General features: G+C 59.8%; 50 protein-coding genes and 9 pseudogenes (2 of these 59 cut by a window edge). 38 read left to right on the plus strand and 21 right to left on the minus strand.

From position 1 onward, the window contains the following. Positions 1-1,002, plus strand: the 3' portion of a protein-coding gene (locus ABFK29_RS22790) for an S-(hydroxymethyl)glutathione dehydrogenase/class III alcohol dehydrogenase (protein ID WP_005859744.1). 162 nt of this gene lie to the left of the window's left edge; 1,002 of the gene's 1,164 nt are visible here — the last part of the coding sequence; the start codon falls outside the window, past its left edge; the stop codon is at positions 1,000-1,002. A gap of 51 nt (positions 1,003-1,053) precedes the next feature. Here the strand turns inward: ABFK29_RS22790 and ABFK29_RS22795 are convergent, their stop codons facing one another. Further along, entirely contained in the window at positions 1,054-1,320 is a 267-nt protein-coding gene (locus ABFK29_RS22795) for a helix-turn-helix domain-containing protein (RefSeq protein WP_050772426.1), read from the minus strand. Positions 1,321-1,387: 67 nt separating this feature from the next. Between ABFK29_RS22795 and ABFK29_RS22800 the strand changes: the two are divergent. Beyond that, positions 1,388-1,932 (plus strand): annotated as a pseudogene (locus tag ABFK29_RS22800) (transposase); the annotation flags it as partial. Positions 1,933-2,222: 290 nt separating this feature from the next. Here the strand turns inward: ABFK29_RS22800 and ABFK29_RS22805 are convergent. Continuing rightward, positions 2,223-2,561: pseudogene (locus ABFK29_RS22805) on the minus strand (Fic/DOC family N-terminal domain-containing protein); the annotation flags it as partial. Positions 2,562-3,382: 821 nt separating this feature from the next. Between ABFK29_RS22805 and ABFK29_RS22810 the strand changes: the two are divergent. Together ABFK29_RS22810 and ABFK29_RS22815 are read left to right on the plus strand one after the other, a co-directional pair. Next, a complete protein-coding gene (locus tag ABFK29_RS22810; RefSeq protein ID WP_005859736.1) occupies positions 3,383-3,787 on the plus strand; it encodes a single-stranded DNA-binding protein in 405 nt (134 codons plus the stop codon). Between the two features lie 466 nt (positions 3,788-4,253). Continuing rightward, positions 4,254-4,610, plus strand: coding sequence for an ATP-binding protein (locus tag ABFK29_RS22815; protein WP_005859735.1), 357 nt, complete (start codon positions 4,254-4,256; stop codon positions 4,608-4,610). Here the strand turns inward: ABFK29_RS22815 and ABFK29_RS22820 are convergent. Beyond that, positions 4,552-4,764, minus strand: a complete 213-nt coding sequence (locus ABFK29_RS22820; RefSeq protein ID WP_005859733.1) for an SDR family NAD(P)-dependent oxidoreductase — start codon at positions 4,762-4,764, stop codon at positions 4,552-4,554. The genes ABFK29_RS22815 and ABFK29_RS22820 overlap by 59 nt on opposite strands. Positions 4,765-4,875: 111 nt before the next feature. Next, complete coding sequence (locus ABFK29_RS22825) at positions 4,876-5,754, minus strand: LysR family transcriptional regulator (protein ID WP_005859731.1); 879 nt, start codon at positions 5,752-5,754, stop codon at positions 4,876-4,878. Positions 5,755-5,848: 94 nt separating this feature from the next. Here ABFK29_RS22825 and ABFK29_RS22830 point away from each other — a divergent pair, with 94 nt between their 5' ends. The 14 genes from ABFK29_RS22830 to ABFK29_RS25200 all read left to right on the plus strand — a co-directional run bounded on the left by ABFK29_RS22830 (position 5,849) and on the right by ABFK29_RS25200 (position 16,225). Next, positions 5,849-6,811, plus strand: coding sequence for a TAXI family TRAP transporter solute-binding subunit (locus ABFK29_RS22830; RefSeq protein ID WP_005859729.1), 963 nt, complete (start codon positions 5,849-5,851; stop codon positions 6,809-6,811). A gap of 190 nt (positions 6,812-7,001) precedes the next feature. Further along, positions 7,002-8,942, plus strand: a complete 1,941-nt coding sequence (locus tag ABFK29_RS22835) for a TRAP transporter permease (protein ID WP_005859726.1) — start codon at positions 7,002-7,004, stop codon at positions 8,940-8,942. Then, positions 8,939-9,793 (plus strand): alpha/beta hydrolase, encoded by an 855-nt coding sequence (locus ABFK29_RS22840; RefSeq protein WP_005859724.1) that lies wholly within the window; start codon positions 8,939-8,941, stop codon positions 9,791-9,793. The genes ABFK29_RS22835 and ABFK29_RS22840 overlap by 4 nt, the downstream gene beginning before the upstream one ends. A gap of 357 nt (positions 9,794-10,150) precedes the next feature. Then, positions 10,151-11,350, plus strand: a complete 1,200-nt coding sequence (locus tag ABFK29_RS22845) for a hypothetical protein (RefSeq protein ID WP_040604639.1) — start codon at positions 10,151-10,153, stop codon at positions 11,348-11,350. 125 nt (positions 11,351-11,475) lie between these two features. Then, positions 11,476-11,916: a JAB domain-containing protein gene (locus ABFK29_RS22850; RefSeq protein WP_005859720.1), complete on the plus strand. Its 441-nt coding sequence runs from the start codon at positions 11,476-11,478 to the stop codon at positions 11,914-11,916. 109 nt (positions 11,917-12,025) lie between these two features. Then, positions 12,026-12,544: a hypothetical protein gene (locus tag ABFK29_RS22855; protein WP_005859719.1), complete on the plus strand. Its 519-nt coding sequence runs from the start codon at positions 12,026-12,028 to the stop codon at positions 12,542-12,544. A 91-nt stretch (positions 12,545-12,635) separates the two neighbouring features. Continuing rightward, positions 12,636-13,127: a DUF6878 family protein gene (locus ABFK29_RS22860; RefSeq protein WP_005859717.1), complete on the plus strand. Its 492-nt coding sequence runs from the start codon at positions 12,636-12,638 to the stop codon at positions 13,125-13,127. A 10-nt stretch (positions 13,128-13,137) separates the two neighbouring features. Next, on the plus strand, positions 13,138-13,515 hold the full coding sequence (locus ABFK29_RS22865; RefSeq protein WP_005859716.1) for a DUF6915 family protein: 378 nt from the start codon (positions 13,138-13,140) through the stop codon (positions 13,513-13,515). A 1-nt stretch (position 13,516) separates the two neighbouring features. Next, on the plus strand, positions 13,517-13,714 hold the full coding sequence (locus tag ABFK29_RS22870) for a hypothetical protein (protein WP_005859714.1): 198 nt from the start codon (positions 13,517-13,519) through the stop codon (positions 13,712-13,714). Positions 13,715-13,789: 75 nt separating this feature from the next. Then, complete coding sequence (locus tag ABFK29_RS22875; protein ID WP_005859712.1) at positions 13,790-14,209, plus strand: hypothetical protein; 420 nt, start codon at positions 13,790-13,792, stop codon at positions 14,207-14,209. Next, a complete protein-coding gene (locus ABFK29_RS22880; RefSeq protein ID WP_005859710.1) occupies positions 14,202-14,846 on the plus strand; it encodes a hypothetical protein in 645 nt (214 codons plus the stop codon). Before ABFK29_RS22875 ends, ABFK29_RS22880 begins: the two co-directional genes overlap by 8 nt. A gap of 65 nt (positions 14,847-14,911) precedes the next feature. Further along, a complete protein-coding gene (locus tag ABFK29_RS22885) occupies positions 14,912-15,313 on the plus strand; it encodes an MbcA/ParS/Xre antitoxin family protein (RefSeq protein ID WP_005859708.1) in 402 nt (133 codons plus the stop codon). Beyond that, positions 15,310-16,011 carry an RES family NAD+ phosphorylase gene (locus ABFK29_RS22890; protein ID WP_005859706.1) on the plus strand — a complete coding sequence of 234 codons (702 nt, stop codon included), beginning with the start codon at positions 15,310-15,312 and terminating at the stop codon, positions 16,009-16,011. The genes ABFK29_RS22885 and ABFK29_RS22890 overlap by 4 nt, the downstream gene beginning before the upstream one ends. A gap of 37 nt (positions 16,012-16,048) precedes the next feature. Then, positions 16,049-16,225 carry a DUF1778 domain-containing protein gene (locus ABFK29_RS25200; protein WP_157136504.1) on the plus strand — a complete coding sequence of 59 codons (177 nt, stop codon included), beginning with the start codon at positions 16,049-16,051 and terminating at the stop codon, positions 16,223-16,225. Positions 16,226-16,231: 6 nt separating this feature from the next. Here the strand turns inward: ABFK29_RS25200 and ABFK29_RS22895 are convergent, their stop codons facing one another. After that, positions 16,232-16,525, minus strand: a complete 294-nt coding sequence (locus ABFK29_RS22895; protein WP_005859704.1) for a hypothetical protein — start codon at positions 16,523-16,525, stop codon at positions 16,232-16,234. Between the two features lie 176 nt (positions 16,526-16,701). Here ABFK29_RS22895 and ABFK29_RS22900 point away from each other — a divergent pair. Together ABFK29_RS22900 and ABFK29_RS22905 are read left to right on the plus strand one after the other, a co-directional pair. Beyond that, positions 16,702-19,197: pseudogene (locus tag ABFK29_RS22900) on the plus strand (strawberry notch-like NTP hydrolase domain-containing protein); the annotation flags it as partial. Continuing rightward, positions 19,190-19,744: pseudogene (locus ABFK29_RS22905) on the plus strand (biotin/lipoyl-containing protein); the annotation flags it as partial. The pseudogenes ABFK29_RS22900 and ABFK29_RS22905, both read left to right, overlap by 8 nt. Before the next feature lie 62 nt (positions 19,745-19,806). Here the strand turns inward: ABFK29_RS22905 and ABFK29_RS22910 are convergent. The 4 genes and pseudogenes from ABFK29_RS22910 to ABFK29_RS22925 all read right to left on the minus strand — a co-directional run bounded on the left by ABFK29_RS22910 (position 19,807) and on the right by ABFK29_RS22925 (position 22,820). Beyond that, positions 19,807-20,927, minus strand: a pseudogene (locus ABFK29_RS22910) (Fic family protein). Positions 20,928-21,047: 120 nt separating this feature from the next. Continuing rightward, on the minus strand, positions 21,048-21,287 hold the full coding sequence (locus ABFK29_RS22915; RefSeq protein ID WP_005859693.1) for a hypothetical protein: 240 nt from the start codon (positions 21,285-21,287) through the stop codon (positions 21,048-21,050). Between the two features lie 161 nt (positions 21,288-21,448). Then, a complete protein-coding gene (locus ABFK29_RS22920; RefSeq protein ID WP_005859691.1) occupies positions 21,449-22,090 on the minus strand; it encodes a hypothetical protein in 642 nt (213 codons plus the stop codon). A gap of 10 nt (positions 22,091-22,100) precedes the next feature. Further along, positions 22,101-22,820 carry a division plane positioning ATPase MipZ gene (locus ABFK29_RS22925; protein WP_005859689.1) on the minus strand — a complete coding sequence of 240 codons (720 nt, stop codon included), beginning with the start codon at positions 22,818-22,820 and terminating at the stop codon, positions 22,101-22,103. Between the two features lie 552 nt (positions 22,821-23,372). On the opposite strand from ABFK29_RS22925, the gene ABFK29_RS22930 reads away from it, so the two are divergent. Beyond that, on the plus strand, positions 23,373-26,294 hold the full coding sequence (locus ABFK29_RS22930) for a relaxase/mobilization nuclease domain-containing protein (RefSeq protein ID WP_005859687.1): 2,922 nt from the start codon (positions 23,373-23,375) through the stop codon (positions 26,292-26,294). After that, a complete protein-coding gene (locus tag ABFK29_RS22935) occupies positions 26,287-28,242 on the plus strand; it encodes a type IV secretory system conjugative DNA transfer family protein (RefSeq protein WP_005859685.1) in 1,956 nt (651 codons plus the stop codon). Before ABFK29_RS22930 ends, ABFK29_RS22935 begins: the two co-directional genes overlap by 8 nt. Before the next feature lie 178 nt (positions 28,243-28,420). Here the strand turns inward: ABFK29_RS22935 and ABFK29_RS22940 are convergent, their stop codons facing one another. Continuing rightward, on the minus strand, positions 28,421-28,717 hold the full coding sequence (locus ABFK29_RS22940) for an AzlD domain-containing protein (RefSeq protein ID WP_005859683.1): 297 nt from the start codon (positions 28,715-28,717) through the stop codon (positions 28,421-28,423). A gap of 294 nt (positions 28,718-29,011) precedes the next feature. On the opposite strand from ABFK29_RS22940, the pseudogene ABFK29_RS22945 reads away from it, so the two are divergent. Continuing rightward, a pseudogene (locus ABFK29_RS22945) lies at positions 29,012-29,152 on the plus strand (transposase); the annotation flags it as partial. Between the two features lie 127 nt (positions 29,153-29,279). Here ABFK29_RS22945 and ABFK29_RS22950 read toward each other — a convergent pair. Beyond that, a complete protein-coding gene (locus ABFK29_RS22950) occupies positions 29,280-29,426 on the minus strand; it encodes a hypothetical protein (RefSeq protein WP_005859677.1) in 147 nt (48 codons plus the stop codon). Positions 29,427-29,597: 171 nt separating this feature from the next. Here ABFK29_RS22950 and ABFK29_RS22955 point away from each other — a divergent pair, with 171 nt between their 5' ends. From ABFK29_RS22955 to ABFK29_RS23015, 13 genes are all read left to right on the plus strand, one after another. After that, the gene (locus tag ABFK29_RS22955; protein WP_083803454.1) at positions 29,598-30,815 is read left to right on the plus strand and encodes an SUMF1/EgtB/PvdO family nonheme iron enzyme; all 1,218 of its coding nucleotides are present in this window, start codon (positions 29,598-29,600) and stop codon (positions 30,813-30,815) included. After that, on the plus strand, positions 30,812-34,018 hold the full coding sequence (locus ABFK29_RS22960) for a hypothetical protein (RefSeq protein WP_005859672.1): 3,207 nt from the start codon (positions 30,812-30,814) through the stop codon (positions 34,016-34,018). The genes ABFK29_RS22955 and ABFK29_RS22960 overlap by 4 nt, the downstream gene beginning before the upstream one ends. Position 34,019: 1 nt before the next feature. Next, positions 34,020-36,641, plus strand: a complete 2,622-nt coding sequence (locus ABFK29_RS22965) for a hypothetical protein (RefSeq protein ID WP_040604636.1) — start codon at positions 34,020-34,022, stop codon at positions 36,639-36,641. Then, positions 36,638-37,522, plus strand: a complete 885-nt coding sequence (locus ABFK29_RS22970; protein WP_005859668.1) for an ATP-binding cassette domain-containing protein — start codon at positions 36,638-36,640, stop codon at positions 37,520-37,522. The genes ABFK29_RS22965 and ABFK29_RS22970 overlap by 4 nt, the downstream gene beginning before the upstream one ends. Continuing rightward, the gene (locus ABFK29_RS22975; RefSeq protein ID WP_040604635.1) at positions 37,515-39,515 is read left to right on the plus strand and encodes a hypothetical protein; all 2,001 of its coding nucleotides are present in this window, start codon (positions 37,515-37,517) and stop codon (positions 39,513-39,515) included. The genes ABFK29_RS22970 and ABFK29_RS22975 overlap by 8 nt, the downstream gene beginning before the upstream one ends. A gap of 79 nt (positions 39,516-39,594) precedes the next feature. Further along, entirely contained in the window at positions 39,595-40,374 is a 780-nt protein-coding gene (locus ABFK29_RS22980) for a hypothetical protein (RefSeq protein WP_040604634.1), read from the plus strand. 51 nt (positions 40,375-40,425) lie between these two features. Next, positions 40,426-41,088, plus strand: a complete 663-nt coding sequence (locus tag ABFK29_RS22985) for a hypothetical protein (RefSeq protein WP_040604633.1) — start codon at positions 40,426-40,428, stop codon at positions 41,086-41,088. A 51-nt stretch (positions 41,089-41,139) separates the two neighbouring features. Continuing rightward, a complete protein-coding gene (locus ABFK29_RS22990; protein WP_005859661.1) occupies positions 41,140-41,769 on the plus strand; it encodes a hypothetical protein in 630 nt (209 codons plus the stop codon). A gap of 55 nt (positions 41,770-41,824) precedes the next feature. Then, positions 41,825-42,127 (plus strand): hypothetical protein, encoded by a 303-nt coding sequence (locus ABFK29_RS22995; protein WP_157136502.1) that lies wholly within the window; start codon positions 41,825-41,827, stop codon positions 42,125-42,127. Further along, entirely contained in the window at positions 42,114-42,968 is an 855-nt protein-coding gene (locus ABFK29_RS23000) for a MotA/TolQ/ExbB proton channel family protein (RefSeq protein ID WP_083803452.1), read from the plus strand. Before ABFK29_RS22995 ends, ABFK29_RS23000 begins: the two co-directional genes overlap by 14 nt. A 40-nt stretch (positions 42,969-43,008) precedes the next feature. Next, positions 43,009-43,419, plus strand: a complete 411-nt coding sequence (locus ABFK29_RS23005) for a hypothetical protein (RefSeq protein WP_157136501.1) — start codon at positions 43,009-43,011, stop codon at positions 43,417-43,419. Between the two features lies 1 nt (position 43,420). Next, positions 43,421-44,092: a hypothetical protein gene (locus tag ABFK29_RS23010; RefSeq protein ID WP_005859653.1), complete on the plus strand. Its 672-nt coding sequence runs from the start codon at positions 43,421-43,423 to the stop codon at positions 44,090-44,092. Continuing rightward, the gene (locus ABFK29_RS23015; protein ID WP_157136500.1) at positions 44,089-45,240 is read left to right on the plus strand and encodes a hypothetical protein; all 1,152 of its coding nucleotides are present in this window, start codon (positions 44,089-44,091) and stop codon (positions 45,238-45,240) included. The genes ABFK29_RS23010 and ABFK29_RS23015 overlap by 4 nt, the downstream gene beginning before the upstream one ends. Before the next feature lie 618 nt (positions 45,241-45,858). Here ABFK29_RS23015 and ABFK29_RS23020 read toward each other — a convergent pair. Next, positions 45,859-46,308, minus strand: a complete 450-nt coding sequence (locus ABFK29_RS23020) for a hypothetical protein (protein WP_157136499.1) — start codon at positions 46,306-46,308, stop codon at positions 45,859-45,861. 222 nt (positions 46,309-46,530) lie between these two features. Then, positions 46,531-47,633: pseudogene (locus ABFK29_RS23025) on the minus strand (IS3 family transposase). Positions 47,634-47,730: 97 nt separating this feature from the next. Here ABFK29_RS23025 and ABFK29_RS23030 point away from each other — a divergent pair. Then, positions 47,731-48,799: pseudogene (locus tag ABFK29_RS23030) on the plus strand (IS3 family transposase); the annotation flags it as partial. Beyond that, on the plus strand, positions 48,800-49,174 hold the full coding sequence (locus ABFK29_RS23035; protein WP_269725298.1) for a transposase: 375 nt from the start codon (positions 48,800-48,802) through the stop codon (positions 49,172-49,174). 78 nt (positions 49,175-49,252) lie between these two features. Here ABFK29_RS23035 and ABFK29_RS23040 read toward each other — a convergent pair whose 3' ends face one another. The 8 genes and pseudogenes from ABFK29_RS23040 to ABFK29_RS23075 all read right to left on the minus strand — a co-directional run. Further along, positions 49,253-50,377 (minus strand): hypothetical protein, encoded by a 1,125-nt coding sequence (locus ABFK29_RS23040; protein WP_157136498.1) that lies wholly within the window; start codon positions 50,375-50,377, stop codon positions 49,253-49,255. Then, the gene (locus tag ABFK29_RS23045) at positions 50,353-50,967 is read right to left on the minus strand and encodes a hypothetical protein (protein ID WP_005859641.1); all 615 of its coding nucleotides are present in this window, start codon (positions 50,965-50,967) and stop codon (positions 50,353-50,355) included. Before ABFK29_RS23045 ends, ABFK29_RS23040 begins: the two co-directional genes overlap by 25 nt. Next, positions 50,954-51,490: a hypothetical protein gene (locus ABFK29_RS23050; RefSeq protein WP_157136497.1), complete on the minus strand. Its 537-nt coding sequence runs from the start codon at positions 51,488-51,490 to the stop codon at positions 50,954-50,956. Before ABFK29_RS23050 ends, ABFK29_RS23045 begins: the two co-directional genes overlap by 14 nt. 114 nt (positions 51,491-51,604) lie before the next feature. Continuing rightward, positions 51,605-52,434 (minus strand): annotated as a pseudogene (locus ABFK29_RS23055) (IS5 family transposase). Between the two features lie 186 nt (positions 52,435-52,620). Continuing rightward, positions 52,621-53,646 (minus strand): type IV secretion system protein, encoded by a 1,026-nt coding sequence (locus ABFK29_RS23060; RefSeq protein ID WP_040604628.1) that lies wholly within the window; start codon positions 53,644-53,646, stop codon positions 52,621-52,623. 433 nt (positions 53,647-54,079) lie between these two features. Next, positions 54,080-55,075, minus strand: a complete 996-nt coding sequence (locus ABFK29_RS23065; RefSeq protein WP_005859633.1) for an ATPase, T2SS/T4P/T4SS family — start codon at positions 55,073-55,075, stop codon at positions 54,080-54,082. Position 55,076: 1 nt separating this feature from the next. Next, the gene (locus ABFK29_RS23070; protein ID WP_005859631.1) at positions 55,077-56,402 is read right to left on the minus strand and encodes a TrbI/VirB10 family protein; all 1,326 of its coding nucleotides are present in this window, start codon (positions 56,400-56,402) and stop codon (positions 55,077-55,079) included. Then, a protein-coding gene (locus tag ABFK29_RS23075) for a TrbG/VirB9 family P-type conjugative transfer protein (RefSeq protein ID WP_005859629.1) crosses the window boundary here: on the minus strand, positions 56,399-56,615 show its 3' portion. 485 nt of this gene lie beyond the right edge of the window; the window shows 217 of its 702 coding nt (coding positions 486-702); the start codon falls outside the window, past its right edge; the stop codon is at positions 56,399-56,401. Before ABFK29_RS23075 ends, ABFK29_RS23070 begins: the two co-directional genes overlap by 4 nt.

The raw sequence follows: 56,615 nt of genomic DNA on the forward strand, positions 1-56,615 counted from the left end.
CTGTTTCCGGCTGTGCTCGGCCACGAGGCTGTCGGGATCGTCGAAGAGTTAGGTCGCGGCGTGACCTCGCTCAAGCCCGGCGATCACGTGATCCCGCTTTACACCCCCGAAGACCCGAACTGCCCCTACATCAAGTCCGGCAAGACCAACCTGTGCCAGACCATCCGCAAGACCCAAGGTCAGGGCCTCATGCCCGACGGCACCTCGCGGTTCAGCTACAAGGGAAAGATGATCCATCACTATATGGGCACCTCGACCTTCAGCGAGTACACTGTTCTGCCCGAGATTGCCGTGGCGAAGATCTCCAAGGAGGCACCGCTGGCCAAGGCATCGGTCATGGGCTGCGCCGTGCCGACAGGCATCGGCGCCGTGCGCAATACCGCCAAGGTGGAACCGGGCGCGACGGTCGCGGTCTTCGGCCTCGGCGCGGTGGGCATGGCGGTGATCCAGGGGGCAAAGATGCAAGGCGCGTCGCGCATCATCGGCATCGACACGAACCCCAACAAATTCGCGCTGGCGCGGTCGCTCGGGGCACATGACTGCATCGACCCCAAGGATTTCACCCAACCCATTCAGGATGTTATAGTCGAGATGACGGACGGTGGCGTCGATTATTCCTTTGAGTGCATCGGCAACGTCAACGTCATGCGTTCGGCGCTGGAATGCTGCCACAAGGGGTGGGGCGAATGCACCGTGATCGGCGTGGCCGGCGCGGGCGAAGAGATCGCCACGCGGCCGTTCCAGTTGGTTACAGGCCGTGTCTGGCGCGGGTCGGCCTTTGGCGGCGTGTTGGGGCGCAGCCAGCTGCCCGGCATGGTGGATGAATGGCTCCGGGGGAACTTCGACGTCGATCCCTACATCACCCACAACATGACGCATGAGCAGATCAACACGGCGTTCGATCTTCTCCATGCGGGCAAGTCGATCCGCTCGGTCATCCATTTCCAGCCGTCCGAGACGATGCTGGTCAATGACTTGCCCGGGGTGATCGTACCTGCCTAAGTTGCCACCCCGACCAACAGGCCCGTCATTCTCGGAGGGCGGGCCATTTTGTCAGCAGCAGCTACAGGATTTGCCGTGGGTAAAGTCGAAATCTGAGTCGGTCAGCGGCGCGTCACCTGAAAAGGCCCCCGGCTCTACGCGAAGGGCATCGGACAGCTGCGTCAACATCTTTGCGCTCGGCGCGTCCTTCATCGGCAAGGCCCCTTCAAGGCGCGCGATCTGTCGTTCCGAGAGGCCGGAGAGCTTCGCCAGCTTCGGACGCCCCAAGCCGCGCAGCTTGCGGAGTTCGATCAATCGGTCGGGAGAAATCGCGGTCATTGGAGTAGTCCCCTGAAGGTGGTCCACCAACTGGGATAGATTCATCCCGCTAATTGGAGGATCAGCGATGGCTGGAAAACGAGATAAGCCCGAGGAGACTATATCGAAGCTTCGGCAAGTTGAAGTTCTGCAAGGACAAGGCGCAACGATTTCCGAGGCGGCGCGTCAAATCGGTGTGACACAGCAGACGTTTTACCGCTGGCGGAAGCTCTATGGCGGGATGCAGCGGTCTCAGCTTGCGCGCCTGAAAGAGCTGGAGAAGGAGAACCAGCGGCTGCGGCGGGCGGTGTCTGATTTGACGCTGGACAAATTGATCCTGACCGAGGCGGCAAAGGGAAACTTCATTCGTCCATTGGCCTCGGACCAATGGCGGACAACCGCCTCATCCTTCGCGTCGCCGGAAATGCATCGACCATGTGCGACGAGAACTTGGCGTATCGGAGCGCCGGGCCTGCCGCACGTTCGGGCAGCATCGGTCCACGCAGCGCAAGGTATCCCGCGCCGGAGGACGAGGAGCGCCTGACCGACAATATCATCGAGCTGGCCGATCAATACGGGCGCAATGGCTACCGCATGGTCACCGGCCTGCTGAACAACGCTGGCTGGCAGGTGATACCGCTGCCTGGCAGGCGATTTGCGCTGCAAATCTGCCGAGAGGGCAATGGACGAGCTCTTGAATGGTGAAATCCTCTACAGCTTGCGCGAAGCCCATCTCCTGATCGAGCTATAGCGCATACACTACAACACTCCCTCTCGGGACATCACTGCGTGATGCCCTGCCGGGCAGTGGTCAGGCCGCACAGCGCATTAGGCTATCGCCCACCCGCGCCAGAAAGCGTCATCCCAACGGACCAGAGGCCCACGATGCACCAACAATCAAACCCGACCACCCGATGGGGGCAGACCAGCCCTCCGGTCTCCCCCAGCCGAGAGTAGCCAAGCCGCAAAGCGTCGCGATAGAGAGCAACCTCCTTGGCGGCGGGGGACTGCGGATCTTCAGGAAACAAATCGGCCTAGAACAACTCGTCCTGCGTTGTGGCAATGTTTTCGATCTCTGATGACGCCTTGGCTTCTTGCAGAGCCAACGTGTCGATCAGAATGCCCTGGTTCGGGATTGTCTTGGCTTGGCCCTTGAGGTCGGAAAGGGCACGGCTGGCGCGCGTCAAAGCCTTCAGCACTGGGATCGTTTCAATCTCCGTCGCAGGAGGGAGGTCCGGAATGGCGTATGTTGGCTTTAACATGTTCCCGGCCTAATGTTAGCAAAGTGCGTTTTGTTTGACGTGAGCGTGGCGTCATGTCGAAAAGAGCCACGTCTTTAACATGATGTGCCTTCAGTTCCGTTGAGAACGGCGCTGAGAAATTCGGACACGGTAGCGAAAAACCACGTGATTGGGTCAGCCGTCCGGGAAAATGCTCGTGGTTTGGGTCAAGTCACTGTCGCAGACACATGCTCTTGGTGTTGGACATTTTGGCTGCGTAATCGCCTGAGGTAACGCGGCCTCCGGGTCCGCGGGGCGCGCATGCAGCGGTTGTTCCCAAGTCGGCGGCGATCGCGTGTGGTAGGGCAGGTCCTGACATTGAACTTCAGCTTGTTGATATGCGTACCATTTTCACCCTATGGTTGAGTTCTGGCGAATGCGCCTTGTGTCCAACCAACCCGGCATCCGCTGTCCGTCTCGGAAACCGTACCCACCGTCCAATAGGCAGAGGCGCAAGGTGACGCGAGAAATCTGAGGGCATGGTTTTCGCCGCCACGGAGTTGGGTAGGGGGTCAACCTGTCCCGACTGGCAAGGGGACATGGGCTGGCATGGGCTCCCCGTATCTCTCTGTCTCCTGGGCCATACCTTCGACTGAAAATCCCCTAATCCCGTTCGGTCTCCTGCGCGCAACCCCGCGTCAGTCCGGGCCGTGTTGGCCGCCTGTGGCGTCCTGCCCGCTCCACCCCGGACCTCTGGGGGTGTCCGGTGTCCATGCTGTCCACCGTGCACGCGTCACCCGACGGGCTTTTTCCGGGTCTTGTCGAAGGGACGGTCCCGAAGGCAGGACACACAGGAGCTTATCATGCAGAACATGGTTATCCTCGCCGGCAACATCGGTCAGACCCCCGAAATCCGCACCACCCAGAGCGGTACCAAGATCACCAACTTTAGCCTCGCCACCTCGCGCCCCCGCCTCTCGGAAGGCCGTGTGATGCGCGACGAGAACGGCTACCGGGTCATGGACACCGAATGGCACCGCATCACCTGCTTCAACGGACTCGGCAAGACGGTCGCGGAGCATTGCGAAATGGGCATGAAGGTCCTCGTCCATGGCCGCATCCACTACACCAAGTGGATCGGTAGCATGGGGAACGACCGCTACGGCTGCGAGATTATCGCCGAGAAGGTCGACTTCCTGAGCCGCCCGAAGTCGGCCGAGAACGAAAACCCCGAGCTGGTCGACCGCGACGACGAGATCCCGTTCTGAGAACGGGGTCTACCCTCGGGCCCGGCGGGGAAACCCGCCGGGTTCGGGCGATCTCGGCCCAGAGCCGACATTCGTGGGACCGACCCTTCCCGAGCGCAGGTTTCCAAGAGCTGCCGTAGATGATCTGAGCAGCATCTCAGCCGTCAGGTGTTTGTGCTGAGAGCTCCTTCGCGGCATGGGCGGGCGGGCGCCCGCGTCAGGCATCCAAGCCACTGATTGGCCGTTGCTTGTCTAACGCGTATTTGAACAGTGGCCTGTCCGCCGTATCCTCGCAACCGGCACGCGCCTAAGCTTCGACAATGTCCTGCGCCATCTCGCCAATTCCATCGAGGTGCGCTGCGAAACGCCGCTGCTATAGGGTCTGGCCCGAGAATAGTCAGGGCGACCCCGGACTGATCTTCGCCGACAGCGCCGTCGCGCCGGACGGCGCGGTGGACGCCCTGAGCGTGTCTTCCTGGATTCCGTCATGACCAAGCTGGCGCTGTCCTGCATCCTCGGAAATGCCCTTCCGCACGGCAGCGATATGGTGGAGGTGTGTTCGCTTGCTGGGCCGGATGGGCTTTCTTTCGAGCTCAGGGACAACGGCGATGCCTTGGAAGAGTGTCAGCTCGGTGTTCTGATGAGCCCGTTCCAGACGGGCTTGGACGTGAATACGCGTAAGACAGGGAGTGTCGGCCTCGGCCTGCCACTTACCAAGTGTCTCGTCGAGATGCAGAGCGGCGAGCTGGAGATCGACCGTCGAGACGGGTGGACCGTGGTTACGGTCAAGCTGCCGAAGTGGCGGACAGAGATTGCCGCGGTTGAACCGGAGAGAGATTCATAGAGGAATAGGCGGTGCCGGGCGCCTGGCCCGGCAGCACTACGTGGCTCTGTATCCCGAACGCGGCGAGCTCCAACGCCATCACCTCAGTGAGCGCGTTCACCGCTGCCTTGCTGGCGGTGTAGACCGACAGCAGGTCGAAGGTCTTCAGCGTCACGCTTGAGGTCCCGTTGATGATAGCCCCCAGCCAGGCGCGCGCAGAACTGCGGCAGCACGACCTGGATCATCGTGATGGTGCCTCCGCTCAGCCCCCGATTTTCGCAAGTAGTCACGCGACCTCAATGAACTCCAGGAAAAGCCTGGCGGCAGGGCTGACTGGGCGGTCACCGCGCCTCAGGATCGAGATGGGCCGTTCGACAACCGGCAGGAGGGGCCTCAGGGTGATCCGCTCGTCCCTGGCGAAAGGTCTGCATGCCAGTTCCGAGAGCACGCTGACGCCTAGACCGTTCCGGACGAGCCCGATGGTTGTCGGCACGAAGGAGCATTCGATGGCGCTTCCCGCCCCCTCGACGCCCAGGTGCCGCCGGACGCTGGCGCGCGTGTTGGACCCTGCCGCGCCTTCCACCAGTGTTTCAGCCGCAAAATCGGACCAGCTTACCGTCTCCTGCGCGCAGAGCCGGTGTCCGGCAGGCAGCACGGCGATGAAGCTGTCGGTGCGGACCACATCGGCAGAGAGGTCGCGCTCCTCTTCTCCGGCGACACCGAAGCCAAGGTCGACCTCGCCCGAGCGGATCGCCCGAGAGACCTCGGCGTTGAGCGCGTCCCGGACGGCGACGCGGATGCCGGGATAGGCACTGACGAAGCGGCGCAGCGCCGGGGCCACGATCTCGGTCACGGCCGAGGGCAGAGAGGCAATGGAGAGCTGGCCGATCCGCCCTGCGGCAAGGTCCCGCAGCCGGTCCGTGGCCCGGTCGACATCGGAGAGGATGCGCCGCGCTTCTGGGATCAGCGTCTCGCCTGCCGCGGTCGGACGCGCGCGCCGCGCTGTCCGATCGAAAAGCGGCAGGCCCACGATCTCTTCTGCCTGGCGGAGCGAGGCGCTGAGTGCAGGCTGGCTGACGCCCAGGTCCTGAGATGCCGCAGTGATGGACCCTGCGTCTGCGATGGCGAGGATAACGCGGAGGTGACGGGTGGAGAGTGACTGCATCCCAGAATCTCATGTTATGGCGAAATAAAAACAAACAATTTTTCTTATCGAACGAAAAGAGGGAAAAGGTCGGGGTGTCCAAGGGAGGAGACCCATGAAACCATTTACCCGCCTCGTCGCGGCGCTTCTTTGCGCCGCCAGCTCCATCGCGGCGCCCGTTGCCGCAGAAACCCAGCTCAACATGGGTGGCTCGACGACGACTTCGACCTTCTATCCGTACTACAGTTCCCTGGCGAACGGCATATCGGCCGCCAATTCGGAGCTGAACGTCACTGTGGTCAGCCCGGGCGGCTTCGCCGCAAACTCCGTCCTGATGCAGGAAGGGGACATCGACTTCGGAGGCATCTCGCCCGACCTCATCGCCGATGCGGAAGCCGAGGGCTATGACGGCTTCCGTGTGCTCTGGTGGACGCTTCCGGCGATCCAAAACATGATGGCGACCGACGCCAGCGGGATCACCGACCTAGCCGGCTTCGAGGGCCGCTGCTTCCATCCAGGAATGAACGGGTCGTCGCAGCAGAAGAACATGCTGCGCGTGCTGCAGGCGCTCGATATCAAGCCGGACCTTTACATGTCCGACAGCACCGACGCGATCAGCGCATTGAAAAACGGCCGCTGTGACGGACAGATGCGCGCGACCCAAGCGCCGCGCCTGGACAGCGCATCGGCCGAGTTGAACCTGACGACCCCAGTCCACCCCATCGGCTATACCGACGAGCAGATCGAGAAGATCCGCGCCGCGATGCCCTGGATGGGGTTTTACGACATGCCCGCTGGCGTGACCGAAGGCTCCGAACCCTACACCGTGCACGCGGTCTGGATTGGCTTCACCGCCACCGAAAGGATGGAGGAGGACATGGCCTACCAGCTCGTGAAGGGTATGCTCGATTCGACTGACACCCAGGCTGCTGCGCTCCCGGCAATCGAAGGCGTGGACATCGCCCAGCAGACGCTCGATGTCTCGGAATATCCACTGCATGCCGGAGCCGTCCGAGCCTATCGCGAGGCCGGCTACGAGGTGCCGGCCCGGCTTCTTCCGCCCGAACTTCAAGACTGACCTGGTCTGCCCGGTCCGACCTGGTGAACGTCCCGGAGCCGATCCGGGGCCACCACCGGCGGACCGGGTCAATTTCCCGGTGCGACCGGCCTGAGCGGCCGGTCCCCGGACGGAAGGAGAAGCCGCCGTGCGACGGCCCTTCCCTGCCGCAGAGCCACCGATCACACAAGCGGGGTGCAGGAGGATTTCCATGCAGACGAGCGAAAAGACATCGGGCCCGGACACTCCGTCCGATCCGATCGCGTATGAGGGCTGGCGCCGCGCCGTCGTCCTCTCTCTCTCCGCCGGACTCATCGGCCTGACGGCTTGGGGCGCGGCATTCGGGCAATTGCCCAATGTGCAACATCGCGCCATCGTGCTGGCCTTGGTGGCGGGCCTGGCGGTCATGATCGCGCCGGCCGGACGGTCCGGGCGGCTGGCCGGTCTACCGGGTCGCGTTCTCGACATCGCAATGCTGGGCACGATCCTCGTCGCGGCAGGCTGGGTATATGCCAACTACTGGGACGTGATGATGAACCCCGTCGCGCGCCGCCCCGAGGCGGTGGTGCTCGGCCTCGCGCTTGTCGCCGCGATCCTTGAGCTCTCGCGCCGCACGATCGGATGGACTTTTGCCATCCTGGTCGGGATCTTTGGCGCCTATGCACTCTGGGGAGACCTCCTGCCCGGCCGGATCGGTCACGGCGGCGTCAGCCTCCGGATGCTGACCTCGATGCTGTACCTGTCTACCGATGGGATCTGGGGACAGGTCTTCGACATCTTTTGCAGCTTCCTGATCCTTTTCATCCTGTTCTCGGCCCTGATGATGGCGACCGGCGCAGGCGAGACCATGATGGACATTGCCAAGCTGGTCGGCGGGCGCCTGCGCGGCGGACCGGCCAAGATCTCGGTGATCTCTTCGGCCATGGTCGGATCGATGACCGGCTCTTCCGTGACCAACGTCGCGATGACCGGCAACTTCACCATCCCGATGATGAAGCGCATGGGCTACCGCCCCGAGGTCGCCGGCGGCATCGAAGCCACCGCCTCGTCCGGCGGGCAGATCACGCCGCCGCTGATGGGCGCGGGCCTCTTCCTCATGGCGGAGTTCCTGAACCTGCCCGTCGGTCACATGATGACGCTCGCGCTGGTGCCCGCCCTGCTGTTCTACGCCGGCGTCCTTGCCTCAGTGCATTTCGAGAGCGTTCGCTCGGGGATCGGCCAGTTGCCGGAGGAAGATATGCCGGACGCCGCACGGCTGAAGCGTCCGGCCGTCTGGCTGCCGCTCGCCGCCCCCTTCTGCGTTCTGCTCTTCATGCTGTTGTCGGGCTTCGCGGTCGGCCTGTCGATCCTGTCGGCCTGCCTGACGCTCGCCGCCCTGCACCTCCTGATCGGCGAGTCACAGGGCACAGGTTTGCTCGGACGGGCCAGGAACCTCAGCGCAGCGCTGCTCGAAGCCGCGGAACCGCTGGTAACGCTGGGCGCGCTCTGCGCGGCCGCCGGGGTGCTGATCGGGGTCATCGGTTTTGTCGGCATCGGCGTGAAGTTCGGCGATGCCGTCCTGTCGCTGTCCTCGGACAACCTGTTCCTCGCACTGGTGCTGGCAGGCTGCGTCGTCATGGTGATCGGCATGGGGATGCCCACAACCGCAGCCTACGTGCTGGCCGTGTCCACCATCCTGACCGCTTTCGATGCACTCGGCATCGCTCCGCTTCAGGCGCACATGTTCGTCTTCTACTTCGCAACGCTCTCGGCGATCACCCCCCCGGTCTGCGCGGCGGTCTTCGTCGCGGCGGGCCTTGCCAAGGCCTCGTGGTGGGCGACCGCGGTTCAAACGGTGCGCTTCGCGATCATCAAGTACCTGCTGCCCTTCCTCTTCGTGTTCCGTCCCGAGACGCTCCTGGAGGGCGCCCCGGTCGAGATCGCGCTGGCACTGGCGGCCTGCCTGATCGGCACGATCGCCCTGTCGGCGGCCTTCGCGGGATGGTTCGCCGGACCGCTGGGACGCGCGCTTCAGGGCGTGACGCTGGTGGCCGGGCTGATGCTGCTCTGGCCATCCCTTGCGCTGAACATCGTCGGCGCGTTGATTGTGAGCGCGGTCGCGCTCCGCTCCCGGCTGGCGCGTCCCAAGGTGGCAGCGGGAGAGCGCCCGTGACGGATGTCCCGAAGACCATGCGGCCCGACGTCGATCTGTCCACCTTCTGCACGGCCCGTATGCTGCCCTCGGGAGGACGGCTGTGGGTCGCGGCCCCTTCCGGCCCACAGGTCGGAGCGCCGGTGCTGCTGGTCCATGGCGCCTATCACGGCGCATGGTGCTACGCCCTCTGGATGCGGCGCCTCCTGGCGCGCGGCCGCGCAGTCGCGGCCGTCGACTGGCCCGGACACGGCGGCCTGCCGCAGCCAGCGGGCTTCGCCGCCCTCGGGGTCGCGGACTTTGCCCGGACGGTGGAAGAGGCGCTGGACCAGATGCTGACGCCGCCTGTGGCGGTCGGCCACTCGCTGGGCGCGCTGGTGCTGGCGCTCGCGGCCGAGGGGCGGAAGCTGCCCGCGGTCGTGCTTCTCGCCCCGTCGCCGCCGGGCAACATGCTCGGGGTAACAGCCGTTCCGCTCCTTCCCGACGGGCAGCCTTTTGGCCCCCCCGGTGCGGACCGGTTCCGCGACGTCTACATGGGCGGAGCGCCCGACGCCGGAGACTGGCTGCCCCGACTTGGCCCCGAAAGCCCGGCAGCGCTGAACGACCGTTACGGCCTGAAGATCAACGTGACAGGGGGGGCCGACCGGGGGCTTGTGGTCGAGGCGGGGCGGGAAGACCCGCTGCGCCATCCTGAGGGACAGGACGCCGCCGTCGCTGCCTTCTTCGGCTACGACTACCGGTATCTGCCGGAGGCTCCCCATTGCATGATGATGCACGATCCGGGCGACGCAGCTTTCGCCTGCCTGTCGGATTGGCTGGACAGCCTGGACGAAACTGAGACCCCGCACTGCGGGGTGCTCGCCGAGCGGTGAGACTACCCGGGCGGCACCACTTGCATCACCTATTCGAACATCGCCCGGGGCCGCGCCTGAGCCCCCCGATAAGCAGCCTTGTACCAATTCCACCAGGTGCGCAGCATTCAAATGCTGATACGAGTACCTATTTGTGACTCCGGGCAGCCTTTCTTCTTTCACAGAGCTCAGGAGACGACCAAGCAGGTCAAGTAAAAGAAGGTCGGCTCTGCTTGTTCTACTACATGGGCCGCGCCTATTCCGCGAACTACCGCTTTCCGCCGTGACCACCTTCTAGAGTGAGAGGAGTGCCGGTTTCTCGGTGACGGGTTGAGTGCTGGGAGAGTGGCTTCCGGCGCCCGTCGCGGGAGATAGCCGATGGGCGTTGTGGAAGTTTTGGATCCGGGCGCACCGGCTCGGGCGGGTGGCTGGAAAGTGGACGCGAGCCGGGGTGAGCGAAACGGACGGGTGTCGTCCGAGTGGTTCAACCGGCCCGATGACGAGCGGTATCTGTCGCTCGAGGATCTCTGGGCCAATGTGAAGGGCCGCTCCGAGCGCAGCCGCAGCCGCGTAGTGCAGACGGCGGACATCCGCGTCGAGGCAGCGCGCGACAACCCCGGGCGGTTGCACCTGATGCTGCCGAAAGCGCAGGAGCCTTTGGCACCCACGCACTGGGCTTTCGGCCAGCTTGCCAGCATCGTCGGCGCACCGGCCTCCTACCTGCGGCAGTTGCCCGCGCCGCTGGCGGGCATCAACCTGCAATACGGCCTGACCAACCACCGTGCCGAGCAGGTCAAGACCTTCGAGACCGAAGATGGCCGCACCGAGCTGCGGGCCGTGACCGGCCCCGACTATGGCCGCATCCACGATTTCGAGCTGGTCGAGGCAGTGCAGCGGATCGCGGGCAATGGCACGGGCGACACTCGCTGGAAGGTGCCGGGCGTACTCGACTGGTCGACCGGGGTCTACAACCCCGATGTCGAGATCAACCGCGACACGACCACGCTCTATGCCTCGGACCGTGACGTCTTCCTGTTCCTGGTCGATGATCACAACCCGATCGAGGCAGGACGTCTGCCCGACGGCTCCCCCGATCTCTACTTCCGGGGCTTCTATTGTTGGAACTCCGAGGTGGGGGCCAAGACCCTCGGCATGGCGAGCTTCTACCTGCGGGCCGTGTGCCAGAACCGCAACCTCTGGGGCGTCGAGGATTTCCAGGAGATCAAGATCCGCCACTCGAAATACGCGGCCTCCCGCTTTGCCCATGAGGCGGCCCCGGCGCTGACGCGGTTTGCCAATTCCTCGCCGCAAGGTTTCGTGAACGGCATCAAGGCGGCGCGGCATCAGATCGTGGCGTGCAGCGACGAAGACCGCGCTGATTTCCTGCGCAAGCGCGGTTTCTCGAAGGCCGAATCCGGCAAGATCATCGAGAAGGTGCTGATGGAGGAAGGCCGCCCGCCCGAGAGCATCTTCGACTTCGTACAAGGCATCACTCGGCTTGCGCGCGACAAAACCCAGCAGGATGCCCGCCTCGACATGGAAGGGCGCGCCAAGAAGCTCCTCGACCGGGTCGGCTGACGCCGGACCCGACATCGCGACCGCCCTCGCGCGCGGCGGTCGCGCTTTCCCCCTCCAAATGCATGCCACTGGCCCCGCCCCGAGAGGGCAGGGGGCTTTGGCCTGTGCAGTTCAGCGAGACACCCATGACCCCGCAGGAAGAAACCATCGTCCTCGAGGCCCGCGACATCCTCGGTCGCTACCTCAGCCAGAACCCGGTCATCGGCAGCTGGCAGGCGCTGATGGACTATTGCGCGCTGACCGTCCGCGGCCCGATCGAGCGGTTACACGTCTTCTACCTCGACCGCAAGAACCGCATCATCTCCGATGAGCTTCTCTCGATCGGCACGGTCGACCATGTCCCGGTCTATCCGCGCGAGGTGATCAAGCGGGCGCTGATGCTGAACGCCTGCGCCCTAGTACTGATCCACAACCACCCGTCCGGCGATCCGACGCCGTCCGATGCCGATATCAGCATGATCAAGGAGATCCAGAAAGGGTGCAGGTATCTCGGGCTGACGCTGCACGACCACATCATCGTCGGCGCCGGGACGGAGCTGAGCCTGCGGGCGCTCGGCAAGCTCTGACGCTGCGGGCAAGTTCATCACCGTCACCCCTTCGAGGAAGAGGGCGGCGGTTTGGTCTTTGACGGATGAGGCGGGAAGAGAGGCTTCCCGCGCCGTCGGAGATCTTCCCATGTTCGACCTGTCCCTTCCTGTTCAACCGACCACCAATCCACTGGGCTTCGCGCCGCCCTTTCCCTCGGGGGACATCGACTCGAGTCACACTTTCGCGCTGGCCCATTCGCGCCGCGCGCCGGCCGACCTGCTGTCGGGCCGGGCCGCTCCGCTCGTTATCGCCCGTTTCGCGATGCTGGCCGATGCCATGCAGGGCGCAATCGACCATGCCGAGGGGATCGCCTCGGATGCTCCGCCCCAGCTTCTGGCAATCCTCGACCGCGACGAGCGGCTTGTTCTGGCCGGGGCCGCCAGCGACCACGCCGTCGCCTGGTGCCACCCGGTGACGAGCGCGGCCGAGGCACGTGGCGTGGTGACGGAGGCGAGCCAGCTGCGCGCGCAGGCGGTTCGTGCCGCCGATTGGTGCGAGACCGATCTGGCTCAACGGCTGCGCCACCGCGCCGATCTTCTGGATGCGCGGCTCGTCGATCCGCTCTGGCGAGCCGTTGCCGCCCGGGCGCTGCAGGTCGCGGCGTGAGGCCAGAGAGGCAGAGGAGGGCAGGGGGGAATTGGAGCTTGTCCGGGGGAGAGAGATCGCCCGGTCCGGCTTCGATCCCTTTTCCCATCCGATGACCCTGACTGAACCCACCCTCGCGCCGCCGTTGGCACCCTCGACCGTCGACATGGGCCAGATCTTCGCGGCGCATGCCGCGCGCGCGGCCCGGATTGACGCGCTGCGCCCGGGCAACAAGGACCGCCTCTTCGATGGCCTCACGGTGGCCGGCATCACCCATATCACCGTGACCTTCGACGGGGCCGGCGACAGCGGCCAGATCGAAAGCATCGGCGCATGGTCCGGCGAGACCGCGGTCGATGTCCCGGCGGCCGAAATCGAATACGCCGCGCTCACCTGGGACAACCCCGAAGTCGAGATGCGTCAGCTCTCGCTGGAAGATGTCGTCGAGCAGCTGGCCTACGACTTCCTCTCCGACACCCATGGTGGCTGGGAAAACAACGATGGGGCCTGGGGCGAGTTCTGCTTCGACGCCGCGGCCCGCTGCATCCACCTTGAGTTCAACGAGCGCTTCACCTCGTCCGAACTCTACACCCACGATTTCTGAGGGGGCGGCGATGGCACATCCCTATCACCACGCTCTCTCCTCGGTGAAGAAATGGGGCGGCACGGTCGATGACTTCATCGCCGTGCATGACTGGTTCGACCAGAGCAAGGAGATCACGGCCGACTTCCGGCACCGGGCGCTCCGTCATCATGCCGAGGGGATCTTCATGGCCGAGACCATCTTCGGGCCGACCCGCACGCTCTCGACCGGGCGCATCATCCCGACCCGCTGGGTTGGCGAACAGCATGTGAAGGAAGACCTCGGCTTCATCCCGAGCTTCGCCGATTGGGTGAAGGCCATCCGGCCAGAGCCGTGGATGGGCCGGACCGCGCGGATCGAGGCTCTGGTCGATCTGCATCTCGCCTCGCCTGTGGTCGAGGTCAGATGAGATGACCGATCCAGCCTATCAGCGCCTTGGCCTGTCGGCGACCGCTTCGCCCTACGCCGTCCTGCGGGCGGCGGTCCGGGCGCTTCACGCCGACACACGCGCCGTGCGCAGCTTCCGTATGGCGCGCAAGCGCTTCTACCGGCAAATGGTCTGCGCGCATGCCGCACGACAGGCGGCAGATGACAAGCCAACCGGCTGATCGATCCCGGCCGACCCTTCATCCCAATCCAGTACCCGGCCTTCCGGCCGGGTCTTCCCCATTCAGGAGGTCCCTATGGCGGATTACTTCACCCATTTCTCTTGCCTGCTCGACGTCGGCACTCCCGAAAAGGCGGCCCGAGCACTCGCGCTGTTTCACGATCTGCGCGCTGCGGATCAGGACGCCGACGACCCAGATGTCGCTGGCTTCGATCTCGTGCACCAGGATGCCCCCGAGGGCAGCAGCTTCTGGATCCATGATGACGAACACGGCGATGTCGAAGCCGTCATCCGCTTCGTCTTACGCCTCGCCGAATACCTCGACCTGACCGGCCTTTGGGGGTTCCAGTATGCTCTGACCTGCTCCCGACCCCGCCTCGACGCCTTCGGCGGCGGCGCGCATGTCATCGACCTCGGCGCCCGCAAGTCCATCGGCTGGACAAGCACGCAAGAATGGCTGGTCGCCGTGTTGAACGGGGAAGACGCACATGCCTGAGGTCATCTGCACCACCGTCTACCAGTTCCCCGAACTCTCGGATGCCGCCAAGGAAAAGGCGCGCAGCTGGTATCGCGAGCTGGGCCCCCACGACGATTGGTGGGACGCGGTCTACGAGGATTTCGAGCGAGTCTGCGAGATTCTCGGCATCCGTCTGAAGACCAAACCCGTCCGCCTGATGGGCGGCGGGACGCTAGCCAAGCCCTGCATCTGGTTCTCCGGCTTCTGGAGCCAGGGCGACGGCGCCTGCTTCGAAGGTTACTGGTCACACGCCAAGGGCGCGACCGCGAGCATCCGGGACTACGCGCCCACGGACGCGACGTTGCACGGCATCGCCGACCGTCTGCAGGCGATCCAACGGCGGAACTTCTACCAGCTTGCCGCCGAGGTCAGCCACCGGGGGCGCTACTACCACGAATACACCATGTCGGCGGACGTTACGCGCGACAGCCCGATCTGGCAGCCGGCCACCGAGGATGCTGAAGTATTCGTGACCGAGGCGCTGCGCGATCTGGCACGCTGGCTCTACCGCCAGCTTGAGGCCGAATACGACCACCTCACCTCGGACGAGGCCATCGAGGAGGGGATCATCGTCAACGAGTATACGTTCACCGAAGGAGGGCGCCGGGTCGGGTAACGGGGATCACCGCGCATGGTTCATCTGATCTTTACATAAAGTCCATATGGCCTATATTGAGGCCAATGGAGGACGCCATGTACGTTGCAGAGAAAATTCGGGAACCCGCACAGATCAACGCCGTCGCGTTGAAAGCTTATGCACGCGTGGTCGATGCCTGGGGGCTCAGTCTCAAGGAAGCGGCTGGCCTTGCCGATATGTCGGAGAGCACATGGAAGCGCGCCAAGAAGCCGGATTTCGCGGGAGAGCTCACCAAGGACCAACTGCTGCGGCTCAGTGCGGTGATCGGCATCTTCAAGTCGCTCGAACTCTACTTCTCGGAGCCTGTGGCAAGAAGCTGGTTCACCCGACCGAACACCGGTCCGCTGTTTGGGGGAGGCCGACCAGTCGACACCGCCATCGACGGGGGCTTGCCGCAGATCCTCGCGGTTCGGACCTATCTTGATGCATTGCGCGGTGGGGCATGAAGCAGACCGAGATTTCTGATCGTGGTCTCGTTCGTCTCCTGCCCGCCACTTACCACAAGCCGCCATCCCTGCGCGGTCTCGTCGATACCGAAGGCGAGATGGAGATTCTGGCAGAAATCGAGGGCCTGACCAGCGGCCGTCTTCTGGCGGAACGTGGCCGCAACCCGCATCTGGACCCGCGCGAGCTGGCCTGGCAGCGGCGCAGCCGTGATCTGCGTCTCTACGGCGACAGTCACGTCAACGCCGCCTTCACCTACACCCGGGCTGGCGGAAACCGGTTCAACACCGAGGAGCGCGGTGCCTGGTACTGTGCGTGGGATGTGATGGTTTCCGTCAGCGAAGTGGCGTGGCACCGCACGCGCGAACTTGGCTTCACGGGCAGCTATCATGACAGCGCCCGCTATGTGGAAATGCTGGCGGACTTCATCGGCGTCTTCGACGACATGACCGACGAGCCGGGTCATCCCGCGCTGCATCCGGATCCGGCTGTCGGATATCCCGAGGGCCAAAGCCTTGCCCAGCATCTGCGCCGGGCTGGATCGCGGGGCCTTATCTACCCCTCAGTTCGGGCTCCCGCGCCGGGCGGGAATTGCCTCGTCTGCTTCGAGCCCCACGCCATCCAGAACGTCCGGCCGGGCGCTTCTTGGGATCTTGTGTGGGATGGGACACCGCACTACTCGATTGCGGCCGTCGGCTGACGAATTTCAGCGCATGCGCCCTTGGAGGTCAGAAGAAATGAAAGCAGCAAACAGTAATAGCCCCGACGTCACGAACTTGAAGCCAAGCGACCATCAGGCGTTCTTCGAGGTTTTGGATTCTCCGCCCTCACCGACGGAAGCGCTGCGGGCGGCATTTCGTAGGCGGAAGGAAGCTTTGGTGGATGCGTGCGCCGACTCGCCATCCACCAACTGACAACCATCACTTATTCCCGTCGATCCACTTCGACATGAGCCCCTTGTCGCGGAAGCATTCGTCCGGAACGGCGCGCCGTTTGATCCGGGCGAGCTTCTCTGCGAAAGCGACCTGCTTGGAGGTCGGTCGGTTGTCTGACGGCACGGGCGCGCGCTTGGCTTGGGCGTCGATCCAGGCGCTCAGCGCGCGTCGATCTTGCTGAGTTTCCCAAGGCAGGAGTGTTCCATTGCGCTGTGCGAGGGACCGCGCATAGGCGAGCTGCTTGGCCGTGGCAGGCAGGGTAAAGGTGGTGCTTTCCATCGAAGAACTCCCTTTCTGGCTCATCTCCTAAAATAGAACATAACGGGAACAACATCAAGCTGTGTGCCGCATTGCCTTGGTGAGAGAGGCAGAGGGTGGATGGGAAAGATCAGGTCCGAGGCTGCCCGAGAGAAGGTGTCAGGACCTGATCCTGTCCTTCATTCCGGAGTTTCCCGATGACCCATCTTGCCCCTGTTGCGCAGGCGTCCTTGCCCGCGCCCATTGTCCCGTTGGCCGCAAATCCCGCTCCTGCGATCGTTGCTGTTGCCGAAGCGCTGCAGCCCGACCTGGCGCAAGGGCTTCAGATCGACGCGCTGCGCCTGCGCGGCGAGATGGAACATGCCTTTGGCGGTTCCGATGCGACCGGTGCCTGGGACTGGAAGCTCGCCTATGAGGCGGGCGAGGTGGCGCTAATCCTCTTCCTGCGAAAGTTCGGTCGGGCGCTGCTTGCGCGTGCCGGCTCGCCTGCGGCGCTCTTGCCGATCCTCGCCAAGGTGGCAGGCCTCATGCCCACGCACACCCGGCGGTCGGAAGAGATGGAGCGCTTTCAGCAATTCTCGACGCCGCTGCCCATGGGGCTCGCGGCTGTGGCGGCAGCACAGATCACGCCCCGTGATCTTGTCCTGGAGCCGTCTGCCGGGACCGGTCTCCTGGCGATCCTCGCCGAGATCGCCGGCGGCACTCTGGCTCTGAACGAGTTGGCGGACACCCGCGCCGACCTTCTTCGCTTCCTGTTCCCGGGCCGATCGGTCACGGGGTTTGATGCCGCCCAGATCGATGATCATCTCTACGCCTCCTCAAGCCCGAGCGTCATCCTGATGAACCCGCCTTTCTCGGCCCAAGCCAATGTCGATGGTCGGTCGACCGAGGCGACGGCCCGGCATCTGCGCTCGGCCCTCGCGTGTCTGGCCCCCGGCGGACGGCTCGTCGCCATCACCGGAGCCGGTTTCGCGCCGGATGCGCCTGCCTGGGCCGAGACCTTCGGCCGTCTAACCGAGACCGCCCATCTCGTCTTCACCGGCGCGGTGTCGGGCGCGGCTTTCGCCAAACATGGGACCACCTTCGAGACGCGGATTTCTGTCTTCGATAAATGCCGCGGCGGTGAGCCGGGCGGCATCACCGCCGACCTGCGCCATCCCACGTCTAGGGGCGTGGCGCATCTGATGTCTCGGGTCACTGCCGAGGGTCCGCCGCGCCTCGAACTGGATCCAGCTCCTGCTGCGGGGCAGGGCCATTCTTCCCCCTTTCCGGGAAATTCTCACCTCACCATCCGCAAACCGGCCAGCCGATCGCACGCGACCTCTGCAGCCAATCCGGCGAAGCCTGAAACCCAGATTGAGGCCGAGGAACTGGACTACGCTCTCCGCGACGCCGCCGAGGACGAAGATGCCGCACGGCTGTCCGACGCGATTTACGAGACCTTCCGTCTGCAGGCTATCGACATCCCAGACGCCGCATCGCACTCAACCAAGCTTGTGCAATCGGCGGCCATGGCCTCTGTCGCACCTCCGAAACCGAGCTATCGCCCCAAGCTTCCGGCGGCAATCCTGCGCGACGGCCTGCTGTCCGACGCGCAGCTCGAGACCGTCATCTACGCCGGCGAGGCGCATGGCGCGCATCTCACTGGGTCTTGGACCGTGGATGAAACTGGCGACATGGTCTCGACCGCGCCCGACGATGCCGCGGACGCCATCCGCTTCCGTCGCGGCTTCTTCCTCGGCGACGGCACCGAAGCGGGCAAGGGCCGCCAGTCGACTGGGATCCTGCTCGACAACTGGTGCCAAGGCCGCCGCAAGGCGCTCTGGATTTCGAAGAGCGGCAAGCTTCTCGTGGATGCACAGCGCGACTGGTCGGCCCTGGGTCAGGAGCGGCTACTGGTGACGCCGCTCTCGCGCTTCGCCCAAGGCCGCGACTTCCCGCTTTCCGAAGGCATCCTCTTCACCACCTATGCGACGCTGCGCTCAGAAGAGCGCGGGTCCAAGAAATCCCGCGGCGATCAGATCTTGGACTGGCTCGGGGCGGACTTCGACGGAGTGATCCTCTTCGACGAAAGCCATGCCATGGCGAATGCTGCGGGCGGCAAGGGCGAACGCGGCGATACCATCGCCTCGCAGCAGGGCAGGGCGGGGCTCCGACTGCAGCACAGGCTGCCGAATGCCCGCGTGGTCTATGTCTCGGCCACGGGCGCGACGACGGTCCACAACCTCGCTTTTGCTCAGCGTCTCGGTCTCTGGGGCGTGGAGGATTTCCCCTTCCAGACCCGGTCGGAATTCGTGGGAGCGATTGAAGCTGGTGGCGTTGCTGCGATGGAGGTCCTGGCCCGCGACCTCCGGCCGCTCGGCCTCTACACCGCGCGGTCGCTTTCCTATGACGGTGTCGAATAAGAAATGCTGGAACATGCTCTCAGCCCCGAGCAGCGCGGCATTTATGAAGCCTATGCCGGGGCCTTCACCATCATCCACAACAACCTGACCGCGGCGCTGGAGGCGGCGAACAGTTCCGGCGCGGCCGACGGGCCGAGCGGGTCGGGCAAGCTGAACCGCCAGGCCAAGTCCGCTGCGCGGTCAGCCTTCGAGAGCGCCAAACAGCGCTTCTTCGGCCATTTGCTCGCCTCGATTAAGACTCCCACGCTGATTTCCAACATTGAGGCCGATCTGGCTGCGGGCCAAGCTAAACGGAATCGAGATCGACGACGAGGATCTGAACGGCTACCTGATGTATCCCAAGGTCTTCACCGACTACGCCGCCCGGCATGAACAATACGGGCCCGTGCGCACCCTGCCGACGCATACCTTCTTCTACGGCATGGAGCCGGGCGAAGAGATCACCGCCGAGATCGACCCGGGCAAGATCCTGGAGATCCGGATGCAGGCGGTCGGCGAAGCCAACGAGGACGGCGATGCGCGCGTGTTCTTCGAGCTGAACGGCCAGCCCCGGGTGATCCGGGTGCCGAACCGGTCCGCCAAGGCGGCGGTGGCCAAGCGCCCGAAAGCCGAATTGGGCAATGCCGACCATATCGGCGCGCCGATGCCGGGCTCGATCGCGACCGTTGCGGTCAGCGTGGGGCAAAAGGTCAAGCAGGGCGACCTGCTGCTGACCATCGAGGCGATGAAGATGGAAACAGGCCTACATGCCGAGCGTGACGCCACGGTCAAGGCCGTCCACGTCATGCCGGGGGCGCAGATCGACGCCAAGGACCTGCTGGTCGAGCTGGAATGAGGCTGAGGATCAATAACTAACATAATGTTCATTATAGGGTATTTAGTAAGTAACTGTTTTAATTATAAATTTGATACCTCTTGATTGAAGTTCAACCAGTATCGCGTGTGCCGTCGCTCACCGGTTCGGCTGAGCGCACCTTTCTCGACCAGATCCTGCAGATCACGGATTGTGGTTGCGCGTGACGTTCCGGTGATCTTGAGATAGTTGTCGGCGCTGAGGCCGCCTTTGAAACCACTAGGGCCATCTCGAAACATTCGAGCGATGACCTTAGCCTGGCGTTCGTTCAAGTGGTCTCTGTGACGATCGTAGAAGTGTACCTTGCTGATGAAGAAGCCGACGCGGTCGAGTGTTGCCTGTTGGGCCTTCTAGATAACTTCCGCGAACCAGACGAGCCACTCGGTCACTTGAAGCGTTTTTTGATGCTGCTCGAGCTGGTCGTAATATGCCTTGCGCTCCTTCTCGATGGTGAAGGCGAGCGACTTAAGGGTCGGCTGGCCAATGTTCTGCGCCAGCGACTTTTCAGCGAGGGCGCGACCCAAGCGGCCGTTGCCGTCTTCGAATGGGTGGATGCTCTCGAAACAGAGGTGGCCTAGCCCTGCGCGCGTCAGCGCTGGAAGCGGCTTTGCTCCCCCCGGCCCGGTCTTGTTGAACCAATCCGCGTATCGCTCCATCTCAGGCATGACCCGCTCCGAGGGAGGCGCTTCGAAATGGATCGGCGGCCGGTCGAGGCGGCCAGAAACGATTTGCATCGCCTCGGCATGTTGTCGGTAGGCCCCGATGGTTTCCAACCGACGGTCATGGGATAGGAGCATCCGATGCCCGCGAAACAGTGTCTCATGGGTCAGCGTGTCCGCAAAACTGGAACAAACGTCGACCATCATTTCCGCGACGCCCTGACGCGCGGTTTGGCAGGGTAGCTGTCCGGATCGAAGCCTAGATGGCGGCGCAGTGAAGACTGGACACTGAGCCGATCGAGGATTTCACCCGCGATGGCGCTCGTCTGCATCGCTTCCTCGCTGAGCAGTTCGATGCGGAGTTGCTCGCGCTCTGGCCGGCTGACATGATGGACCGCGCCGAGGATTTCTCCGGACGACAGCAGAAACGTCTGCTCGAACGATTCCAGAGCGGAGGCGTCATACCGGAAATCCGGCCGATCGGGCGGCGTCCAGTTCGAAGCCATGAGTTATAGACATTCTTTCTATAGCTCATTTCTGGACCACTTATGAGGTATAGAAGTCAACTCTAATGCTCTAGGGACCTGTGGGACGGGATGACCTTCATACCGACGCGAGGCCTTGAGCTAGGCCTTTTCAAGGTGCGTCAGATCTTGCTGACGCGGTCTGGGGGTCTTCGGATCGACAGGGTTTTGTTCTGGCGGTCGAATGAATGGTTCATAGCGAACGTCCGCCATGGCGCCGTCGAACCAGGCAGGCTGCACGTCGCCATTGTTCCATTGGTACAGGTAGCCAACCAGGTTCTCAGACGTTTTGCAGAGGATGCGCATGATCGGTTCGCCAGTCAGACGGGGCTTCGTGTTCATAATGCGTTCCTCCTAAATGGACCTCGTAACTCGTCAACAATGAGGTCTGAACTTCCTTGTGACGCTCATTAGCGCCACGCTTTCCGCAACTGCAAGGCGAGCTTGCACCTGTGGGCGAAAATCCACCGGCGAAACGCAAGTTGTCTTTTCAGATAGGTACCTTACGGCTCGTTCGGTTCATGCGGCGATGCAGCACAAATGGCAATTTCTTCAAGGATCGCATCAATCTCGCCCCATATGCGTGGTTCCACCTGGCCGCGGATCAGGGCCCATTTACTCAAGACGTCGAGGGGGTCGTGGTCCCGGAGGAGGACACCCAGGCTAGCTGCATCGACTGCCAGAGATGTCCGGGCCTGCCACTGCGTGTTGCGAGTGCGTCGCTCCTCCGCGACTGGGGCGAATACCGGCGACAGTTGCCAGCCTTTGACCGCACGGCGCAAGGCGGCACGCACCACATGTGCTGGCTCAACACCACAAGTCTGCAGCGCTGCTTCCTGTCGTTCGAGTGCGTTGACCCTGATGTCGATCTTCCGGGTTGGACTCTTGGTCGCGGTCGATACGGGAGCTCTCAGGCTGGTATGCTGGTCAGAGCTTTCCGCGGGGACTTGGTGTGGCGCCACGGCACCTTCCGGCACACGCTCCGACTCGTGCCGATCCGCGTCAACGTCAGCGACTGGGGTGCCTGTCTCTTTTTCTGTGACCTGTGCCTCGTCTTCCTTCCCGGGAATCTCGCGGTCACCCTGTTGCAGGGTGGCGGCGTAGGCTGGGTCGGGCCTGGTGATGGTCGGGATCTTCTTGCGCAATCGACTGTCCTCACGCAGCAAGAATGTTGTTGAGGATGTCCGTCGCCTCCTCGAGCGCCTCGACGACATGACGTACATGTGGACGCATCAGGGGATTCGGATCGGCTTGCTTTTCCAGTGCCAAGGCGTGGAGAAGCCCCTTCTGGTCCATCTCCTTGTAAGTGTTCCGTCGCATCATGACGGTCTCAATCACCGGAAAACGGGTGAGCGCTTCTTCAATCAGGGCGGCGTCAGCACGGGTTGTTTTCGGGTCGACCATGTTGAGGACGACGTGGTGGCGCGGAAGGCTGGAGGGGTCGTCAACACGGGATTTCAGCTTCTCAAACCAATCGGCAGTCTGTGTGCCGACATCGAAATCAGACGTTGATAGCATGACGGGCGTTACAATGTGGTCCGCAAGCACCGCGATGCCGTCTGACCATTCAGCACCGACCCCTGCGGTATCGATGAAGATGAAGTCTGCTGTGCCCGCCATGTAGACCTGATCGATCTTATCCTCGACACCCGCCACGCTTTCGACGGTGGCCGAGCAGAGAAGCGGCGAACTCAGCCCACCGGCTGCCGCCCGAGCATGCCAGGCCCCGAGTACTCTCGTGCTGTCCGTGTCGATCAACATCACTCTGCGTCCGGCGGCGATCGCAGCGCTGATCAAGGCGCGCGAAAGCGTCGTTTTTCCACTGCCCTCTTTCCGGGCCATCGCTGCGATCACCACAAGATTTTCGTTGGGCATTCTGATCCTCCGCAAAAATAGTGAAACGCAACAATAATGCCCAAATGTCGCTAAATGCATGAGACGGAGGGGTCAAACAGAAGACGGGATGCCACCCGCGTCTGGCATGCAGCGGGCGGCGTTGTGCGATGATCGTGCGACGTCTGCCGTGGTGCCTTCAGCATTCGTCGCGCGGCACCACACACCCTCCAAATGTCGGGATGCGCTTGGCGATGTGCTGCGGACGGAATGCAGGTGACGGATAGCGCTCTCCAGACGACGGGAGGCAGTCTCGCGTATGGCGTTCCGCGGGTGACGCGAGACGGTCAGCACGCGGCAAAACCCGTCTTGCGGGGTGCAAGATACGGGGCGCAAAAGACGCGATGCGCGATGCGGAGACCGCAGCGCGTGGTGCAATGAGCGCGAAGCGCGATCCATTTGACAAAGGACGGGAAATCGCCCCTGCAGGGCGATTTTCTATATTGAGTACAATCCCTTATGGCCGACTCCACTTGCGTTGGGAGAAGGCCTGCTTGTACGAGGTTGGCAAGAAATAGGAACGTTAACTTCAAAATGCCCCGCCGCCGCAGACTGTCAGAGATCGAGCGATCGACCATCGCCCAGGACCGCCGGAACGGCGTCTCCGCAGCGTCTTTGGCCGCGCGCTACGACGTCAGCTTGAAGACGATCTACAACGTGGTGAACCACTGGGGGGAGCGTCAGACAGCGAACGGCAGCCGGTCGCGGGTTGTGGGGATCCGGGTCTCGGACGACGACCTGCGCCGGTTCGACGCGGCGCTGTCGCGGCGCGGGCTTGCGCACCGCTCGGATGCCATGCGCCGCCTGATGCTGGCGGCCGAAGGTGTCTTCCTGCCCGACGACGAGTTGTGCGACGAGTTGCGCAGCCTCGGCGCCGCGCTCAACCGGGTCGGCAACAACGTGAACCAGATCGCGCGACGTCTGAACGAGGCCAAGGTGCGGGGCGAAAGACTGTCCTACCCGGCCTCAAGTCACCGCGATGTCCGCGCCCTTGCAGGTCTGGTCTTCGATCTGGCCGACCAGATCCAGGAGATGTCGCGAGCGCGGCGCAGTGTGCTGGACCTTGAGATCAACTCCGCCCTGACGGGCCTCGCGAAAGGAACCCAGATGGCGAACCGTAACGCCCTCCGGGGCATCGATCCTGCGCTTTGCCACCGTGGCTGGAGCCGAGTGTCGGGGTCCTCGCAGGGGCTTTCAAAACGCGCGCAGATGGTCCGGGCCGCACGCGGCCATTCGCCTGCGATCTTCAAACCCATTTCCAAAGGCGGCTGCCACACCGGGGCGCAGCTTCGCGCCCAGCTCACATACCTGACGACAAAGTCGCCCCATATCCTTGACAGCCGCGGCACCCACGATGGGAAGAAGCAGCTTACCGAGTCAGAGATCAACCGCGTAGCGCAGCGGTTCGAGAACCAGTGGAACGAGCGCCACAGCCCCAAGCTCGGCCATACCTCGCATCTTCTGATGGCCTTCCCGGTCGGCACAACGGGCGAAGAGGTCCGCGATATCACCCAGGCGGTGTGCGAGAAATTCTTCGCCGGCGAGGGGTCGCAGTTCGACTATTTTGCTGCAATACACCAAGATCGCGCACATCCACATGCGCATATCGTTCTGAACCGCCGCAGCAAGGATGGCGAAATGTTCTTTCTCGGGAAGGATCATCACTTCAACTACGATGCCTTCCGCGAGGCGATGGTCGAAGCGGCCAGAGGACATGGGATCCGCCTTGAGGCGACGCGTCGTCTGGATCGCGGCATCACGACGTACCGCGCCGAGATAGACGAGGTCTACAAAGCCCGTGACGAGGGCCGCCCGCCGGTCGAGCGCCAGCGCACGGGGACCGACCTCGCGGCGGCCCTGCAGACGGTGGCGCGTCATGCGCTGACCTACCGGGGTCTGGCGGTCGAAGCGTCCCGGTCGAATTTCGATGACGTGGCCGAGGCGCTCGAGAGGGCCAGCACCATCCTTGCCAGTGGCGGTCAGATTCAATCTGACGGAGCCATCTACATGTCCCAAGACGAAGCAGCCTTCGACACGCTGATCACTGAGTTCTCCCAGAATATTCGCCAGATCGAGGCGGTGATCGACAAGGCATCCACGGCAGACCGCCCTGAGATCGAACGCAAGCTGACCGACGTCCTCGCCTCGGTCGCCCATTTGAACCCGCTTGGCGATCGGTCTGCTGCTTTGCTCGATGCGCCCTCCCCGGACGGCATCTATGTCAGGTCCAACGCGGGCGAGGACCATCTCGCTCGACTGGCAGATAAGGAGGTGTCCCCGAAGCTGGTTGAGGCCCTGCAGGGCACGGGCATTGATCCGGAGGCTGTTGTTGCGCGTCTGCGCGAAGGCGCGGGCAACGCCGCCTTGGAGCGGCAGTGGCTGGCGCAGGACCTGCAAGCGATTGCCAAGGAAGAAGGCTTTGATCTGGACAAACCCGAAGACCGGGAAATCGCGCTAGACCGTCTGGAGGCTGTGCATACCAGGTTGGGTGACATCCTATCCGAGGCACGCGTCCTGCGCGTGCCTGAAGAGGTCGAGGAAACGCAGGATGCCGACGTAGCTCTCGGCGACCCTCTGGCGGCCTCGGACCGCATCAGTACAGATGACGGCCCGGACGTCTTTGCGTCGTCAGAACGGCAGGACTTCCGCGCGCTGGTGGCTCAGTTCCGCCAGACGGATTTCACCCATCCGTTCTCTGATGATCCCTCCGCGCGGCGGGCTGGTGCCGTCGAGGTGGAAGAGGCCCGCGCCGCGTTCGACGCCTACGCGCAGAAATCGCTGCAACATGCCGAACTGGCGTCGATGGCCTGGGACCAGGCGACTGACAGTCGAATGCCGCAGCAATATGCGGTATCGGCGCAGGACCGCACGCTTCATGCTGGCGACATGGACCTCGCCTTGCGGGATCCTTCGGATCATCTCGGTCCGATCACGGAAGAGCTCCGCACCCTCGCCCGCTATCGCACTGAGATGCCGGATGACGAATTCGGGCAGGCCGTCCAGGACGAAATCAATCACCTTCGTTCGCTCGGCGCGTCGCGTGCCTATATCAGCGAGCGCAGTTTCGAGATCGAGGACCAGGCGCGACAAGACTACGCCGAGCGCCGGTATCTGGAAGAGACCGCCCCAACCGTCATGGCCTTTGTGCGAAACAACGACGTCGGGGGCCCGCTCTCCGAGTCAGAGCAGCAGGACATCGTCCGGCAGGTCAACGAGCGACTAAGCCCCGCCGCAATCGACGCGCTGCGGGCCGGCAACGCGGATGTTCTGGACAAATTCACCGAGGATCCGCTGCGCCAGCTGGAACTCGCCAAGACCTATCTCCAGAGCAGCGAGGTCACTGCGCACGGCCCGGCGATGGAGCGCGTTCTCGATGCATTGGCCGAAGAGCAGATCGAGGCGCAGCGCGCGCGTCACGCCGCGGCTCATGGCGAGAAGGGGATTAGCCATGGATAAAGGCAAGATCGCCCTTGGTGTGCTGAGCCTCGTGCTGGTCGGCCTCGCCATGGGCTATGTCGTGGCGACCGGGTTCGTCATGTTCCGCTATGGGCTTTCACCCACGCGTTTCGACGTCACCCTGCTCGCCCGCGAATATCTGGGTCTGTCTCAGTCTGCGCCGAAGGACTTCCTCTGGGTGAACCTCATCCTTGGCGGCTTCGGCCTGGCATCGCTGATGCTGAGCGTCACGCTTCTGGGGGATGCATTGACCCGCTTCGGGACGACGCATTGGCAGACCCGCAGCGAGATGAAGCGGAACGGTTTCTTTGCCAAGTCTGGCGGCGGCTTCCTTCTGGGCAAGCTTGGCTCCCCGAAATCCAGGCGCCCGTTCCTAGTCTCAAAAACCTTCCCCCACGCGCTGATCGTGGCGCCTACAGGCCGGGGCAAGGGCGTGGGGTTCGTGATCCCGAACCTGCTGACCTACAAGGGCTCGGCCGTTGTGCTCGACGTGAAAGGCGAGAACTTCCGCGAGACCTCGCGCTTCCGCGCCAGCATGGGGGACAAGGTTTTCCGCTTCGCGCCGACCGACTGGGACCGCCCAACCCACCGCTACAATCCGCTGGCGCGCATCGCGGCCATGACCAATCCCGACCGGCAGCAGATGGAGCTGAAACTCACCGCGAAGCTCTTCCTGCAGACCGACAATGAAAAGCTGAGCGGGCTTTTGGCCGGGGGTATCGACCTCTTCGTGGCGGCCGGCCTTCTGGCCTTCGAGCGCGGCGTGCCGACCATCGGCGAGATCTATCGCATCACAGCCTCGGGGGGCGACAAGCAGAAAGAATACCTGAAGCGTTCACAGGAGGTGAAGAACAAGTCGGCCAAGCTGATCTTCGAGCGCATGGCCTCGACCAACAACGACACCCTGACCTCCTACCTCTCCCTCCTGATGACATCGGGTCTCGACACTTGGGACAACCGCGCGATTGACGCGGCCACCGCGACCTCGGACTTCTCCTTCCGGGATATCCGGCGGCGCCCGCATGCGATCTATCTCGTGGTCGAGTCAGAGATGATCCGCCCGCTGGCTCCGCTGATCCGTCTCTTCTTCTCGGACCTGATTGCCTCACTGCAAGCACAGGAACCCGGCGATGACGAGCCCTGGCCGGTGATGATCATGCTCGACGAGTTTGACCGGCTCGGGAAAATGCCAATCGTCGCCGAGAGCATCAAGACGCTGCGTTCCTTCGGCGGCAACCTCGCCATCGTGACCCAGACTATCCCCGCGCTGGACGAGATCTATGGTGAGAATACCCGCAGGTCGCTGCAGGGTGGTGCTGGCGTGAAGCTCTACCTCACCCCTTCCGAGCAGAAGACTATCGAGGAGTTGAGCCAGGCTGTCGGCAAGACCACCAAGCGCGTGGTGACCCGCTCCCGCGCGGTTGGGCGCAATCCGTTTGAGGGGCGCAGCGTTTCGGAGCGTACGGAAGATACGCCGCTTCTGACAGAGGATGAGGCCCGGCGCATGGACCTCGACGAGGTCATCCTCGTGATCGACGCGCAGATGCCGATCCGGGCACGAAGGGTGAAGTATTTCCAGGATCCGGCGTTGAAAGTGCTGCATGCCGGTCAGGCGGGGAGTTTCCCGTATCCGGATAAAGACAGGCTGCGGCGGGATCGGCAGATGACGGAGACACGCGAGACGGTGGAGAAGTTGAAGCTGGAACTGCAGGAGGTGCGGGCGGCAAATGTCGGGCGGGATGTCGGCTCGAACGCGCCGAGCGCACAGACGACTAATCCATTGAGTTCAGGGAAGGCGCGCGGCCGAGCGGCTCGGGCTGCTGCGACAGGTGGTGGCCAGGGTCAGCTGTCACTTGATGTCGAGGGATTGGGGATCAGGGGTGCCAACCGGGCGGGGCTGGAAGCTGCCGTTCAAACGACTAGGACGATAATTGCGGAGCATGGATGAATTTCTCAACTGCGGACCTTCGCGCAAGGCGCGGCGAATAACGGCTCCGAGCCCTTACTACCAGATGCTGCGGGGTGTTTGAACGACGGGTACGGCCGTTCTCGGTTGTCCCTGTCGACCAGTCCAGATTGCATTGGCTTTGCTTTACGGTCTATGAGGCGCGTTCTGGCAGGAACGCTTAAACGCCCAGCCATCCCAACCCTGCGAAGGCGGCCATACCGAGGGCCATGGTCGCAATAACTTGGTTCGTTCCAATCGCGGCACCAACCGCGATAGCGGCCGCGAGCCAGGTCGCCGGTGGTTGTCCGGCCAGCGACGAGGCGACCAGGCTGACCACGAGCAGCCCGGGCATTTCATCCAGCACCCAGGCGTGACGCGACGCCCGGATGCGCCCGCCCGCGATAAGCCCGGTCACACGGATCGCGAACGCCGCGATGGCCAACAGCCCGATCACCGCCCAGTATTGCCCACTCATGCGACGGCTACGCTTTTGCGTCGCATCAGAGCGCAGGCCGCCAGCCCGATAAGTGCCCCGACAACGATCCCGTATGCCTGCGGCACCCCGAGGGAGACCGTGGCCACCGTCGCCCCAGCGGCAGTGACCCAAGGCAGAGCTTGCGACCGGCCCCGCCACAGGCCGCGCGCCATGGCAATGAAGGCGGCTGTGAACGCAAAGCCGAGGCCGAAGTGATCTGATCCCCGTATTCTGGGCCGTTTGAAGGTGGAGTTTTCCGCTATGATTTCCCGGCTGGGAGAGGAGCGGAATCAGATGAAGGCATCGAAGTTTTCGGACGCGCAGAAGGCGTTCATCATCAAGCAGGGCGAAGAGGGCACGCCAGTTGCGGAGATCTGCCGCAAGGCGGGCATCAGCCAGGCCACTTACTTCAACTGGAAGAAGAAGTACACGGGTCGCGACGCCGACTGCGAAGGGGAGTAATTCGCCCCGGGCGCCAGATCGGCAAAGTAGATCCCGATTATATCATGCGACAGAGGCAGCGGCTCGACATACTTCGCCCGGCGCAGAGCGCAAAATGCACTCAGAACTTGTACCCCGCTGCCCTCGCCGGGATCGGTCGGAACACCTCGAAATCCACGGTCGCGTTCAACGTCTCCAACAGATCGCCCGCGTCTGAGATCTCCGCAAGCCGATCCTTTGCGTTCCAGAACCCCGCCTGCTTCGCCATCGATCATACCCTGCCGCTTCAGTACCAGTGAATCATGACAGAAGGCTCAGAGCGATAGGTTTTCGGAGATTTTCAATTGATTGAGATCGAATTTTGAGTAACTGTCTAAAGAGGTTGGTTACTCGGCGGGCATTGATTTACCGACCGCACAGTTGGTTTCTAGGGGAAAATATGAGAAATCTCGGGTTTGCGATGATGTTCGGCCATATTTTTTTTGCGCCCGGCGCCTTAGCCCAATCACAAATCTCCGATGAGTGTCGCGCCATTGTTGACCGTTCAATTGGTTCTTTAGAGGGCGGAATTTATACGATTTCTGCCGCTGAGCTGTTGCGACAAGTAAACGAATGCGTTGCCTCAATGGCCTCACAGAGCGGCAATGGGGCATCGTCGAAATGCGAGGCGGACCTGCAGACTGCTTACAACGAAATCGCCCTACTAAAGGCAGACTTAAGTTTACTGGAAGAAGATGCCGGCATTTTTACGAGCGAATTGAAGCAACGGGAACAGCAGGTCACGCTATTGTCGATGGACCTCTCAAACACTGAAGAGCAAAACGACGTGCTGAAGGGAGAGTTGGACACGGCCGAAGCCGCGCTTGATACAGCGCGCACAGACCTTCAAGACGCTTTGAGCCAAGGACGCGAGAACCAGCGATCGATGTCGCGAATTCAGCGCACGGTAGCCGCCCGGCTTGAAGGTTTGGACATTGCAGTAAACGAAGATGACGATACCGTCGAACTCTTGTCGCTCCTATTAAGCACATTGGAAGCCCAGCCCAAAAGCCCAAGAACGCCACTGCCCCCAGTCGACACAAGTGACTTGAACTGTGAGGCATTCGGCTTTGCAGATTTCGTGGCCGTCCCACCAAAACTATATGACCTCTCTGTGGGCGACCTGTCCGAATATCTAAAGCAAGTCGACGCAAGCAATGTCGAGATCGACCAAGGATTTTGCGTTCAGCGCAAAGATGTCACCAACGCGGAATTCAAAGCTTTCTTCGACGACCTATCCAACGGTCACCGCGATGCTTTAGACCTAGGAGCTTGGACACCAATCGGCCGAGACTCCGATTCCGCAACATCTCTATCCTACACGCAGGCCGTCGCCTACGCTGATTGGCTATCAACAAGTCATGACGAAACGGTCTCGCTGCCGACCCGGGATCAGTGGTTCGCCGCTCTCGCCGTTTCTACCCGCTTGTCGAACGGCGACTTAGAGCGAAGCCTGAAATTCGAAACGATGGAATGGATTAACGCGTCGCCATGCGACGTGGGATACAACCAAGTACTCGGACTAGCGGAACGATCAACCCGTTGGGGCCCAGAGGCTTGTTTGGATGAGAACCTTCAATCCCCAACCCTTGGCTTCCGCGTTGTGGTACAGCCATGAAGTTGAAGCTTACTACCCCCTGCGCGTACCTGACAGCGTTGTTTTTCGGTGCCGCCGCGACACCTGGCCTTACGCAGGATGAGCCGCTCTATCGAGGCGTGAAAGACGGTGTTGTATCCGGTTACCCGATCGACTTCAGCCATTGCGCCGGGCTTACCGAGTTCGGCCTGGCGAACAATTCGGTACTGAAAGAAGATCGCAATTTCACTCGTTACGCGCTGCGGTTGCACTCAGGGCACGAACTGAGTGTTCGTAGAACGTATTGGTCTCAGATCAGCAATCGCGGCGATACCAGGGACGATGTCAGATCTGTCGTGGAAATGGTGGTCTATGAGGAAGGCTCGCTGCAACCTATTCCCCTTATCCAAGCGCGACGCGGTCGCGGCTTTTCTTACCTGCCAGTGTGTGCAGAGGAGCCAATGGTTCCAACCCGACCCGACCAATATCCCTCGGCTGCATTCGGCCTGGGGATCAACGCGGATAAAAAAGACGAGCTTCGCAGCTTCTTGGGTGGCGGCAAACCGCTTTACCTGGCAGGCCGGTTGCGCCTGCCGGAAGGCGAACAGTTAACCTTTAGCCAGTTGTGGCGAAACACACGCGCGGCCCTTGAAACTCAGCGGCTTGGATTGCCCTTTGATGTGACACTGACTGTTCTTGGCCAAAAGGCTGACTCGGAACCGGGCATTGGAATCGTCGAGTGGACGGTCCGGGATGAGCAATCTCGCTTTGCGACACCGGTTGATTTCAACCGGTGCCTCGGTGCCACCGGGCCAGAGCCGGTAACCACGGATAATATGTACAGCGTGATCGACCTCGGCTTTCGAATTGATCCAGATACGATACAGTTCTGGGAAGACGACGGCGAGCCTACCGCTTTCATGCCGTTAAATCTTGTTTTACGAAGTGGAATGCCACCCTTTTTGGCGACCGACGTTGTCCGCGTAAGTGATGACGCCGGCGGACAGCAAACCTATATGCCTATCTGCATAGGCGACAGGCCCTTACCCACAGAATCGCCAGAACTTGCCAAAAAAAGACCATTCAACATCGGGGCCGAGAAATTGGCAGCCTACCGAAAAGATAATCCGATTGTCACCTTGAAATCTGGGAACCTCGAAGCTCTTACGCCCGACGATATCGCTCCCTCGATTGTGACGGTCCGGAAAACCGACGACAAAACTGAAGACGCTATTCTCATCGAGGCATGGGCCGGTGGCAGTCTTGACAGTTGGATTGCCTTGATGCTGCGCCAGGCCCAGGAACCCGGGTTCGAGGCGAAAGTACCAAAGCCACTTTTCTTGGATTTTCCCACGTTTCCGGAATCCTTAGATATTGCGTTCGCAGAGACGTACAATATCGAGGTCGCGACCAACGCAGTAACGGAAGCCGCTGGCGGCGGGCAGATATCGCCCGAACCAACGGGCACAGCTCCAACGGAACGTGACACGGATGACACGCCCGGAAGATCCGAAACTGTGGTTGAAACCACTGTTGAGACGCTAACCGCAGGAACCGATACCGGCGTGATGGATACTGCCGTTGCTGACACCGATGTGACAGACGCTGTCACAGGCGACACCCAACTTGGGGCCGAAACAGAAGAACCTGAACCGCCAACGCCAGCCGCGCCCGTGCGCGAAGACGAATACATCCTAATTGCGAACGATGAAGCGACCCGCACGTTATTAGCTGATTTGGGTGATCGTCTTGGGTTGGCCGGCGATGATTTTCAGCCCTGCCAGCGCAAGCCGGAAACAGAGGCGATCTATCCCGACGGTTTTTTCGTGTTCGATTGCACTAATGCCAAAAAACCGCCTTTCCTGCGCATAAGCAGTCCGCAGGCTTCTTTCCAGAAGATAACCCTGACGCAGAATGCTCTACAAATCAGCGCTGAGGACCTCGTCTTTTCGCAGGGTAATCGTTTGCAACTGCAGATTGCTCGTCCATCAGCGCCCAGTGCTTTGGCAGTAACCCCTGCCCCCTTCAGCTTTAGGGTGCTCGAAAATGCAACTTTAGCGGCTCCGGTTCTGCCGTTCCCCGTAGATCTCGTTGTCTCTTCAAGTTCGGCTGAGGCTTTGGACGAAATCACCGAAAAGTGCAGTGCAGGCCCGTCGGACGGTTTCAGGACAGGCTGCATAATCTACCCAGTCCCTGATGCCATCAAGGACCCGAGGCGGATCAACGGATGCGGAGTCGTCATAGATTTAAAGCGGGTGCCAACTACACACGGCTGCATTGTTCCACCTTCAGCGAATGCGCCGCGTGTGACCTACTTTTTGGATGGCCATCCAGATCAGCCGCTTAGCTTAACATCCGCGGAAATGGTGTACTTGATCGAGCATTCGAGCGACGCCGAACGGCGCCCAGTGAAGTCTCCTGACATTATTATCTCGCAACTGACAATCGACCGCTCGCAGGTTCAATTGACCGGACGCGGCATGACCGCCGACGTATACGAAGCGGCCAACTGTGGCGGAGCGCCGTCGCAACAGATTGCCGTACCCACCGAGACGGGCACGGTCGCTCTTAAAGGCGACATCTCCTTGCCTGTCGTGATGCAAATTCATTCGTCCGATGGTGCCCAGACAAGATGCTTGAAGGTCGAAGCAGCCAGCCGGGATACGGCATTCATTCAACTCGAAGAGAAAGATCTACGCAAAGCTATGTCCGTTATTCTTCTGCGCCAAGACGAGTTCTTTGGGAACTCCGCGCAGCGCTTCAGAGCTATGGAAGAACTGGTCACCGGGATCGCGTTGCGACGGGGCTTACATCGTTTGCTTGTGTATAAAATGACTAGCCAGGACGAGATTGGCGAACCACTTTTTGATGGATCAAAATACGTAGCAGGCGATCAGCAGGCTGCCTTCGATTTGGCGGGCGTTCAGAGTGACCTCATTTTCCAGCAACGCTCGACTAACAATGTGGTGTCCGACCTTGCCCAGTTCCAGACCACGTATGAGGAACTTTCGCCCGAAAGCATCTACATTTTCGCCTCTTCCGAAGCAGCAGACTTCTTTACGGCGAATTCCCAGGTTCCTGGCCTTTGGGTCGCCCAAGGGACGGGCTTCTACATCTTTACCGATGGCAAGTGCGAAGCTTGGCGTGCGGAAGTGGGCGCAACGAGGTGCTTTGACCTTAAAAATGCCGGGAATGATCCGAATTTCGTAGACGCGTCATTGGCTGACATACCGAGGGGTGATTGATATGCAATTTCACCAAACTTTAGGCGCAGCGTTGCTTCTCTCATTGTTCTTCGCTCAGCACGCACATGCGCGATCGCAAGACTGTGTCAATAGCCCGGAGTACAAAAACATATTGGAGCAAAGCGAGGGTAGCACGTTGTTCCGGCCATTTTCAGCCATTGTGGCTTTGGACGACGTTCCGACTTTCGTAGCGGACAACTCCGCACAGGAAAGCGGGGTGCGGCTTTCCTTCAATCAAACTGTGCAAATTCTCGAGCAGGGCAGAAACAGAGTACTGATCCGAGCAAAGACGAAAACCGGGACGGAAGAAGTTTGGGCCTTGCCCAACCAATTGCATTGCGGCAACCGCACGATTCGCAAGCCGGGCAGTGTGGAATTTAAGGCGTTCGTAAAGGGGCGCTTTGAAATCAATGCCGAGGTGCCGCCACGTTATGCGCAAACCCGCCAAGGCATCTCTTGCGAAGCGGCAGGACCGGGATGTGTCGCAATTCGCCCCTTCGATATATTCTTTGTTGCGGACCGTGACGGGAACGAGGGCGCACATGATGAACGTTTTCTACTTTCGCGCAAGGCCAATCTATTTGAAGGTGAGGACGCATTGCTCGGCTGGGTCGAAAGCACACAGATCGAGTTGTGGGATACAGCAGTTGGTCTTCGCGCGGTGCAAGAACCACAACATAACAAACCGCTCTGCGCATACGAAAGTGTCGAGGACGCCGTTAGCGGCGAAAATTGCATTGAAGGTGCCTACGGCCCAAGCTGGTTAACCGACGCATCCCGTATGATGGTGCTAGATTCCGACACTGGACAAGAAGGGGACGGGTTCCCCGTCGTCGAGGTGCTTGCCGAAGTTGGATCCGTCATCGACGTCACGCCAAGTCAGACGGTGACCGTTGAAACTCCGGTGGCCTCACAAGACCAACCAGAGGACGGCACGATTACGCGTGCTGAGTTGACACAACGGGTGACGCACCATGACTACGTTGACGTCCAATTCATCATTGATGGTACCAGAAGCATGGAAGCCGCATTTGACGCCATCAAAGGCAGCGGCGGACGTGCCGGGGTCGTTCAGACACTGAAGGAACAAATTGCGTCCGAACTATCCGGTTCCAAGGTCAGGTTCGGGTTTACGATCTATGGCGACCGCAGCCGCAACAAAGACAACCCGTATGGCGATTCCGGTCTTGGAGCTAGCTATTTCATTAACCAACGAAGTGGATGCGGGAGTGCCATCGATGACCGGGAAATTGCGCGAAACGCGCGCGATTTCCAACAACGCTTCAACAGACTGGAGATCAAAAAAGTTGTACAATCTCCAGATTCTGAAATCGCGAAAAAGACTGGCTCTGACGACTGGGAAGAAAATGTAGCAGGCGGGTTAGAGGCAGGATTCGCTGCGATCGAGGCGTGCCCTTGGCATCGAAAAATTGTCATATTGATCGGTGACAGCGGCTACTCGCGGGATAACCAAGTCGCGCATGGATTTCGCGACGCGCCGAGTTTCAGCACCATATTGTCGGACATCCAAGAGAGCAGAACAGATCCCCTTGCGCCGCCTGTCATGGTGCTTGGTGTGCAAATGCCACCCAGCGCACAGTCCGCGAACTTTGACAGGGCCTACGCACTGTTCCCTGATCAGGTGGCAGATCTGATTGCCGCTGTGTCCCCGGAGACAGGCGACTTTTATAAGGTACCATCGACAGGGGGCGCCGCTGGTTCGATCAGCGACAGGATCGGAGCTATGCTAAAAGGGCAGGCGTCAACCTTGGCCTTTAAGTGCGCTCTGGAGAACAATACCGGTATTTCCTTCTCTGTGGAATGCGGTGGAGGAGAACCCCCGGCACCAGCCCCAACCACCGTTGTGACAACCACGAGCGCCGCGGCAAAGGTTGAGACAGTCTCTGGAGAAGATGTGAAAAGCCAGGCAGGCGGTGTACCATTTAACATGGCAACCTTGCAAAACCGGCTTGCAGCGCTTCGTTGTTCGGATTGCTCTGGCATTCAGGGTGAGGTGGAAGGATTGATCCTCTATGTCCGACTTGATCCTGACGTATTTCAACCGGAAGTATTGATGACAGACGAGGATTTGAGCTCTTGGAAGCACATCGCAAACCGGCTTGCGCAAGAGGAAAAGCTATCGGATCAGCGCCGGAACGTGCAGCTTATCCTGCTTGGCAGCGCAGAAGGACAGCTTGGCATCAGATGGCGGAACTCTAACGCAAAATTGCACGAATTCTTGGGTGCGGCCACTGGTTTACCGGACCTCTTTCAAACACCCATCCTCAGCTACAAGTACCGCGACTTCCAAAGCGAGGCGCTTGTTGGGAATTGCGAACTGAGACTGTTGCAGGAATTCGCGGAACAATCGAGTGAAATGCTAGAGATCATACAAAATGGCAGGCGCCCGGTGCCAGTCGTTTCGGGCATTACCGGGGGATGCGATTTCATGTCTGCGGCCGGCGAAGCGATACCCCGGTATGCCAAAGTGGCGGAGGAACCGTTCGGCACCTGGGTCAACCCAAAGACCGGCGCACCTCAGAAGACAGGTTACCGATACGAGGGTTTGCGGGACGGCGACACCGAGAACATTTATTGGATTCCGAACTGGGCCCTTCCATGACTCAAATCAAAGATTGGGGCTTCGTTCTGAGGGATGTAAAATTCGGATGGTCTAAAGCCAACCCTGTCGCCGAGTTCACAGATTTCCAAGCCGTGTTCAGCGATCACAATTCCGGGATGCAAATCATCGGCCCGTCGGGAGTCGGAAAAACCACATTTTTATTTACGCTGTCCGGACTGCTTTGGCCATTTTCTGGTGCTGTCGCTTTCGTTGCCCCGAACGGCGAGCGGTTTGGCTGGGGTCCCGAAGCTGAAACCTACCTTCCAGCCGATATGATCATGGATTTGAGGGGGTTAGAAAGACTGCGGAAAAAGCACTTTGGCTTCATGTTCCAGAATGCGGACCTGCTGCCGTTTGTAACTGTTGGGCAAGGTATACAAATGCTCTTGGACTCTCATCCGCCGGAGCAGCGTCAACGCACGCTGTGCGAAGTGCTGAATGTGGCCGCTTCAATCCTTGATGCGGAGAAGGAGGCTCCAGATTTTGACGCGAGCGCCCAAGACGTACTTCCGAAGCAGGGGGTTTTTGGAAAGTATCCCTACCAGTTGTCTGGCGGGCAACGTCAACGAGCAAGCCTGCTCCGCGCAATTGCAAGCGGCCCGACTGTGATCTTTGCTGACGAACCAGTGTCCAGCCTCGACCCGGCCTTACGCTCGAAGGTTCTCGTCGCTTTGCGTAGGTGGCGCGACAAGGGACTTGGCACGCGGGCACTGATCTGGGTCACGCATGCGCCGGAAGACGCCTACGATTTGATGCCGGACCACAGGTTGGACTTTAATCACCCGAACGGCGTGTGCGGTCCAATTAGCGCCTGGGACCAGCTGACAGAAGGCGAGAACTGGCGCCTCGATATTAGTAAGCGCGCAGGGGCCGATGCTTAAGCTGGCCGCGATTTCTTTGTTGTCGACCTTTCGTTGGTCTATGCGCCCGGGCCAATTCGACCTGTTGGCCCTTTGGATTGTTTTGAGCCTGCTTCTAAGCGGAAGCCTGTTTTTTACAAACGTGTTCCTAGGCGTAGAAGAAAATTTGCGTCGCACTCTTTTGGATGGTGTCCCAGAGTCAGGCCGGGCTTTACGGGTCCAATTGAGGAGCGACCCAGAGCTCAATGCATTTCCGCCAGACGTTGCCCACAACTTTCAGGTGTCAGGGCTGGAGGGCGCCTCGATCAGCCTGATAAAGCAGATTGATGGCGAATCCGGGCAAGTCGGGCTTCCCTTCTTCAACCCATCCACGCGAACACTCCCTATGCGGGCCAGAAGTGCTGACATGAGTGGAATCAGCGCGGCATCAACCGACGCATGCATAAACCTGCAAGAGGTGCTGGCCGATGGCACGACTGAAGTTGATCCTGTCCCGTCAGGCGGTCGGCAAAACCTAGCCCGTTTTGACGGTTTGGCCTTGGCGCCGGATGACCCGCTTTGGCGCGAAGCGGTCCGACAATCCGGAGCGGTAGCCCCAACCGATGCGACGCTTCCCTTCTTCGTAATCCTATCACGCGAAGCGATAAGTGCCTTAGACGTTCCGAAATATATGTCCGCAATGTTGCCAACGCTAACCGCGCCTGAGGCCCGCGCTTTCGGGCAGACCGTGTGCTTGGCAGATTTAATTGACGCACCGGCGTTTCATATGCGGGTCTCTGGGGTCGGGCGCGACGGTGAACAGATGATGATCGTCGAGGTTCCCGCTTTTTGGGTCGACAGCTTGCCAGGCCCTGATCAGGTTGGGTTTTTCTTCCCAATTGCGACTGAAGCCGCATTGCGGCGGCTTCCGTTTGGGTGCTTCGCCCCAGGGTTCGATCCCGGGACAGAAGGCATAGACGAAGGCGTGTATTTTCCCAAGGCTCAAGGACAATCAAGCACCCGTATTGCCGAAATTGAGCTCTTAGGCGTCGCGCAGTCTCTCGGCCAAGAAGAAACTGACACTTACGCCAAGGCCTTGTCGGCTTGCCTTGGGCCAATGCCCATGCCTGGCGCGAGTGAGGGCATCGGGGCTAAAGGGGACGGTTGGCTCACGCACCTGCGCAGCGAAGACCAACTGGCACAGTGCGAAGCAATAAGTGGTGTCATCCCTGAAATCAGGCGACACCAATTCGTCACGAAGAGAGATAGTTTGGCGTGGCACGTTACAGCCGAGGGCAAGGTTGAGCCTTTGGACAAAACGGTGCCGCTGCCATCTTGTATGCGTTCTGGCAGCGACTCTATTCCTGTTTTCGCTGATCTGCGCCATGCGATGATTTACCTACCGGAAGGTATCGACATTATCTCTGCTCGGGATATAATTCTGGGTTACAAATGGCCCTTTGAGTTCAGTCGACCGACGGCTACAGACCCAAACGCCGCCGTCTTAAGTGAAAAAAACATTTTCGATTTCGCCCCATCATACGAGCGGGCAATTGCGCGCTTTGCATATCTTGAAGAATTGGCGTCGCACCTGCGATTACCGTTGGGTTTGGCGTTAGGTGTGCTGGCCATGCTGTTGGTTGTTATACTGCTATTTGGTACGATCAACAACCGCAGAACAGAGTTCGGCTGGCTTATGGCTGAGGGCCGCAGCATGCGTTTTGTCAGGGGGTTCTTTATGGCCCAACTCTGCGTTGTGCTTGCCCTTGTTGTGCCCACGGGTTTGGCGTTTTACTGGTTTGCAGCGGATGTGCTCAACGTCCATTTCGAGCGCTCTCAAGCAGTGGATTTAGCCGAGAAACAGCTCGGCCAGGTTGACCTATTTGTCATCGATCCCTCCAGTTCAACCATGATTTGGCCTGTTGTCATGACTTTTGTTTTGACGGTTATAGCGCTGCCAATGATTTTTGGTCCTCTACGACTGATTTTTCAATCGAAGCATCGCCAAAGCCCCATTAGGTTGATATCGTCTTAAGAGGGCGTGATTCGTGCGAATTTGTTAGAGCATTGAATTTACACTAGTGGATTGAGGTTCATATGAAAAAGGAAGCGCTGTGAGGCTATTAATTCTTTTCCTTTTCGTAACTTCGGCTGCTGCGGGCCGTGCTGAAGAAAACAAGCGGCCGTGCTCAGATTTTGCCGATGATCCGGCGCTCATGCAGCAGTACAAAAATATTGGCGTTTGTGTGGGAAACGAGGATATCACTGTCGGTCCTTCCGATGTCGCGGATCCCGAAACGACCGCCCTGAAAGAAAAGCTGGGCGATCTAGCGTCTTGTGCACCGTATTTGCGACCTCAAGCGCGGGCACAACTTCTGGATGACACTTTGGTCTGGTCGGACCTGACTCAGAACAACCTTGCTTTCCGAAGCTGCGCACCCATCGAGGGCGTGGAAGAACCGGTGACACCGCGCACCATCGAAGCCGCCTTCAACGATATGGAGGCGGAAATCACTGAGATCAGCAATCGCGTCTTGGAAGCACGCAAGTTGTCATTGGAATTCGCAGATTGCAACAAAGTGGATGAACTACAGCAACGCTATCAAGACGCGCTAAGCGTCTTGGACGAAGATATTGACCAGGCGTTTGTCGACAAGCTGATCGGGGTCGAAGCTTGCCTTGCAGATCGTCGCGCGTTGGCTCTGTGCATGCAGCGCACTGCGGATTCCGGCGCGTTGTATGACAACTTCCGGCAGCGAGTCAGAAACCTGAACGGGCTGATCAACAAGTTTTCGGAACTGCAGCCAAACGAGTTCGCGGATGAAGCAATCATTCAAGATACTCGCAGCGACTTAGAGGCGTGGTACGTCAGCTTCCAATTCGCATGCCTGTAACGAACACAATGCGGACGAAGCTTCTTATAAACAACACGAAGGTCACTTGATATGAGGCATTTCCTATCAACCGCAGCCCTTTGCGTGTCGCTTTTGGTGGTACCCACGGTCACCTTTGCGCAAGGGGAGGCAGTCGAAGTTGAAGAAACAAGTCCAGAGAATGACCGCCTCGCAGAAATCCAAGACAGCCTTGACCAGTCTGGGGTCGCGCTAGCGGCGGCCTTGGACCAGCTTCGGCGGGTGAATAACAACGAAATTGAGCCTGGTGTGAACAGCAACGAATCTGTCCAGACGCGGCTTGATGCGCTGTCGCGGGCGCTTGCCAAGGCAATCAACGCGATTGGGCCATCGGGCGACCTGCAACGGGAAATCGCGATTGGTATAGAGACGTTGGCCAAGCTGAAGACAGACATCACGAACTCGACCTTGTCGCCAGGGGACAAGGCTGCTCGTCTCTCAGACGCGGACGCCGTGATTCAAGGGTTCGACGACAAGCAGGCTGAATTAAAAACGCTGTTCAACGACCTGCAGACGGTGCGCAACCGATTCATTGACCTTGAAGAGAACCTGTATTTCAGAGAACGCATCGCACAGGGCCAAGACGCGATCAAGCTGATCAATGCTTTTGTAGAGACTGCCCGAGCGTCGACATCCAAGCTCAACGAGTATTTCGACGAGCTCGATTCAACGAACGCCGAAGAAGCATCGGAATAGGCCTATGACTCTTAGGCGACTCAACAGGGTGAGATAAGAAAGGAAGTCTCAATGAAACATAAATTTATGGGCGGGGTTCTTGCCGCCGCAATGCTCGCGGCTCTTCCAGCCGTTGCGGAAAATCACAGCCCGGAACCTGAAGACAACCTCACAGAGTTCGTCGATCGCACAACAGCCCTCGCGTTGGATAACACAGATCGGGTGAAAGCGCTGCGGACCACCCTAGCAGACAGCATGAACGACATCGAAATGGCCGGCGCGCGTGTCCAAGAGATGCGGGATGCGGTCGACGCCGTGATCGAAGAGCTTGAGCGCGGGGGCGAGATCGACTCACTGCTGACTGAATACCTTGATTTCGCAGTCGCCGAAGAGCAGCGCCTTAGAACGTCAAGTAACCCCCTGCTTCGCGAAGAGGCCGATGCTTGGGTCCCGCTGATCGCCCGGACCGAAGTACTGATCGATGACCTGTCTTCAGTGCGGATCAAGTTGAATGAGCAGGTTGTCGATCTTGGCAACCGTGCAGAGCTGATCGAGGCCCGCATCCGCCGTAATGCCTTCGAATCGGCCTTGAACGCGGCAGAGGAAGCGGTGGATGGCTTAGAAGCGTTGTCAGCTTCCATTGATGAATTGGCCCAGAAGGCGGATAAGGAAATCGAAAGAACCGAGGATGCTTCGGAGTAATCCTCTTTTAGCCTCCATAACGGCTCTTGCGCTGTGGCTGTACCCCGGGATGGGCATGGCCGACGATCCAAGCCCTGAAGAGTTGCGTCAGAAGCAACTGCAAGGCCTCCTTGAGGTCCGGCAGAATGTTGAGGCGATGATTGTCTCACTGGAGGCCGACCTAGAGGCAGTTATCGCTTTGGCTAACGACCCCGACGTGTCTGAGGAAGCGAGGGATAAGGCGTTCAACAAATTGGCAGAGATAGATCACAACCTATCGCAGGCGCAGGCCCTGCAAGTCCAGATCGAAGACTTAATAGCGGAGAATCAAGCAATGAGCTCTTCGCAACAGGAAAGCGCTACCAGTGGCAGCGATTGATGCGACAGACCCGTTGGGGTACACCAAATTAGCGAACGGCCGGCTGCATCCGATTGCAGTGCGCCCATTGGCCAGTTTCTTTTGGTCCGTCCTTCTTCTTGTAGTGCTGGTGACAGCCTACGCATTCTTTTGGCTCGATGGGGGACTGTCCGCGCTTTTCGAGGCAGCGGATGTGCCTGCCGTAGAGACCGAAGACAGCCTGTCTACCGACGGTGCGGCGCAAAGTGCTCCAGGCTCTATATTTGGGCGCATACTGGCTAGCTCTTATTGTTGGGGTATGATGGCTTTTGCTGGCGCGACGTTGATATACACGCTTATACAAGGGGTAGCCGTTCGCGAGGATTCACGCGTTGCCCTCTCAGTGGCGTGCCAATCCAACCTACCCCGGCAATCCATACTGCGTGTAGTGTCTGGTCGACCACGGCCGCCCCAGGATATGCTCGGCTCACCACCGCGCGCGGAGCAGGACAGGGCGGAAGCGACATTTGAGCATTTAACGCTGGCGCGCTCTGCTTTCATGGTTCCGATCAAACTGAGCATCTGGGCGCTTCCGCTGTTCGGGTTCCTTGGCACGGTATACGGGATCTCGGTCGCAATCACAGCGCTGGAACCGATCGTCTTGCAAGGCACAGAGGCCATGCAATCCGCGATGGGGAATGTGATCGCTGGGCTTCGGACCGCTTTTGACACCACGTTGCTTGGGATCGTATTGGCGCTTGTCGTTGCGCTGGCACAATCCTTGTACTTGGTTGTAGCGCTTAGATCTCAGCACATGACGACAACCCTATCGCACATAATGACCGACGCTTCAGGGCAGCGCGATGCGCCTCGTCCAAACTGAAAATAGCGACAGTGGGTTGCCCCCTGCATGGAGCGGGATGATGGACGCGATGTTCTGTGCTATGGGTGCCTTCATTGTCCTACTGGCCCTGAGTCTAATACGAGAGTCCAGTGCGGAGCACAAACCAACGCTTCCAGACCTGATGATTACCTGCCAACCCCAGCCCGGACCAGACATCCGCCTGACCAGCAGACTCACCAAGGAAAGCAACTTGATATCTTTTGATGCTTTGCCAGAAGCGCTTGGCGCTGTAGAGCAAGACGCGCAGGGATTACTTCAGATTGCAGTTCTCTTGGGTGACGATGCATTCCGCTGCAACAGTGCTGTTGAGCGGGAACTACGCGACACACCCAGCATAGTGGCACGGAGTGTCTTCTACCTTCCTTTTACTGCTGACAGTCCGCAGGCAGACGACCTTCGGTCCGCGCTGACAGTCGACGAGGCCGAATGAGATGGCTAAGCGAGGCCCTATAGTTTACGACGAAGATGAACAGAGCGATGAAGCCGCCGAGGCGTTGGTGGACGCGGTAACCAACGGCTTTGCGATCATAATCGTCCTCACGACGCTTAGCCTTTTGACATTCAGTACCAATCCACCGGTCAAGGGAAGCGTCTTGTCCGCAACGACAAAGGCCTTCGCACAGACGCCGAGGGCATTCGAGCACTTTCGACCTCTGACCGAGTTTTTCGTTTTCCGCACAGACGGTTTGTATAGACTCGGCTTCGAAGAATTAGCGGCGGCCCATATTGCAGATCCAGAAGCCTCTACGCTTATGGTAGGAGGGCGTCGCAACTTCCTGACGGGGCCTGACGGCAACACGCGCGACTTAAACTCATTCCGTGTGCAAGTTTTGGTTCAGTACCTGGACCATCTCGTTGCGGCTAGCGTGCCCGCTGAGAGCGAACTGGATGAAAAAATTGCATTTATTGAGGCTATACCCGCAGGGTCCTCACCGTGGATCCACGTCATCCCCGACGCTGTGCCGCTTTTTGCTGAGATGTATGTGGCCATGAAAGAGCGAGACATTTCGTTCCGTTGGGCTGTTGTGCGCGGTTCGGGCGGCATTCGGATCAGTGTTTCGCGCCGATCTGCAAACTTTGACAATGACACCTTTTTCCGATGATGTTTCGTTTGATAACCCATGCGCTGATTGCGTCCTGTTTTGTACACCCTGCGCTGGCGAATTGTCATTCTGGGGCTGTCGGGGATCCCGGCCAGCCTATGGTTGAAGTCCCCGCAGGCACAGGACAGGCCAAGGCGACTAAAAACGGTTCGGACAACCAACCGCGGCTACGACTTTGGCCGGCGCCGCCAGAATCATCCGCGGCTGTTCGGATCTCGACATTAGACCTAGAAGACGAGATTGAGCAGTTTCGAACAGAAACAATAGCTGCCTTAATGGCCGTGTCGGCGCCAGAACGTGATCGGCAAGAAGAAATAGCAAACGAAAGTCCTTCAGAAGATACAGGATGTGCAGAGGTTCTCGCGTCAGGTGATACTGCGCTTATGCGGTATCCGAACCTTGCGGTAGGCGTTGCCCCGGAAATTCGCGCGCGCTTCAGAGCCGCTGCCATGGTTGCCGGGGTACCAGCAAAGTTAGATGTACTCGGCCAGATTTTATCCGTGAGCGATGATCCTATGGTTCGCCACCGCGCGCTTTATGAAATGGCACGCACGCATCTTCGGGCGGGCGAACCACTGGACTCGCCCCGGCTACGCGCTTGGATCCAGAATTTGCAGGCACTTAGCGAGCAGTTGGGCCATGAGTTGGACCCCAGGCTTCAAGCCGATACCGACTATCTCACGGCATTTGTCTTGCTAAGAAGAGGGCAAACAGAGCCCGCGCTGCGTTACATTGACCGCGCCAATCAACGCGACCCGAACTTCTTGCGCGCGCTCTATCTCTCGGTTGAAGCGAGGATGCAAAGTCTGTCTTTGGCCAACATACCGGGAGCGAAAGTATCGCGTTGCGATGAAAATAGTGCTCATCTTTTGCGAAGTCTTCGGCGAATAGAAGCCCTGACCAAAGACCGTAAACAGTTGATCTATTTGGCCGAGTTCATGGCAGAATTGCCTGGAACGGCCCAAGCCCGCGATTATGTATTAACTGCGCTCCTCCTGCGCATAGGCCGCGAAGAAAGTGCTCGCGCGATTGGCAACAAGATTTTGATTTCACCAGATAACGGTGACCGTTGCATAGCGCTTTTTCAACAAGCAACCGCAGAGCTTTTTGAGACCTATCAGGAGGCCGGCCTATCGGCCAAACAGTGAAATGACATCTGCCAATTTGTCCCAAGTTTTCTCGGTTTTGCTGACGCTAATACCGCTAACAGCCTTCGCGACGTGTTCGTCAAGAGATCACAGTTGGAAGCGCCTGGCCGTTTGGTGCTTGGCTGCGCTCGTGCTGTTGATTCTTAATGACCTTGGGGATGTACTACGCGCGGAGAGGGATAGGGTTCGGTCGCCGGTTGACTTTGGGCGACTCAGCATAGCCCTATTCCCGGGCGTATCGGTTCTTACCGGTTCATTGCTTCAACGCGAATTCAAGCAAATGGGTATATTCTTTGGCCTAGTGTCTGGGTGTGTTGCAGCCACTCTTGGTCTAGTAATGGTACACACGGTTAACTCAGCCCTGTCGGATTTTTCAGTAACGCCACTTCCACAACAACTTTTGGGAATTCTTAGCCTTGGTATGGGTGTTGTCATTTCGCTCGCCGTAGGGCGAACTATGAATGCGTCTTCAGTTGGCATTTCTCTATTTGCACTCGCGGTACCTTCGGGTTTGGTTTGGCTCGATTACGGCACAACGCTCGTAAATACGGTGGCATTCTGCTTGTCTTTAACTGCGTCCGCGACCTTGTTCGGTCAGCTTTCGTACAAGCCTCTGCATTAAATGCGAGTAAGCTGCAGGCTTTTCACATGCGAGTGGTCTAGCGTTTCAATGGACAGCCTGAGTTCTTTGACAAAGGCTTTGTTGCATTCGTCCTTGTTTCGCGAATCCGAACAAACGAGGGAAAATACATCTCGAGCCGCGAGACCATCCGTGTCACTGTTGGTGGGCAAGTATGGTAAACTAACCCAATTTCCCTCGATATCTGGTTGTGATCCAGAGAAGATTGGTTGTATTTGAACCTGTCTGACTAAGCGGGTCGGATCTAATTGAACGATAAAGAGCGAACGCCCCTTTAACGTTATCTCAACACCGGCAACTACGACAGTTGGGTAGGTCGTTTCTACCGAGGCCATTTCTTGGTCGCGAAGATCTAGATTGCCAACTTGATACGACACTGCTGTCACTGCGGCGCCGAGCGCCAAGAACCAAAAAAATAGTGAGCGCATGGCCTGCTCCTGCATTGTCTGTTTCACTTAAATCGAAAAAGCAAGGCAAGAATAGGGCAAAACACTTAATGCGAGGTAAGCGGTGCGCTGTTGATTTCCACCCAGAACTGAATAGCCCCTGACCTGCCCCCCGCGAAATCCCTCACCGTGATGTAGAGTTTGCGCCAGCTTGGTCCGACCCCGAACCTTCTACCGCCCTTGGCGAGAGTTTTCCGGCTTTGATCAGGGTAACAGGCTGGTGATGTCCCCTGATTTCGTCAGCGTGATCGGGGTCTTGTTGCCGATCGCGCCATGTGGCCGTTCCTCGTTTTAGTATCTACGCCAAGCCTCCAACTTTTCGGCCGCATCTGCAAGCGTCAGGAACCAAGGGGCGTTCAGGCACTCGGCACGGAACCGGCCATTGAACGCTTCAATGAAAGCATTGTCTGTTGGCTTTCCCGGCCGTGAGAAGTCGAGCGTGACACCGCGCTGATAGGCCCAGAGGTCCATGTCGCGGGAGATGAACTCGCTGCCCTGATCGACCCGGATCGTCTTGGGATAGCCCGATCTGCGGCACACCCGGTCCAGTGTCGCCACGACATCCTCGCCGCGATAGCTGAACCGCGCGTCGAGCACCGGAACGTATCGCGAGAACGTGTCCACGACCGTCAAGACCCGAAGCTTCCTGCCCGTCGCCAGCTGGTCATGGACAAAATCCATCGCCCAGACATCGTTCGGCCCGACGGCTTCGGCACGGTCATCGCGCAGCTTGGCCTTCACCCGCCGCTTCGGCGTCTTGTTCCTGAGCTGCATGCCCAACTCCCTGTAAATGCGATAGACTTTCTTGATGTTGATACCCCAGCCCTCGCGGTCCAAGAGCACATGAACCCGGCGATAGCCGTAGCGCACACGTGTCTCGCAGATCTCCTTGATCCGCTTTTCCACGGCAGCCTGATCGACGCGGCGGGATTTGTAGTGGAACGTCGAGCGATCAAATCCGATGGCGCCACACGCCGTCCGGATCGAGACCGCCCAATCGCTGCACATCCCGCGCACCAGTTCGCGCATCCGACCAGGCTTCAGATCTTTCGCCGGATGACATCCTGCAACATCTCACGGTCCAGCGTCAGATCGGCCACGATCTTCTTCAGCCGGCCGTTCTCATCCTCGAGCTGCTTCAACCGCTTCATCTCCGTCGGCAACAGACCCGCATACTTCTTCTTCCAGTTGAAGTAGGTGGCCTGGCTGATGCCCGCCTTGCGGCAGATCTCCGCAACCGGCGTGCCCTCTTCGCCCTGCTTGATGATGAACGCCTTCTGCGCGTCCGAAAACTTCGATGCCTTCATCTGATTCCGCTCCTCTCCCAGCCGGGAAATCATAGCGGAAAACTCCACCTTCAAACGGCCCAGAATACGGGGATCAGATCAAACGAGGAGACGGATTATGAAGCGATCGAGGTTCAGCGAGGAGCAGATCATCGCGATGCTGAAGGAGCAGGAGGCCGGCATGGCGACGGCCGATGTCTGCCGCAAGCACGGGGTGAGTTCTGCGACCTTCTACAAATACAAGGCGAAGTATGGCGGGCTCGAGGTGTCGGATGCGCGACGGCTGAGGGCGCTCGAGGACGAGAACGGCAAGCCCAAGAAGCTGCTGGCCGAGGCCATGCTGGACAACGCGATCCTGAAGGATGTCGCGGCAAAAAAATGGTAGCGCCCGGTGTCAAGCGGGAAGCGGTGGCCCACGTCGTTGCGACACACGGGGTGAGCCAGCGCCGGGCGTGCCAGGCCCTGGCCGTGGATCGGTCGAGCGTGCGCTATCGCAGCGTCCGCCCTGACGATGCCGGGGCAAGGACAGCGATGAAGGCCGTGGCGGCAGAGCGACGGCGCTTCGGCTACCGCCGCATCCACATCTGCTTGAGCGGCAGTGGATCGTGATGAACCTCAAGAAGCTGCGGCGGCTCTATCGGGAGGAGAAGCTCCAGGTGCGTCGCAGGGGCGGCCGGAAGCGGGCCCTCGGCACGCGTCGGCCGATGCTGCTGCCAGATGCGCCGAACATCCGCTGGAGCCTCGACTTCGTCAGCGACGCGCTGACGGACGGACGCCGGTTCCGGGTGCTGGCCGTGGTCGACGACTACAGCCGCGAGTGCCTGGCGCTGGTGGCGGACACGTCGCTGTCGGGACATCGCGTCGCCCGGGAGCTCGACGCCGTGATCGCCCGGCGGGGGCGCCCTGCCATGGTGGTCAGCGACAACGACACGGAGCTGACCTCGATGGCGATCCTGTCGTGGTGCCAGCGCACCGGCGTCGAATGGCACTACATCGCGCCGGGCAAGCCGATGCAAAACGGCTTCGTCGAGAGCTTCAACGGGCGCTTCCGGGACGAGCTGTTGAAAGAGACACTGTTCTCGACCCTCGGCGAGGCCCGGCAGCAAATCCGTGCCTGGCAGGACGACTACACCCACCACCGCCCGCATTCCGGCCTCGGGAACATGACCCCGGCTGAGTTCATGGCAATGAGGGGCTGGAAATGCGCGCCGCGTAGTCCCAGAAATCAACCCGCGGATTCTCCGATTGGCCGGAGGAGAGGCGGGTGTCAGGTCAGTGAGCAGGCCGCCGCGCTGGCGGGTCTGGCTCCGATCGCACATGACAGTGGCGCCATGCGCGGCAAGCGCGCCATCGGAGGCGGCCGCCGACTGTTACGACACGTGATGTTCCAGGCGGCGCTCGTCGCCAGCCATCACAACCCGCTCCTGAAAATCTTCGCCGACCGTCTTCGTGCCGCCGGAAAACCACACAAGGTTGTCATCACAGCAGTCGCCCGCAAACTCGTCACAATCGCAAACGCGATTGGCAAATCTCGTCTCAAATGGTCCCATCAGGCCGCATGAGAAATACATTTGCTAGGCACGGCAGATTACGCAATTCGGGCTAGGCGGCTACCGTTGGCTGAGGCAGGATTGGCTCCCTTAACGTCGGTCGAACTCTCCAATGCCAGCCTTTTCTGGGAGCAATTGGACTGCAGCAACGTCTCCCGAAATGGTGGAAGATCGGGAGTAAGGCTTCCATGGGGCTTCCCAATCGGGCTGGAAACCTTCCTCCATCGCCGACCTGAGCTGTGCGAAACTGGGTGCAGAGTTTTCCCTCAGGGCCTTGATTAGCAAAGCTCCTAGCCTGCCCATGCTTTGTCCCTCCTGTGTGGGCGACAGGAACTTTGGTATCGGAATGTCTGTTGTAAGAGTGCCGGGTTTGGCAGCATAAAAAACTAAGCCATCAGACACGATGTCGTCCCACATACCGCGCACGATGCCGCTAAAGAATGCGGCATCGACTACGATGTCCTGTTCAATAGTGGCGTAACAATTGTCGAATAAAATAACAAAAGGCACCGGAGGGTTGCCCTCTGGCGGGAAGCCTATTTGCTCGCGCGATTGCTCCTCTCTCTGCATCAACTCCTGCGCACGCATCGCGGTTTCTAACCCGGATAGTGGTCGCGTTAGATCGGGCATGATCTGCGAGGGTAGGAAATCGTCCATATACCGCATACTATCATGAGTCCGGTAATTCACCGCTGCCGAAAGGATGTCTCCGTTCCAGATTGTTTTTTGCACCAAAGCACTTACGCCCAACTGGCTGCGTTCTCTAGGGTTGACCACGGCATCGCCGGGCTGGACAAACAGTATATCGAATTGGGGGTCGCCGTAGGCGTGGCCCATAATATATACCAGCAAACGGGGGGATTGAGCGTTATCGGCACGCATACGTTTTTTGATATCGATAAGTGCATTTATGATATCTTCGCGTGTCACGACGTGGCCAGATTTGCCTTCCGAAAGCCGAGAAGTCAGCACGATCCCATAAGACGCACCGCTGGCGATCAACTCTTCCGCAACCATTTGGGCTGAAATTTCCGCCGAACGCAACTCTATAAGATCATCGTTACCCTTGACATACTCGCCGATACCGATCGACAGGAAGTACAATCCGCTTGCCTCAATCTCGGGAGAGGGGCGGTTTTGCGCCAGCGAAGGCCCAGCAAGAAGGGCGACACAGACGGCGAGACCACGGATCAGTCGGGCAGTAATGCAAAACAATGCGAAACCTCCATCGCGAAAGACTTTTTGACTAACCACGCCCTAAAACCAATTCTCTGGTCGACATGGTGTTTGATCTGAGCTTCCAGCGCAGCCAAGTCCTGTATAATGGCTGCAAAGGGTGTTAGCATAAGAGGCACGCCTTCATCCAGTATTCGGCGCGGAGGCTTCGCTCCGACTGCAAAATCCTTTAGATCCCTTTCGACTTGGTCTAGGCATGGATCGAAATCAACCAACTGATTTGGCACCATGTAGCGCAACTCTTCATAGATCTCGTATTGTCTTCTCTGATCCGAGCTAGGTCGTTCTCTCAGCGGCGTTTGAGAAGCGCTCTGTGAAACTTCAATTTTGTACACGGAATCTCGGGCTTTCTTCAGCAAAACCAGCGTGCCACTCATTTCGTAGCGAACCTGTGCACGATGATCGAGATAGAAGGTGAACAATGTAAGCAGAAGCCCGCCAATGCTGACCAGCAAACCGGCGTCACGCAAGAGTCCAAGAATCCAAGTCGGTCTTTTGCGCCAAATCTGTCTACACAGACCGAGCACCGTTTCGCCTTCGAATCCCGTATCTGGCTCATTCTCCGCCATCGGGAACCCATCTGTGAATGGTTCGGTACCGCCCCGTTGAAAGGTTCGGCACATCCGTCATTAGTATCATAACGCATGCACTGATGACATTCGGGTCTTTCACGAAACGGGCCGAGTACACCCGACTCTGGTTTCCAGCACTGATATGAAGTTCCGGCAAGTTTTCTGCCAGTGACCAGGATAGAACAGCCGTCTTTCCCAGATGGGCTCTGCATCTGGCAAGGTTAGTCGCGGCCAGGGTCATGTCATGACCAACCAACACCTGTTCGACCACACCACCATCGAGGAAACGAATGTTAGTTGCAAGACATTCCGTCGGAACCGGCTGCGACGGAGTTGGGGCCAAGATGGTTTGGGCATATTGAAGACTCCAATAACCCCTTTCCCCACAGGGTGGTGATACGTAACAAACTTTCGAATCTCCAAAACAAATGTCTTCTTGGGCGAAAGCCGCACCATAGAGCAATAGTGTGCAGCTAAAGAGGATGAAATAGATCACCTTTTTTTCGGTCCAGCAAGCCATACTACCTAGTCTCCTTAAAATTGGGACTGTCCGCATCGAGCATATCTGATTGATCATTAGTATATTTTAAGCCATTGGTCCATTGGAACGGTGCTTCCTGGCGTGGACGTTAGGTCATTTTGACAAATGACGCATCCAAAGACGGATCGATGTGATGTCGATGAAGCCGAGGTAGCTTTCCGCAGTTTCATCGTATCGGGTAGCGACCCTGCGAGCGTTCTTTAGCTTGTTGAAGCAGCGCTCGACAAGGTTGCGCCGCCGGTAGAGTAATCGGTCCACGCCGACGCGCTTTTTGCGGGACTTGCGCATCGGAATGACCGGCAGGACATCCCGTTTTTCCATGGTTTCCCGAATGCTGTCAGCATCATTGCCCCGATCAGCGAGCCGGACGCTCGGTTTGGGCAGGTTATCGGCCATGACCAAATCAAAGCCGAGGTAGTTGGACGTCTGACCGGGAGTGATCTCGGTCCTCATGGGCAGCCCTGCAGCATTGACGAGGAGGTGGATCTTGGTCTTGAAACCACCGCGAGAACGGCCGAAACCATGTTGTGGTGTCCCCCTTTAGCGCCCGCAGCCTCCCGCTCGGCACATTGCTGACGCAATGCCCTGCCGGGCCGTGGATGATTGGCGCGAATAACCGTGCTGTCGATCATTTGCAGGGCGTCTGGCACGGCCTCACTCTGGTTCAGGGCTTCCATGATCTACTCCCAGAGCCCAGCCAGCGTCTAGCGCCGGAACTCGCGGTAAACGCTCGACCACTTGCCGAACTCCTCGGGCAGGTCACGCCACGGCGCGCCTGTACGAGCGATCCAGAAAACCCCATCCAGAACAAGGCGGTGATTAGTAGGTTTGCGCCCGTTAGGCGCGCGGACGGCCGGGATGTATCGCTCAAAGAACGCCCATTCCTCATCCGACATCAGGTCTCGTGCCAAGCTGGTCTCCATCGCAGATACCAGCTTGAATCACGCCCAAAAGCGACTGTGAATCCCTTTTGTCAACACGGCCTAGGAGCCTTCAACGCGTTGCCGAGCGGCTCGGGCGCGCCGCTTCTCGGCCGGGCCGCGCAGATAGGCTCAGGTCTGCTTTGTGAGCATTGCCGAAGGCTGTGGCGAAAGTCAGCTCATCGACGTCTATCCTCTCAGCCGTTTAGCCCGCTCCGCAATCCTGACTACCTGCGCGCTGGCGATCAGTGCAGCGGTCCGTACGACTGCAGGTGCCTGCACCGCACCTCGCCCGATCGCTTCGCCTGTCGTGAGCGCACCGATCCGTGATCTGCCCTTGACGCCGTTCGTATTGAAGATCCCCCGCATGATACCGGCCGAGCCAGAGACCACAGCGGGTGCCGCAGCCACCATCAGGTTTCCGGAGATCCCCCGCACGATCAGGGGCGTTGCCGCGACGAAGCCCTTGGCGAGGAACACCATGACGAAGAACGGCACCAGCGATCCGATGTTGGTTGCCGAGTTCGGATCACCGAGTTGGGCGAGCAGAGAATTCGCCATGCCGACGACGGTCGAGAACATGGCTGCGATGACGATGGGGTAGAAGGCATAGCTGACCGTCGTCGAGACCCACCTATGGAAGAAGTCCTTGGTTGCATCGAAGAGCGACAGTGCGATCATGATCGGAGCGAGACCAAGCATGAGGGTCAGCATCATCTTGGCGAATATGAGCACGATGCCGGTCATGAAGCCAAGAAGGCTCAACAGAACGAGCCCTATGCCGCCCAAGATCGCACCTGTCATCCAGTTCAGGTTGCTGCCGATGGCGTTCAAGTATTGGCTGAACTCTGAAATGAGATCATCGAACTCGGCCGCGAAGTATGTGGCCCCCGCCCCTCCGCCGCCGACCGAGGAAATCAGGGCTCCAGCGACATAGTCGAGCCCGCCGATGATGGCATTCGCGACCGCGTTGAAGTTGGCCCAGTTGAAGGCGAAGAGCCCTATCAACATCAGCTTTATCAGGTACCAGAAGAAGCTGGCCCCATCCATGCTGCGGAACTGGAATGCCATGTTGATGCAGACGCCGATCAGCGAAAGCGTGACCATCAGCAGGACGATCGTGCCGACATTGCCTGCCACAGCCCCGAACTGGGATTCGGCCGCATCGACAAGGAACGCGTCTGCGGTTCCGACCATCCAACTGACGACACCCACTACCAGGACCCTTGCGCTTCGCAGATATCCTGCACTTCACGGGCGATCTGGTTTTGTTGGTCCCTGAGGGCTAACCGAGCTTGAGTATGTTCCACCTGAGTACTTGTCGCAAAACGTGCTTCATATTCCGCTGAGGCAGCATCCCATGGTGGGAAGCGGATTTCACAGCCACAATCGCCTGATGACTTGATCCTGCCAAGAACGCAATTCATAGAGCCGCATCATGGTTCGAGCCTTGTAGGCGTCCCGCGGATTGATTTCGTCCATCCAAGTCGGTCGCGCCGGACGATCGTTGCAGATCCGGTATTGTTGAGGCGACATATCGACTGTGAGATCGTTTGAAACCTGAGGCGAAGTCTGCGCCACAAGGGGGCCCGCCAAGGCGGCAAGCATGAGTGCGAGAATTGGTTTTCGCATCTGGGGGGTTCCTTTTTTACTCAGCGGCAACGGAGGGGCTCTTGTTGCCTCTGCCGTCGACCGTGTCGAGGTTCAAATCTGTGGTTTGACCCGGGAGGAAGAACTCGGTGATTCCGCGCGCGCCTTCATGGCGGCCTGCCTGAATGATCACGTCGATCGAGCCTTCGATGTAATCGATCATGTCGGCGTAGTTCATCGGCACATCCGTTTTCAGGGCGGCGATGGCGAGGCGGCGAACAGCAAGTTGTGGGGTCTCGGCATGCAGCGTGGTCAGCGATCCACCGTGGCCGGTGTTGATTGCCTCGAGAAACGTCATCGCCTCGCGCCCGCGGACTTCGCCTAGGACGATCCGGTCAGGTCGCATGCGAAGCGTTGAGGCCAAGAGCACATCGGCACTGCGGGCATCGGTGTCCCGGTCCGCGATCAACGTCACAACATTGGGCTGCTCGGGGCGCAGCTCGGCCGCCTCCTCGATGGTGATGATCCGCTCTTCGGGTGGGATCAGCGAAAGGATCTTGCGCGCCGCGACCGTATTGCCGGTCGAGGTGCCGCCGGAGACGATCATGTTGAGCTTGTTCTCGACGCAAAACCGCAGCGCGGCGTTCCGTTCCCGGCGCAGACCCTCAAGGCTGCATTCCTCGCCGAAAAGGAATCCGAGTTTGATCTTCTCAAGCGGCAGGGAGGAAAAGAACCTAAGAGAAATCGAGAAACCGCCCTCGACTGCCGGCGGCTGGATCACCTGCGCGCGGATCGGGCGATCACGATATAGGATCGAGACCGAGACGATGGGCTTCTTGATGCTGAGCGTGGTCGAGGCGGCGGAGGCGATCTGGTTGCCGAGGTCCTTGATCTCAGTCGGGCTCAGCGGGCTGCCGAGACCTCGCATGAAGTGATCGCCCTGGAATTCGCCCCAGACTTGTCCGTCGGGATTGATGCAGATCTCGATCGTGTCTTCGCGCAGGACCTCGGCGCCGAAACGGTCGAGCGACGCTTCCAGATAACTTGCAGCCATGTCAGAAAATCTCGAGGTCACGATCAACCATGACGGTGATCCGCGTACCCTGATCGACATGTATCACCGGCCGGATCGCCAGATAGTCCTGCATCACGCTTTGCGTACTATCGCGCAGGTCCGTGCCGACATCGCTCGCAACATCGGCCGCCGCTTCGCTGTCGATTTGGCCCGCTGCAGCCGCAGGCAGGGCGCCGATCAAGGAGATCAGCGCGGCCGAGCCGAAGCGCTGCGCGAAACGCGTGTCGACAAAGCCGGTTGTGCCGGTGCGGCCCAACTCATCCCCGCCGAAGGCACTGATTTCCACGGTCTGGTTGTCGGGCAGGATGATCCGGTCCCATGCCACCATGACGCGCGATTGGGCAAGTGCGACATCGGAGCGGTAGCGCCCGATCAGCTGCGCGCCGCGCGGGATCAGGATACGCGCTCCATCGATAGAATGGACGTCTTCCGAGACGATGGCGCGGATCGCGCCGGGCAGTGTGCTCTCGAGGGCCGTCTCTGTCACAGCCTGAATCATGGTGCCCTGAACAACCGTGTTCGATGGGTTCGCGATCACTTCGGCACGTGTCACCTGCACAGGTTGTGCGCCCGAACGAACAAAGGCTTCATCTACATTCAAACGTGCAGCTTCCAGCGCATTTTCCCCATCCGCACCCGCGCCCATCCCGGAGAACGCGATCATAGGGGACGCGATACGCTCTGCGCGGGCCTCAGCTTCTGCAGCGCGCCGCCTTTCGAGTTTGGCCAGCCGCAATTCTTCTTCACTTGGCCCCAATGAGGTCGGCTCTTCTGGTGCAAGCCGTGCAAGTTCCAAGTCCATTCGGAGCTGATCCAATTCGCGATCCCGCTCTGTCAGCTGCCGCTCGAGGGCACGCTGAGCCTCGGCGGATGCTTCCTGTAAGGTGGCAATTTGCGCCGTCAGGTCCGCAATAGCTTGCTCCGCCCCGCTGTCCGCGGCCTCGGCCGGTCTTGCGCGCAGGTCCTCGAGTTCCGCTCTCAATGTCGCAAGACTTTCCATCAGCGCGAGTTCCGACTCGCTCGGACCTGTGTCCGCAGGCGGGGCTTGGCTGGGCTGCGGGGCAGAAATCGGCGACAGATCTCCGAATCCGGGGCCGCTGCTCTGGAACTCCTCCGGCGCGGCGGTTGCCATGGGTGCTTCTGCTGACGGCTGCAGGGCAGCCCATGCCAGACCGCCTGCTGCCGCGATGCCGACGACCCCAAGGATCGCGGCAAGCGGCGCAGGCCGCTTGCTTGCCTTCGCTTTGCCTGTCGAGCCTTCGAGAGCCGCGAGGCGCGCGGCGAGGTCTTCCGTACCTTCGGTCATGATGTGGCCTGTCCTGCGTCCTGGACGCAAACCACCACTTCGCCAAGGCGAAGGACCCATTGTCGGTTGACGCCGGACACGCGGATGACGCCGTCACTTGAGGTGTGGCTGTTCACCGCGCGTTCCCTGCCGTTCGTATATCGGAAGATGGCCGGCACTGGGGCATTCCGTGCAAACCGGAAATACGTGAAGGTACCATCATCCCAGATGGCC

It is taken from the genome of Sagittula stellata E-37 (assembly GCF_039724765.1).
In the GTDB taxonomy this organism is placed as follows: Bacteria; Pseudomonadota; Alphaproteobacteria; order Rhodobacterales; family Rhodobacteraceae; genus Sagittula; species Sagittula stellata.

Bases quoted from the DNA above. Each gene is read 5' to 3' on its own strand.
- ABFK29_RS22825 (WP_005859731.1), bottom strand. From the start codon at position 5,754: ATGCAGTCACTCTCCACCCGTCACCTCCGCGTTATCCTCGCCATCGCA.
- ABFK29_RS22875 (WP_005859712.1), top strand. From the start codon at position 13,790: ATGGCGGATTACTTCACCCATTTCTCTTGCCTGCTCGACGTCGGCACT.
- ABFK29_RS22895 (WP_005859704.1), bottom strand. From the start codon at position 16,525: ATGGAAAGCACCACCTTTACCCTGCCTGCCACGGCCAAGCAGCTCGCC.
- ABFK29_RS22845 (WP_040604639.1), top strand. From the start codon at position 10,151: ATGGGCGTTGTGGAAGTTTTGGATCCGGGCGCACCGGCTCGGGCGGGT.
- ABFK29_RS22855 (WP_005859719.1), top strand. From the start codon at position 12,026: ATGTTCGACCTGTCCCTTCCTGTTCAACCGACCACCAATCCACTGGGC.
- ABFK29_RS23065 (WP_005859633.1), bottom strand. From the start codon at position 55,075: ATGGCTGCAAGTTATCTGGAAGCGTCGCTCGACCGTTTCGGCGCCGAG.
- ABFK29_RS22810 (WP_005859736.1), top strand. From the start codon at position 3,383: ATGCAGAACATGGTTATCCTCGCCGGCAACATCGGTCAGACCCCCGAA.
- ABFK29_RS22930 (WP_005859687.1), top strand. From the start codon at position 23,373: ATGCCCCGCCGCCGCAGACTGTCAGAGATCGAGCGATCGACCATCGCC.
- ABFK29_RS22975 (WP_040604635.1), top strand. From the start codon at position 37,515: ATGCTTAAGCTGGCCGCGATTTCTTTGTTGTCGACCTTTCGTTGGTCT.
- ABFK29_RS23020 (WP_157136499.1), bottom strand. From the start codon at position 46,308: ATGCGCTCACTATTTTTTTGGTTCTTGGCGCTCGGCGCCGCAGTGACA.
- ABFK29_RS22830 (WP_005859729.1), top strand. From the start codon at position 5,849: ATGAAACCATTTACCCGCCTCGTCGCGGCGCTTCTTTGCGCCGCCAGC.
- ABFK29_RS22850 (WP_005859720.1), top strand. From the start codon at position 11,476: ATGACCCCGCAGGAAGAAACCATCGTCCTCGAGGCCCGCGACATCCTC.
- ABFK29_RS22965 (WP_040604636.1), top strand. From the start codon at position 34,020: ATGCAATTTCACCAAACTTTAGGCGCAGCGTTGCTTCTCTCATTGTTC.
- ABFK29_RS22925 (WP_005859689.1), bottom strand. From the start codon at position 22,820: ATGCCCAACGAAAATCTTGTGGTGATCGCAGCGATGGCCCGGAAAGAG.
- ABFK29_RS25200 (WP_157136504.1), top strand. From the start codon at position 16,049: ATGAAAGCAGCAAACAGTAATAGCCCCGACGTCACGAACTTGAAGCCA.
- ABFK29_RS23050 (WP_157136497.1), bottom strand. From the start codon at position 51,490: ATGGCTTGCTGGACCGAAAAAAAGGTGATCTATTTCATCCTCTTTAGC.
- ABFK29_RS22985 (WP_040604633.1), top strand. From the start codon at position 40,426: ATGAGGCATTTCCTATCAACCGCAGCCCTTTGCGTGTCGCTTTTGGTG.
- ABFK29_RS22935 (WP_005859685.1), top strand. From the start codon at position 26,287: ATGGATAAAGGCAAGATCGCCCTTGGTGTGCTGAGCCTCGTGCTGGTC.
- ABFK29_RS22860 (WP_005859717.1), top strand. From the start codon at position 12,636: ATGACCCTGACTGAACCCACCCTCGCGCCGCCGTTGGCACCCTCGACC.
- ABFK29_RS22835 (WP_005859726.1), top strand. From the start codon at position 7,002: ATGCAGACGAGCGAAAAGACATCGGGCCCGGACACTCCGTCCGATCCG.
- ABFK29_RS22950 (WP_005859677.1), bottom strand. From the start codon at position 29,426: ATGGCGAAGCAGGCGGGGTTCTGGAACGCAAAGGATCGGCTTGCGGAG.
- ABFK29_RS22795 (WP_050772426.1), bottom strand. From the start codon at position 1,320: ATGACCGCGATTTCTCCCGACCGATTGATCGAACTCCGCAAGCTGCGC.
- ABFK29_RS23010 (WP_005859653.1), top strand. From the start codon at position 43,421: ATGGCTAAGCGAGGCCCTATAGTTTACGACGAAGATGAACAGAGCGAT.
- ABFK29_RS22990 (WP_005859661.1), top strand. From the start codon at position 41,140: ATGAAACATAAATTTATGGGCGGGGTTCTTGCCGCCGCAATGCTCGCG.
- ABFK29_RS22915 (WP_005859693.1), bottom strand. From the start codon at position 21,287: ATGAACACGAAGCCCCGTCTGACTGGCGAACCGATCATGCGCATCCTC.
- ABFK29_RS22955 (WP_083803454.1), top strand. From the start codon at position 29,598: ATGAGAAATCTCGGGTTTGCGATGATGTTCGGCCATATTTTTTTTGCG.
- ABFK29_RS23045 (WP_005859641.1), bottom strand. From the start codon at position 50,967: ATGGCGGAGAATGAGCCAGATACGGGATTCGAAGGCGAAACGGTGCTC.
- ABFK29_RS22815 (WP_005859735.1), top strand. From the start codon at position 4,254: ATGACCAAGCTGGCGCTGTCCTGCATCCTCGGAAATGCCCTTCCGCAC.
- ABFK29_RS22995 (WP_157136502.1), top strand. From the start codon at position 41,825: ATGGCCGACGATCCAAGCCCTGAAGAGTTGCGTCAGAAGCAACTGCAA.
- ABFK29_RS22890 (WP_005859706.1), top strand. From the start codon at position 15,310: ATGAAGCAGACCGAGATTTCTGATCGTGGTCTCGTTCGTCTCCTGCCC.
- ABFK29_RS23070 (WP_005859631.1), bottom strand. From the start codon at position 56,402: ATGACCGAAGGTACGGAAGACCTCGCCGCGCGCCTCGCGGCTCTCGAA.
- ABFK29_RS22865 (WP_005859716.1), top strand. From the start codon at position 13,138: ATGGCACATCCCTATCACCACGCTCTCTCCTCGGTGAAGAAATGGGGC.
- ABFK29_RS23005 (WP_157136501.1), top strand. From the start codon at position 43,009: ATGGACGCGATGTTCTGTGCTATGGGTGCCTTCATTGTCCTACTGGCC.
- ABFK29_RS22870 (WP_005859714.1), top strand. From the start codon at position 13,517: ATGACCGATCCAGCCTATCAGCGCCTTGGCCTGTCGGCGACCGCTTCG.
- ABFK29_RS22880 (WP_005859710.1), top strand. From the start codon at position 14,202: ATGCCTGAGGTCATCTGCACCACCGTCTACCAGTTCCCCGAACTCTCG.
- ABFK29_RS22885 (WP_005859708.1), top strand. From the start codon at position 14,912: ATGGAGGACGCCATGTACGTTGCAGAGAAAATTCGGGAACCCGCACAG.
- ABFK29_RS22960 (WP_005859672.1), top strand. From the start codon at position 30,812: ATGAAGTTGAAGCTTACTACCCCCTGCGCGTACCTGACAGCGTTGTTT.
- ABFK29_RS23015 (WP_157136500.1), top strand. From the start codon at position 44,089: ATGATGTTTCGTTTGATAACCCATGCGCTGATTGCGTCCTGTTTTGTA.
- ABFK29_RS23035 (WP_269725298.1), top strand. From the start codon at position 48,800: ATGAGGGGCTGGAAATGCGCGCCGCGTAGTCCCAGAAATCAACCCGCG.
- ABFK29_RS22940 (WP_005859683.1), bottom strand. From the start codon at position 28,717: ATGAGTGGGCAATACTGGGCGGTGATCGGGCTGTTGGCCATCGCGGCG.
- ABFK29_RS22970 (WP_005859668.1), top strand. From the start codon at position 36,638: ATGACTCAAATCAAAGATTGGGGCTTCGTTCTGAGGGATGTAAAATTC.